This is a genomic window from Coprococcus sp. HCN-4056 (assembly GCF_037892645.1).
Taxonomy (GTDB): domain Bacteria; phylum Bacillota; class Clostridia; order Lachnospirales; family Lachnospiraceae; genus Coprococcus; species Coprococcus ammoniilyticus.
In genome coordinates, this window is record NZ_JBBKBL010000005.1 from 115,343 (window position 1) to 173,013 (window position 57,671).

Genomic DNA, 57,671 nt, shown 5'->3' on the forward strand with positions numbered 1-57,671 from the left:
TCTCCTGTGCAACTGATACACATAACAGGATCAGACAACCAATCAGGATCAGTCCCCATTCCCGCTGGGACAAAGCAAATGTATTTATAATGTCATAAAATGTACCACGGTCAACCACACAGGAAGCTATCATATGGAAGGAAGCACGAATTCCACTTCCCATAAAAATGATACGTCCGATCACGCATAATAAAAATGTCCGAAGCATCCGGAATATATTCCAGCTTATACAGTTTGTCCGTATATTCAGTTTCTCTGTTAATTTAGCAACCGGCTGCTCAAATAATGTCGATAAGCAGATCAGAATTCCGTGAAACAGTCCCCAGCCGATATAATTCCACTTTGCCCCATGCCAGAGTCCGGTCAGAATCCATACGCACAGGATTGGTACACAAGAGGCAAATCCGGTTCCTATGGCATTTCCCAGATATTTCCGCACCTTGGTATTCCATTTCAACAGGATCTTTGAAGTCGATACCGGATAGAATACATATTCTCTGAAGAACGCTCCGAGTGAAATATGCCATCTTCTCCAGAACTCCGGCAACGTCTGGGAAAAATATGGCCGCCTGAAATTTTCTCCAAGCGTAATGCCAAAGCACTCCGACGCACCACGTACGATATCCATGCATCCGGAGAAATCACAGTAAATCTGGATGGAATACATAACCGCCGCCAGAAAGAAGATCATACCTTCATACTGATCAGAATGTTTAAATACTTCTGTCACAAATGGACTGATACGGTCTGCCATCACCATTTTCTTAAGTGCTCCCCACAGAATCAACCATGTACCTTTTATCACCGTATCATAATCAAACTTATGCTTTTCCCATAGTTGATGCGCAACCAGTTCATATCGCGCAATCGGTCCCTGCGTAATATGTGGAAAATATAATACATACGACAGATATTTCAGAAAATTCTTCTGTGCATGGATCCTTCCGTTATAGACATCAACCAGATAAGAGATCATCATAAAGGAATAAAAAGAAACTCCAAGCGGTGCAGGGAAATGCCAGTCTGGAATCCGCTGTATCGCTTCGTATGGAAGAAAACGTTTGATGTTCTCGATGGCAAATCCTGTCACCTTGAATACAATAAGCGCACCTATTACGATCAGCAATGCCAGCACCAGATATTTCTTTCGTTTCTTTTTCTGTGCTGTTTTTATCTTTCTTGCAGCTCTCTTATCTGCATCCAGAAGCAGCCGGTCCTGTTCCTCCAGATTTTTCTCCATCAACATTGTCAACGGATATACCAGAAATGCAGTTCCAACTACGATCAGCAGATCATCAATCCCACTATAAGCATAGAAGACCGCACTTGCAGCAAGGAGCACCCACCACTGGATTTTCTTTGGTACTATATAATATATCAAAACTGTAACTGCAAAGAATACTATAAATATGTATGATACGACAGACATGCCTTCTCTCCATTTCTTTCTCTTCGTTTCACGCCCGTTTCTGTATGGCTTTTTTTACACCGTACTGAATGTGCTCCAGTATTTTAACAGCAATGTGCATATGATCGACATTACAAGAATAATGATAAGGGAAATCTTCCAACCTTCCCGGAACATATACTTTGGTTCCAGTCCATATCCCACCGGAATCGCACGGATCGACGTTGGCAGCATATAAGACAGGTTCACACCAATGGATGCTACATATATATACGGAATCGGATTCAGCCCACATCCCTGTGTGATTGAGATCACAAGTGGAATCGCAACCGCTGCCGTAGCTGTATTTGAGGTCACATCCGACAACAGTAGTGTTGCAGTCAGAATGATCAGGATCGTTACAAAACCACCCTTCATATCAAGGGAAGAAATCACTTCTCCAAGTGCTTTTGCAACACCTGTTGCATTGATCAGGCTTCCAAGTGCCAGACCTCCGGCAAATATATACATCAGATCCCAGACGATCTTTCCCTGCACCTGTTTCCAGACCATGATCCGTTTTCCCTCTTTATTTGTAAAAAGAAAGGCGATGATCGCACAGATGATAAATACATATGCAGGCTTTAATCCCGGCAATATATCCTGATAAAGCTGTCTGGTAAATGCCAGACCTGTTGCCACTACAAACAGCACAAGTGCGGATTTTTCTTCAAAGCTCATCTTTGGAAGCTTCCGGTACTGTTCCGCAAAATATTCACTGGAACCACCTAACAGATCTGTCTTCTTTACATCACGAAGAATAAATACTACATTGATCAGCATTAGGATCAGCATAACCGGAAGGAACCGGATAACCCAGGAGGAATACATATATTCTTTTCCGGTCAACTGCTGGATATATTCCACCGTTACCAGATTCATAGCACCACCAAGTGGAGATGCCAGACCACCAAGTCCTGTCGCATAGGCGATCGTCAGCAAGATTTTCGATGCCGTCTTACTATTTTTCACATCATCCATTCCAATATATTTCAGCATAGAAACTGCGATCGGCGTGATCGTTGCGCATACTACTGCATTCGGAAGCACCGCAGATAATACCATTGACAACGCAAACCAGAACACAAGCTGCATTCTAAGACTGTTTCCGATCAGACGCAGAAACGTGATTGCAATTCGTTTGTCCAGTCCTGTATTTTCCCATAATACTGTTATGATCGAAGCTCCAAGCAATAGCAGAATCGTTTCGTCCGCATAATTCGATATTATGGCCTTCATCTCCGCCATAGGAACTACTGCATTGATCGCAATCGGCAAAAACGCCGTTACTGCATAATCTACCGGACCTGTTACCCACCAGTATGCCATCCAGAATACCGTTCCAACTGCTGCCCGTTCTGCAAATGTCGGCAGAACTGCATGCGGTAAAAGAAAGCATGCCAACAGGAATAGAACCGGTCCAAGTAACAAATGAATCAATCGTTTATAATTTCTCATATAATCCTCCAAGCAAGTCCTACTCGATATATTGTTCTTTCTACATAAAAAAAAGAACCCTAATATCGGATTATAAAAATCCAATATTAAAGCTCTATTAAAAATTCGACATTCTTCTATTTATTTTTAAGGTTTTGGAATAAAAAATGTGAAAATACTTCCTTTATTCTTTGTACTTTCAACATAAATCCCTCCCCCATATAACTCAGCAATCTTCATTGCCTGTGAAAGTCCCAGACCAAAACCTTCCGCATTACGATCTTTTTCTTCCCGATAAAAGCTTTCAAATATTTTGGATATATTTTCTTTCTCTATTCCACAGCCTTCATCCTGAATACGAATATACGACTTTCCGTCTTTCTCTCCACAGGACACATAGATTTTAGTTCCTTCATTACTATACTTTACAGCATTTGAAAGCAAGTTATTTATAACAATATAGATAAGATTCATATTTGCATGTATGATAGTCGGCTGAAAGGAATATTCAAATGTAATCTGTTTCGTATCAATATATGCTATATCATCACATGCAGATTCAATTACATCCCGAACATCAATATCTTCCATACTGAATGTTGTCCCCTTTCTATCTATTGCAGTCATTTGAAGCAATTGATCAACCAGATTCTTCATACGGTTTGTCTGTCGCTCAAATACCTCTATACTTTTTATTGCTTCTTTATCCTGCTTCTTTTCTGCCACCTCTCTCGACACCTGGCATTGTGCATGCATAACAGCAATAGGCGTACGAAGTTCATGGGATACATTCGCATTAAATTCTTCCTGACGTTCCAACTCCTGCTGCACTCTCTGGTACAAATGATTATTTGCATCTGTTAACATCTGAAGTTCTTTAAAACATCCTTTGTATTCCAGACTATCCGTAAAATCCAGATTCTCCCCGCTCTTTTTTATCGATTCATTCAACTGTCTCATTGGTACAGCGATCAGATATCTTAATAAAAGGGCAAATAAAATAAAAAATGCGCCAACAACTCCTATCACCAAATATGACTGATGCCACAGTCCGCGATAATTTTCTTTCACCGCCTGTTCCGACATCATAGCACATACCAGATAAAAACTGTCATCCTCCGTTCCATTCTTCCTTTTTCCTCGTCTGGTTGCTACGTAATAACGCTCTCCCTGAAAGGTTACTTTTGTAAGACTCTGTAATCCGATATCAAGCCCGGTTCTGGAATCATCCGGCATTCTGCCATCAAGAAAACTTCCGTCTCTTGACTGTAAAAACACATATACATTTTCGTTATAAGTATCTTTCTCTTCCGGATCGTAAAAATCGCTTTTTATATACGGATTCTCATTCTCATCAAATCCTATATTTTTTTTTGCACGTTTCACTTCCTGCGCCAGTTCTGTATAAGCCAGATATTTAGTATCCTCTTTGATCAGATTCTTCTGCATCAACAAAAGACATATCGTTCCTGCTGCAATGATAAGTCCACAAACAATAACAGTAAAATTAATAAATGAGATTTTCCTTTTTAACATTCCAGTCTATAACCTACTCCCCGGATCGTATGTATCAGTTTTTCTTTAAAAGGATCATCGATTTTTCTGCGAAGATATCGAATATATACATCAACTACATTTGAATTGATATCATCATCAATGCTCCATATATTTGCACGGATCTGCTCTCTTGTGACAACAATGTTCCTGTTACGCACCAGATATTCCAGGATTGCATATTCCCGGACTGTAAGATCGACAGTCACACCATCCCGGACAACCCGGTGATTATTTGTATCAATCTGTAATGACCCATAATTCAATATGCTGTCATTACTTATATGTACAGTACGAAGCATTACCCTTAACCTTGCGAGCAATTCCGAAAACTCAAACGGTTTTGTCATATAGTCACTGGCTCCTGCATCCAGTCCCCTGACAATATCCTGCGTTTCGGACTTTGCAGTCAAAAAAAGCACCGGAACCTGTATTCCTTCTGCCCGGATTGTTTTTAAAACCGACATACCATCTTTTTTCGGAATCATAATATCCATTATAACTCCATCGTAACTTGCCATCTCCAGATAATCAAGTGCTGCCTGCCCGTCAAAACAGGCATCTACATTGTATCCTTCTTTTGTCAGTTTATTACATATTATATGATTCAGATCCAATTCATCTTCAACAACCAAAATGCGCATGGACACAACCTCCCTATCTTAATATACAATGGCATACCATCATTAAAATAAGATTAAAGGGACTGGCACCGAAAAATATTTTCAATGCCAATCCCTTTTATCATGCTTATTTTAGTTGTCACCAGGCATTTACTACCTGTTTATATTACTACTTCTCATTTCTCGCTGTCAATTTCTGACCGTCATAGTCAATGATGATCGCTGACTGGGTGGATACTTCACCTGCAAGGATCATACGGGCAACCAGTGTCTCAACATTCTTCTGAATAAAACGCTTCAATGGTCTTGCACCATAGACCGGATCATAGCCCTGATCGATGATCGCACTCTTAGCCTCATCCGTAAGCTTGATCGTGATCTCCTGTCCAGCCAGACGTTTGTTCAGATCCTTGACCATAAGATCAACGATACTGCCAATATTCTCTTTGCTTAATGACTTGAAGATGATCGTCTCATCGATACGGTTCAGGAACTCCGGACGGAAGTGCTGTTTCAGTTTGTTCATAACTGTCTCCCGTATCTCATCCGTGATCTCGCCACCGCCTTCTGCGATATCCACACCACCGATATTCGATGTCATGATGATGATCGTATTCTTAAAGTCTACCGTTCTGCCCTGTGAGTCCGTGATACGTCCATCATCCAATACCTGTAATAATACATTGAATACATCCGGGTGTGCCTTCTCTACTTCGTCGAACAAGACAACCGAATATGGTTTCCTACGGACTGCCTCGGTAAGCTGTCCGCCTTCATCGTAGCCTACATATCCAGGAGGCGCTCCGATCAGTCTGGATACACTGTATTTCTCCATATATTCACTCATATCGATACGAACCATGTTCTGTTCATTATCAAATAAAGCTTCTGCCAGTGTCTTTGCAAGCTCTGTCTTACCTACACCGGTTGGTCCAAGGAACAGGAATGAGCCGATCGGCTTGCTTGGATCCTTGATTCCTGCTTTGGAACGGATGATCGCATCGCTGACATATTCAACAGCTTCATCCTGACCGACAACCCTCTTATGAAGTTCATCTGCAAGATTCAGTGTCTTACTCTTTTCACTCGCCGTCAGTTTGGCTACCGGAATACCGGTCCACTTAGATACAATCTCCGAAATTTCTTCTTCTGATACGACCTCATGTACCAGCTTTCGTTCTTTCTCCGATGCAGACTGCTCTGCCAGTTCCAGCTCTTTCTGAGCTGCCGGAAGTTTGCCATACTGCAATTCGGCTGCTTTGTTCAGATCGTAATTTCTCTGGGCAACCTGAATATCATTCTTGATCTTCTCGATCTCCTCTTTCAGGTTACGGATCTTCTCAACGCCTGCCTTTTCATTCTCCCATTTGGCTTTCAGATTATTTGCTTTATCCTTTAACTCTGCAAGCTCTGACTGTATATCCGCCAGTCTCTGCTTGCTCAGGTGGTCTTCCTCTTTCTTCAGTGCGGCTTCCTCGATCTCAAGCTGCATGATCTTTCTTGTGATCTCATCAACTTCGGTCGGCATGGAATCCAACTCCGTCTTGATCATCGCACAGGCTTCATCGACAAGGTCGATCGCTTTATCCGGAAGGAAACGATCTGTAATGTACCGGTTGGAAAGTACCGCTGCACTTACCAATGCACCATCCGAGATCTTAACTCCATGGAACACCTCATATCTTTCCTTGATACCACGAAGAATGGAGATCGTATCTTCTACCGTCGGCTCATCGATCTGTACCGGTTGGAAACGACGTTCCAGAGCGGCATCCTTTTCAATGTACTGTCTGTATTCGTCAAGTGTCGTAGCACCGATACAATGCAGTTCGCCACGGGCAAGCATAGGCTTTAACATATTGCCTGCATCCATTGCGCCATCTGTCTTACCGGCTCCAACGATCGTATGCAGCTCATCAATAAAGAGGATTATCTCACCTTCTGATTTCTTTACTTCATCCAGAACTGTCTTCAGACGTTCCTCAAATTCACCACGATACTTGGCACCGGCAACCAGCGCACCCATATCCAGTGCGAATATCTTCTTATTCTTCAAGCCTTCCGGCACATCACCTCTGACAATACGCTGTGCCAGACCTTCTGCAACCGCTGTCTTACCTACACCAGGTTCACCGATCAGAACCGGGTTATTCTTGGTCTTACGGGAAAGGATCCGGATCACATTTCGTATCTCAGCATCTCGTCCGATAACCGGATCGATCTTCTGCTCTCTTGCCCGTTCCACCAGATCGTATCCGAACTTCTCCATTGCTTCATAGGAATCTTCCGGATTCTCACTGTCTACCTTTTTATTTCCTCTGATATCTGCCAGAGCCTTTAAAAATGTGTTCCGATCGATCGCCCATGTTTTAAGCAATGGCTTCACATCGGAATCGGCTTTTTCGATCAGTCCAAGGAACAGATGCTCAACCGATACAAAGCTGTCTCCCATCTGCTTTGCTTCCTTTTCAGCCTGAATGAGCGCCTTTGAAAAATTATTTCCGGCATACAGATTTCCGCCACTTACTTTTGGCAGTGATGCAAGCTTATCTTCCACCCTATTTACCGCTGCTGTTACATCTATATCGAGTTTTTCAAAAATCTTCGAAATAAGGCTTTCGTCTATCTCAAGCAATCCTGCAAGTAAATGAATCTGTGCAAGCTCCTGATTATCATATTCCAGGGCTTTATCTTTCGCTTTTTCTATTACTTCAAGCGACTTTCTTGTATATTTGTCCATATCCATAATCATTTACCTCCTGACATATAAAAACTACTGTAATTCAAGATACACTTTCATTACAGTAGTTAACATAACACTTTTTGTTAGCACTGTCAAGAGGTGAGTGCTAATTATTTTTATTTTATTTTTTCACACACATTTCAGGAATGATCACTGGGTAAAACTCACATCAAAAATCGTACCTCCGGATGGATTAGACCGGACTGTAATTGTCCCATCATGCGCACTTACGATTTCATGAACAAGCGCAAGTCCAAGTCCGACACCACCAAGTTCCCGGCTTCTGGATTTGTCCACACGAAAGAACGGTTCAAACACACGCTGCCTGAGTTCCTCCGGGATTCCATTTCCGGTATCCTCTATTGACAGGTAAATATGTTTTTCCTTTTGATATGCGGTCACTGTAACCAGTCCCCCAGAATGATTATATTTTATAGCATTCTCAACAAGATTGTATACCATCCTGTAAATAAGGATATCACTTCCGATCATCTTTATATCCGTGCATTTTCCAATAAGTTTTATATTTTTTTCCTGTGCAAGCGGTTCCAGATCCGCCAATACTTCATCAACAAGAGCATTGACCATTATTACATCATCTCTCCCCACAGTTTGAAGCTCGCTCATATCCAGAAGGGTTTTTACCATTTTACCGAGTCTGTCATTCTGTTCCGTAACCATCTTTATCGTTTGCTCGGTATCTGCATCATTGCCCGGATGCGGATTGGAATTATATGAATCAAGCTGTATCTGCATTAAAGATAATGGGGTTCGAAGCTCATGTGCCGCATTTGCGGTAAATTGTCTCTGTATATCAAATGCATCTGAGAGACGTTCAAGCATCTTGTTATACGAAACACTCAGTTGGTTCAGTTCTTTAACATTGTTTTCTTCTATTCGTGAATCTGCCAGATTTTGTGCCTGTACCTCTTCAATCTTATCAGAAAACTTACCAATCGGCTTTAGGGCATGTCCACTGATAAAATACGTAGCTACACCACCCAGAAGCGCCAGCAAGGCTGAAATTATCAGGCTGTTTTTTTTGTAGTCTGCCTTGTTATTGTACACCTGAACGGAAAAATCATTTGCAAAATCATCCCAGTTATCCTCCGGAATGCTGATATATATTTCATCCGAAGAGCTTCCGTTATCATCTCCCCTGGCATCAACAGTCTCTTGCAGAGAATCAATATAGTACACACCGTTTTTATAAATAAGCATAGTCAGACATCCACATATAAGCGCAATATATAATGTAATTATACATGTAAGCCTCCACTGTAGCGACATTCTTTTCATCTATCGGCCTCCTCCCGTATTTTATACCCTTCTCCCACCTTGTTCAAAATCGGATCATATCCGAGCACTGCCTTAAGCTTTCTTCTAAGCGAAGACATATGTACTCTGATTGCTCCACTAAAGCTGTCCACGGATGCATCCCAGACATGCTCCATCAATTCTTCCTGACTTACCGGTCTTCCCAGATTGAGAAGCAGATATTCTAAAATACCATTTTCTTTTCTTGTAAGGGAAACCTTTTTCCCTTTTGCATATGCCTCACGTTTTATCGTATCAAAGCTTATCTCGCCGCTTTCCAGACATACATCCTTCTGCACAAATTTTCTTCTTGTCAGACTTCTGATACGTGCTTCAAGTTCCTTTATATGAAATGGTTTTTCCATATAATCATTTGCACCTGCATCCAGTCCCTCAACCTTATCCGCGATCTGTCCTCTTGCAGATAATATAATAACCTTTGTCTCCTCATTTTTCCGTCTGAGTTCTCTTAAGATTTCCATTCCATCCATACCGGGCAGATTCAGATCCAAAACGATCAGATCATAATCCTCCGTAAGGATACATTCAAGAGCTTCTTCCCCATCATAACAGGTATCCACTTCATACCCAACACCATACAGACTTTTCGCAACCATATCACATATTTGTTTCTCATCTTCAACTATTAATAATCTCAAAAATCTTTCACCTGTTTCTTAACAAAAATTTTACATCAGCTATTGTATAATACCCAGGTCAGTTGGTCAACAAACACAACAAATGAAAGGAACTACAATATCTTGAAATGCAGAAAAATATCTCAGATCATTTTGCTCATCACAGGAATAGCCATGATCAGCTATGGCGCTGTCAGAGGTGAAGCAGCCACCGTGCTCGGAAAAGCAGTAAAATTATGTCTGGAGTGTGTCGGAATTGGATAAAATCAAGAAATCATTATCAAAAAAAACAGCCAGAATGCGCGGGTGGATACAGGCAGCCGCCACCCTGCTTACCAATATTCATATTACCAATTTATTTAAAGGTAAAATCTATCAGGGCAAAGCGAAAACAATATGCGTGCCGGGATTAAACTGTTATTCCTGTCCTGCTGCTACCGGAGCCTGTCCTATCGGGGCATTCCAAGCGGTTGTCGGCTCATTCAAATTTAAGTTTTCGTACTACATAACCGGTTTTTTCATTTTACTCGGTGTGATCCTCGGAAGATTTATATGTGGTTTTTTGTGCCCATTTGGATGGTTTCAGGATCTGCTTCATAAAATACCGGGGAAAAAATTTTCCACAGCCAGACTGAAACCGTTAAGATACCTGAAATATATCATCCTGATCGTTTTCGTTATACTTCTGCCGATGCTTGTAACGAACTCCATAGGAATGGGTGATCCGTTCTTCTGTAAGTATATTTGCCCACAGGGTGTTTTAGAGGGAGCTATACCACTTTCACTTGGAAATACCGCTATACGGTCTGCTCTCGGAAAGCTTTTTTCTTTTAAGTGCCTTATTTTAATTACGGTTATTATACTGAGTATTTTGTTCTACAGACCTTTCTGCAAATGGATTTGTCCTCTTGGAGCAATCTATTCATTATTTAACAAGGTCAGCCTTATGAATATCAAGGTTGAAAGCAGCAAATGTGTCGGATGTAACCAATGTTCAAAGGTATGCAAAATGGACGTCGATGTCTGTAAGACTCCGAATCATCCTGAATGCATACGATGCGGAGCCTGTATAAAGGCCTGTCCAAAAGACGCAATCCACTACCAGTTCATGGGAAAGCCATGTTCCCAAAAGGACATCAGCAATCATCCAAAATCAACAAGTAACAATTAGCCACACTACTATTATTTAAAGGAGCAATTATTTATGAAAACAAAAAGAACATTACTATCTATTATCACTCTCTGTGCAGCATTATCTCTCACAGCATGTAACGGATCAGGAGCTTCCACAACTGAGAGTTCACAAAAAACCCAGACAGAAGCCACCACTGAAGCTGCGGACAATTCCAACACGAAGCTGGATGATTTATATCAGCAGGAGAACCAGATCTTTGCAAATCACCAGGATGTATGGAACAAGGTATTTGGCATGATGAATAAAAGCAGCGCTGATCCAAGCGGAGATTATGCCGATTATCTGGCCGGCACCGTGGAATCAAACAAGGAATCCTTTACAGATGATGAACTGAAAACACTTAACGATGATATTGAAACCATCAGACAGATTGAAAAGCAGATATCCGAAATCGAAAATAATAATACAGGATCAGAAAGCACCGACCAGAACGACAGTTCCGAAGAAATCACACCTTTCAAAAGTTTCTCCGGCAAGGATTTTGATGGTAATTCTGTTGACGAAAGCCTGTTTTCCAATAATGCAGTAACTGTCGTTAATTTCTGGTTTACCGGCTGCAAACCTTGTGTCGCAGAATTATCCAAGCTTAATGAATTAAACGATGCCATCAAATCGATGGGAGGCGAGGTAGTAGGTATCAACACAGAGACCTTTGACGGAAACGAAGATGCTATCAAGGAAGCCGCAGCCATTCTTGACAGTCAGGGTGCCAAATACCGCAATATTTCCATTGACTCTGATTCAAACATAGGTAAATATGCCTCCGACATCATGGCATTTCCTACAACCATACTTGTCGATAGGAATGGTAATATCGTCGGAGATCCTATGCTCGGCGGTATCGATGACCAGAATAACTATGACACTCTTATGAAACAGATCCAATCAGTAATCGATGCTGATAAATAGAATAAATAATCAGATTCAGGGGCAGGATAAAAAGCAAACTTTTTATCCTGCCCCTGATTGCATTCTTAATCATGCTCCTTTGTCTTGATCTTATTTTGTTATCTTGACCTTCATTACTTTACTGTATTTACCATATACTTTCCTGCCTGTGGAATCCTTCTTATATGCACGGACCCGTACATAATAGGTCTTTCCTTTTTTCAGCTTCTTTATGGTCTTCGTTCTCTTCGTTGTATTGACGACCTTCTTACTCTTGGTGAACTTAGAATTGGTCGCGTATGTGATCTGATATCCCTTTGCCCCGGATACCTTGGAATACTTCACAACCAGATTCTTGCCCTTCGTATTCGTAACCTTAAGTCCGGTTGTCTTCTTCACCTTTACCTTCGACCACTTCGCATATACGGTATAATTCTTCTTTGAACCTTTCTTGATCGAGGTTATCTTCTTCGTATAATTACTATTTGTATACCATCCCTTGAATGCATATCCTTTCCGGGTCGGTTTCTTTAATACAACCTTCTTCGCTGATGTATAGGTCTTCGGATTCTTCTTGTTATTCTTACCCTTATTTAACTTATAAGTAATCTTATATTTTTTCTGGCTCAACTTGCTGACCTGACGTTTCTCAGCCTGTTTACATACGGAACAGGTTCTGCTTTCTTCCCCTGCCTTTGAGGTAGTCGGCTTCACTGTCACTGTCCATGCACTCCAGGTATGACCCTTTGCTGCTATACTGACATTTGTCTGCACTGTCTTTCCACATGTATCACAAACGTAATGTCCGCTTCCTGCCGCCGTACAGGTTGCTTTCTTATCTGTTATCAGACGTTTTGCCTCATGATCACAGATAAGCTGTGCCAGCTCTCTTCTCTCAACCGCTCCACATACAGAACAGGTTCTTGTTTCTTCTCCTGCCGCATCATAGGTAGCAGGTGTAACAACCTTCCATTCTCCACAGGTATGTTGATCCGCAAATTCAACCACGATCTTCTGTGGTTTTGTCACATTTTTGATCGTATACTTTCCATCTGCAAATTCTATCCTTGTGCCATTTGCAGATACAAGAACACATCGACCGGCTGCAGCCTTAACTGTAAAGGAATAATCCTCGCCATAACTGATCGTTTCTCCCTCTTTCTCCGGAAGGATCGTATAATCATCCCCACCGGATGGGATTGTAACCTCATACCGGTTCGGGATCACATCTTCTGCTTTCACATCTATGATGTAGTCTTTTCCAATGTTCTTAATGGTATAGCATCTGCCATCTGTCTTAAGTGCCTCTGCCACTTCATCAGACAGTTTATAATAGTTGCCATCAAATCCCCTCACCGCTTCGTACACATAGACAACCGCATGGGCATTGCTGTATCGATCTCTTGCCGATAATGTATAGTCTGAGTCTTCAACTACGTCGCCACCTGTCTCTTCCAGATAGTCCCGCGCATTCTCTGTAAGTGTAACTCTGTAATACTCGATGATTCCGTCAGGTTTCGTATTTGTCGCTCTGTTCATCGAAAGCTTAAGATCCCGACCGGTTACATCCGATTCCTCTAATCTGACACCGACTGTTTCACTCTCTGCCTTCCAGTTATTCTCATAGTACTTTATGGCTGCTAACTGATATTCTGCCTCTTCTAATTTCTCGAACCGATAAGAGCCATCTTCTGCTGATGTCGTCTTTTTTGTATCATCGTTTCCTTTTAATTTAACTGTTACACCCGGCACAGGATTGCCTTCCGGATCGCGAACAGTTCCGGAGATCGCATAGGTCTCTATATTCTTTTCAAAGATTGCTGTGTAGGTCTCACCCTCAAAAACACCGTTTACCGCAGTTGGATAGAGTCCGGTTATGGAATAGGACGGACTACCCTCCTTGCTGTCAACCCACTTCACGAAATGCCAGCCAAGATCTGCTACCGGAAGAACTCCCTTTGGCGTTCCACTTACTGCCTTGATCGTCTCTGTCAATTCACCGGAACCGGTCTTGTCACCTACCCATTTTACTGTTCCATGCTCGCCGGCCTTGTAGGTAAATGTAACCTCTGTTTCCTTTGTTGTGATCTCTACCGTAAGATTTGCCGAGATATCGGATATCGTATAATTGCCATCCTCATCCGGCGTCAATGTCTTGCCTTCTAAGCTTACCCCTTCTAATATGCATCCTGTATCCGGTGTTACTGTAAATACAACAGTCTCACCGGTCTCGGTGATAAGCTCTTTCACTTTCTTCTTATCAACGCTTGCCGATGCATAACTACCTTCCGTCAATTTAAATTCCAGAGTGTACAGGTCATATGCTTCTGCATATACATCCTTATCTGTAGTTAATACATGCGTGAAATCATACAAGGTCGTAAGTTCCTTATCTTCATACCAGTCGAATGTATGAATCGTATCATTCTTTCCTGTTACAGTCGGTGCCTGAGTCTCGGTAACTGCATGGTTGTAATTCGTATATCCATATCCTGCAAGATCTTTACCACCGGTCGTATAATGGAAGGTCATCTGCATAACGCTTCTACTTGTTTCTTCCTCTGTTAAATCAAGATACGGATATCGTTCGATTTCTGCTCCGCTTATTATCTGTTTCCATACAAATAACTGCTTTCCTCCGGAAGCCTTCAGATCTTCATTGATACCATTCTGCAGCTTCCAGGCAGCCTTACCGGATTCAAAATCTTTCACTGTCATAGCTTCATTATCAGTAAATGTCACCTTATGTCCCTTCAAATCCATGGAATATCCGTAAGCTTCCACATCAATATCTCCCACATAACAGCAGGCAGATACCACTGCATTTCCCAAATAAGATGAAACACAACCTGCAATAGGCGCTGCAAATGCATGCGGTTCATTATTCTGGAAGCTGGTTGCAACATTTGTTGTCTTTATATTCGTGGAATAATTATAGCAGTCTCTTATCAGAGCATTCTCTACCCCTCCTACAATTCCTCCGGTATGGGAACCACCTTCAACATCTCCTGTATTATAACAGCCGTAGATCGTACCCTTACTACATATTGCATAAGCAGCAATACCTCCGGCGCAACTGTCCGAAGCTGTAACAGCTCCTGTATTATAACAATAATAGATTCCATACTGTGACAGAGAAACCGGAACCAATTCCTCCGCTTCCGTAGAACCGCTTCCCGAATCATCTGAAGATCCGCCGGATGTATCTTCCCACCCCCCAATGGATGGATTTACGATTATTACATCACCGCCTTCTGCCACACCGGTTCCTGCTGCAATACCTCCGACATATGTTCCTGTAAGTGCTCCTTTATTATAGCAGTTAGCAACATATCCCTTGTTATCTCTTACAATACCGGCTGCCTGACCGGTTGATGTAATTGGCGCTTCATTATAACAGTTCAGGATTTTGCCCTTATTCCAATCACAAATTCCTCCCACATCTCCGCTAATGCGTCCTCCGGTATTGTCGATTGCTCCACGATTGACACAGTTTTTTACAATGCCATAATTCATATCTACTATGCCAAAGCAATTTTCACGCTGTTTATCGATCCATTCTACATCTGCTGTATTCACACAGGCATCCATAATTCCATAATTCTTATATACAAAAACAGCACCGCCATGCCCACAATATTTTGTGCGCAGTCTTCCGGCTGTACAGTTCGTAACGGATCCATTATTGAAACCTGCAAATACTGCACATGCAGTTACATAAGACTTCTCTATCGTCAGATTCTTTAAAGCTCCCGATCTGCCAATATATCCGATCAGTCCGCCCTGATTATCATAACCCGGATTTTTCCGATACAAGCCCCGGATCGTCTTATGATTTCCGTCAAAAACTCCCTGATACATAATGTTATATTTCGTAAAATTAACATTATAAGATCCGAGAGATGGCCAGTTGATCACATTTGTCGTTTCATCTGTCCATACATCCCATTCACTTGTATCATTCATCTCGATATCATTGCAAAGAACGACATTCTCCGACAGATGTGCCGTAGCATCATCTCCGTTTCCATTTACATAATCAGCAAACCAGTATAACTGTCCAGCATTGCTTACTGCATAGTATCCTATGTAGTTTTCGTCTAATCCAAATGCCTTACAATTCTCTGCCGTGACCTGCTCAGCCGGCTGATAAGAACCATCCACCGTTGCAAATCCGTTTTCATCATAGGTCAGGCTCTTGCTGACTTCTCCACATGTACTACATTCTGCCGTATAGGTATATATGCCATCCTTTACACCGGCCAATTTCCAACCCACCTTTTCCTCATGGAAAGTGATGTGATCTCTTGGCACACCAAAGGTCTCTGTCAGGCATCTGTAAACCTCAAATGAATGTACTGTATAATACATCATCTTTAAACTTTTCCCTATCGTCTCTTTCGATGTAGTTCCATAATCTGTTAAAGTTAACTGCAAAGAATCCTTATCTGTGTGCGGAATCTCCACTATCGTTCTGTTCCACGAACCACAAAATACATTCATATTTAACTCTTTTAAAGAAAGAGGCAGCTTAATCTCACGTTGTTCTTTCAGATTTGTATTATTTTCTTTATATGTAGAAAATAAGCCTTCCGGCAAGGTATTCAAGGCACATCCGTCTTCAAATGTTATGTACTTGATTTTTGCATTTCCGCCACCATCCAATGAAGTCGCTGTAAAATCCGTCAAGCATTTTGGATATTCAAGGCTTCGCAGATTACTGATGCTAAATGCCCGAGTTCCAATGGTAGTCACGTTCTGCATATACGGCAGCTCGGTTATATATATATAACGGAACGCTTCATCTTTAATTGTCTTAACACTGTCCGGAATCCGAAGTGATGATACCTTTGAGCATCCCATGAAAGCCTGCTCTTCAATCATCTCTAACTGATCAGGAAGTTGTATATCGGTAACATTACCGCAATATGCAAATGCTGCTTTTCCAATTAATGTCACGGAATCCGGAATTGCGATCTCCTGTAATCCGTCACAGTCATAAAATGCACATATACCGATCGTTGTGACTGTGCCAGGAATCACAAGCTTCTCTATCTGATCCAGATTTCGGAATGCTGATTCTCCGATCGTTGTAAGTCCTTCCGCTAATTCAACATCTTTCAAAGCGTAACAGGCATAAAAAGCTTCCTTTCCTATGCTTTCAACCTTTGAGCCTTTTTCGAACCGGATTGTCTCAAGATACTGTGAATTATAAAAGCACCTCTCCGGTATCGTTTCAATGGAAGCCGGAACCGTAAATTCTTTTAAAGACTTACAACCGTAAAGTAAATATTGAACATTCTTTCCAAATGAAGTAAGCTTGCATCCTTCCTCAAATGTAATCTTCTCCAGTGACTCATCCATATAGAACATGCCATGATCGAACGAACCTGAATTGAATTCTGTAACAGATGCCGGAATCGTGATCTCCTTCAGCTTCTTCTGTTGCTGCACCAGTGCTGTTGTTAATTTCTGCATCGTACTTGGAAGATAGATATATTCATACTGGAGATTTTCTGGTGGACTATATACATTAAAATATGTCAGTCCTTCTCCAACTTCTACCTGCACGATATTGTACTTGGCAAATACGTCTGCATAACCTGAGAATACACTAAACTCACCAGCCCTGCTGCTGTTTGTATCTACGCCTCCATATGTGATCGTAGCAATATATTTTTTCACTGATGTATCTTCTGTATCCACTGCATCTGCTGTGTCTGCCGTAGCTTCCGTATCTGCTGTATTTTCTGCAGCTGCATAGATCCGCCATATATTTCCGTTGCTATCTTTTTCCTCCACCAATGGTTCACCAGTCTTCTGATAGTGATATCCGGTTTCTTCATTGGTTACTTCACCAGTATCTTCACCAGATTCTGCCCCGGCCGCGTCATCCGTCTGTGCATATGTTGTCACAGACCCATAAAGCGTTATCGGCGTCGCAATCGCAAGCATGGCAAGCATGGCGGCTGCCAGATAATGCTTTTTTCTCTTTGTTTTTAATTTACTCATATTTACCTCCCTTTCATTCATGCACGTATCCCTTATATCCCTAGTACCCCTGCATCCTGTTATACGGATGCTGTCGCATAGTTTATGATCATTTCCTTTAAACGTATCAACTCCGGCATATAATCCCTGTTATCCTCTGCGCCCCATATAAAGCCTCCCGCGTAGTAGGTACATGCTGCCATCATCGTATGTACGGTCACACGGATAAATTCATCCTCCGGTATATCCGTGCGAAGGGTATGATCTTCCTTTGCTTTCTCATACATCATATGCAATCGGGTATCAGCCGAATACACCGACGTATGAATATTCTCAAACTGTTCCGGATCTACGCCCTCATGTGTGACGTAGTGATTAAAGTTATCATTGTACTGAAGCAGTTCCTTATGGTTCAGATACATTTCAATATAACTGTCCAGCGTGAATATGAATCGATCGATCGCCGGAATATCCTGAACCGATGAAATCGGTCTGTTTCTATCGAGCTCATCCAGATATGATTTCCACTGTGCCATACAGACTGCGATCGCCAGTTCTGTCTTATTCGAATAACACCGGAATAAGGTCGCCCTGCCGATACCGACCGCCTCTGCGATCTCGCCCATACTTACCGCTTCAATCTTCTTTTCTACAAAGATTCGAAATGCAGTATCCAGGATCCGCTGTCGTCGTTCATTTTCTTTTGCTTTTTGTTTCTCTGATTTGTTCATTACCATGTTCCTTTTTGATACGTACTGTATCATTAATTTTATAGGAAATAAAATGTGATGTCAATACGCACAAACACCTCTTATATATGTATGATTCTTCCGGGGATGCAACGCCCTACTCTGCGATCTCTTTCGCCCAGGCACGAAGCTCCGCTTCTGAGATACTGCCATTTAACAGCTTGCCTTCCTTGATAATGGTATCTGCTGCAACGCTGCCTTTCAGATTCTCAACAGTCTTACCGAATCCGCTTCCGCCGGAGGTTGCAAATAACACGATCTTCTTACCGGACAGGTCATACTGCTCTAAGAATGTGTTAATGATCGTCGGTGCTACATACCACCAGATTGGGAAGCCTACAAAGATCACGTCATAGTCTGCCATATTAGAAACCTTTTCTGCGATTTCCGGTCTAGAAGATTTGTCTGCCATCTCTATGCTGCTTCTGCTCTTTTTATTCATCCAGTCCAGATCTGCTCTTGTATATGGCTGTACCGGTTTGATCTCAAAAAGATCTGCATCTGCTGCCTTTGCCAGTTTCCCTGCTGCCTTTGCAGTAACTCCGCTTGCTGAAAAATATGCTACTAATTTCTTACTCATAATGATAATCTCCTTTTCTTTTATTTTTCTTCTATTATAACTTACTTTCTCACTATAGTCCTTTGACTTCGCTCCAAGTCAAGGATTTTTTCTGACCTCAAAAAAATTAGGCAGCCCTGCTTTGTAGGCTGCCTGTCTCTATTTAAGCTCCAGATATTTCTTAAGCTTTGGCTTTTTCTTTTTATAGTATTCCTGCAGCTTCTCCACCAACAGGGTGAGGTAGCGGAACAGGGATTCTGCCGCGAATCCGAATACCACCATAAGCAGTACGCAGATATTTGACAGATCAGTCAATGCAAATAACTTCTTCAGGAAAAATCCTGAGAATATAAATCCAACGATGTTCAGTCCGATCACACCATATTTCATCTTGTTTAACGGCTCACTGATCTTAAACAGGATCATAAAGCCAACAACGCAAAGCACCATTGTTGCGATCGTACCGATGCTTTCTCCCGGCAGGGCAAATACCTCACCGCAGATTACCAACGCACCAACCGCAATTACATCAGTAAGGCCACCCGGAAATGCTTTGAACATAACATTTGTAAGGAAATGTCCTTTGATCCGGTCTCTGTTCGGTTCGAGTGCCAGCAGAAATCCGGGAGCACCGATCGTAAACATACTGACCAATGAGATCTGTGCCGGTTCCAGCGGATAGGTGATCATAAAGATAACCGAGAACAGCGACATCAACAGTGAGAATATATTCTTAACAAGGAACAGACTGGCGGAACGCTGTACATTATTTACAACCCGTCGTCCTTCGAATACCACATCCGGCATATGTGCAAAATCTGAATCCAGCAAAACGACCTGTGCTGCCTGTGTGGCAGCCTCACTACCGGACGCCATCGCCACACTGCAATCCGCATCCTTCATTGCAAGGATATCATTGACACCATCCCCTGTCATCGCCACGGTATGCCCCTGCTTTTTAAGTGCCTGCACAAGCTTTTGCTTCTGCTTCGGCGTCACACGGCCAAATACCGTATATTCCCGTACGGCTTTCTTAATCTTCGTATCCGTATCAAGTGTCGTCGCATCCACATAACTTTCTGCGTTGTCAATACCCGCCTGAACTGCGATCTGTGATACCGTCTTTGGATTATCACCGGATATAACCTTGATCGCTACATCCTGACTCTTAAAGTATGCAAAAGTCTTTACCGCATTTTCACGAATCGGATTTGCCAGTGCCACAAAGCCAAGCGGTGTTACTCTGTCAGATAATCCATTTGCAATACTGCTTCCTTCATATCTTCCAAATAACAGCACACGATCTCCCTTTTCGGCATAAGGAAGGATCTCTTTCTCGATTGACGCATAATCATCCCGCATGATGAATTCCGGTGCGCCAAGCAGATAGATGCCATCCGAAAATGTAATACTGCCGTATTTCAAACTGGATGAAAATGCCAGACGGTCAAGCGGTACTCTGTGTTTTCCGACACTACCGTCTGCCTCATCGGCATATTTCTTCAATGCCTCCATCGTAGCGTTATTATCCTGTGACGCTGCTGTATAATCAATCAGCAGCCCTTTTAATTCGTTCGTCGTCTTTAACGGATTCCGGCTATCCTTACTTAAGAATACATCCTTGATACTCATAACCGGTTCTGTGATCGTTCCGGTCTTATCCACGCACAGCACATCGACACGCGCCAACGTCTCGATACTTTTCATATCATGCAGCAGGACTTTTCGTTTTGCCAGATTCATCGTACTGAGTGCCAGTGCGATCGTAGTAAGAAGATATAACCCCTCCGGGATCATACCAAGGATAGCTGCAACCGTCGAGGTTACACTCTTCCGGATCGAGTCATCATTTACGAAATGGCTCTGCCAGAACAGAATAATACCGATCGGTATAATGATGATACCAACCCATTTTACGATCAGGTTGATCGACCGGATCATCTCGGACTGTTCACCGCTTCCCATGGTCTTTGCTTCCATGCTGAGTTTTGAGATATAGGATTCATTTCCGACCTTTTCCAGTCTGGCATAACATTCACCAGACACCACAAAGCTGCCGGATAACAGAGAACTGCCGCTCGTCTTTTCTACCTCGTCCGCTTCACCGGTAAGGAGGGATTCATTTACCTGAATGCTGCCATCGATAACAACCGCATCTGCACAGATCTGCTTTCCGGTTGTCAGTAAAATGACATCATCCTTTACCAGTTCTTCCGAACGGATCTGCTGTAAAACCCCATCTCTGACTACATCTGCATGAGGTGCATTTAAGAAATTCATTTTTTCCAGTGTCTTCTTCGCACGCAGCTCCTGTATGATACCGATCAATGTATTACCTATGATGATCGGCAGAAAGGTCAGGTTCCGAAAAGAACCAACTAGGATCAATAATACTGTGATAATAAGAAATATTAAGTTAAAGTATGTAAGTGTATTCGACAGAATGATCTCTTTCGTCGTTTTATCCGTCGATATATCGGTCTGATTCGTCAGCCCTTTTTCGATTCGTTTCTTTACTTCGTTTTCTGTCAGTCCCCGGATCGAAGGATTGATCTGATTTGCATTTGTATCGTCCATAAGATTTCCTCTCTGGTCTGTGTTCTTAAAACTTTTACACCATTCTACTACATTCTTATGGAAAGAAAACGAAAATAATTGTTAAATTTTGTTAATTCTTTATTCGCCTTTATTCAGGTGATAACCAGCCCCCATTTTCTTTCTATCCGTTCATTGAACCAAACTTCAGTTTCTTTCTTGTAATCAGATATGCTATTACTCCACACAGAATTCCAACCAGAATGCCACCTAAGATATCGGTCGGGTAATGCACATACAGGTATAGTCTGGAAAATGCGATCAGCACCGCAAGCACCAGTGCCGGATACCGGTATTTCTCTTTTGCAAAAAACAATGCAGTTACTGCTGCAAAGGACGCTGCCGTATGACCGGATGGGAATGAATAATCTGTCGGCTTCTTCACTAACAGAGAAATCGCTGTATTTACATCAAAGGGTCTTGTCCTTGCTACCGCATTCTTCAATATGCCATTACAAAATATAACATCAAATACCAGTGCAAGTGCCATCAGGATTCCTGTCTTTCTGTGTTTCTTACTGATCAACAGCACGATCGTAAGTGCGATCCAGATGAACCCTGCATTTCCAAGTGTCGATACAAATGGCATCACTACATCAAGAAATGCATTTCTCATATGCTCCTGTATAAAATCCAAAATCGTTAATTCCATCTGATTCACCTTTTGTCCTCCTGCCTGTATGTAAATCGCAAACTATTTCTACCGGTCTGCTCTGTCGCTTCACTTATGCAAGTGATTTTGTATGTCTTTCAGATAAGTATCACTTATTTATTTTTCCCTGGAGGATCTTCACCCCACGAACAATCATGAATACACCTACGATCAACAATGCCGCTGACATTACCGTTGGAAACAAAGAACCCATAACAATCGTGAGGCTGGCCGTCTGAATGAGCATAAAAATAAAGCTAAGCACACTAATGCCATTTACTAATATAAAGCCGGCTCCAACTACAATACATATGACTCCGGCATAAATATTCGCGCCTTTCCGAACTGCGGAACCAACCTTTCTTGCCTGCTCCCGCTGTGCAGGATCCATATCCATGCCGTTCATCATCCGATCAAATTCCGGTGACAGTCCACTCCCATATCCTACAGCATCATCATTTACCTGACTGGTATAGACCTTCTTTCCAGCATCTCCTGAAAATGGTGTACCCGGAGTTCCCTGCTGCCATTGTGAATCCTGCCCGGTATCTGTAGCCCATGGTGATGTTCTCTCGCTATTTTCTATTATTATGTCTGCGGGTTGGCTGCCATACACACCATATGGGCCGTTGTATCCGGACTGACTGTTGTATCCGGACTGACTATTATATTCGCCATATTGACTGTTATATCCGGAAGTCTGAACGACATCATCGCTGTCTCCTTTTATAAAGTTACGAATTCCCTGGATCAGAAGTAGCACTCCTATGCCCCCGAAAAACAGAAGGAAAAGTCTCATGACACCTAGTCCTTTTGCAAAAAGACCTACAAAGCCAAAACTCATGAATACCAAAGTTCCCAGAATGCAACCCAGTAATTGTTTGACCCGATTGGATACACTTTCCATCGAATTAATAAACAATACGATTCCTGTCAATGCAAATATCAATCCGAATCCAAGTACGATCCCCCATGTTAAGATTCCTCCCTGATCATACAGGTTTGTTATGCCCCAGACTCCGAGGGCAAGCATCATCACACCAAAGCAAAAGAAAACAAATGCTCCTATTTTTGCTCCTTTTTGTTCCTGCATAAAACCACCTCCGTTTATAGAGTATCACAGAACTGTGTTTTTTTGCACTCCTCCATGTATATTTTTTCGATTTTGTCACCAAATGCCTTCGATGAAAATGCTTCCGATGATACTTCTGTTCCTATAAAGCAAAAAAATCCCCCGCACTTGTCTCCTGTAGTTCTTCGGGCTACAGGCAAATGCGGGGAACCTTTTCTTTATTTGTTGATTTATTCACTCTAATAAGTATGTTTCTTTGACTTTGGTGCTGCAGCTTCAACCTCCTGTGCATTATGATTAGCTGTTGCACATACCTTCTGAACTGCTTTCTTTTTCTTCAATGGATGCTTTGGATTCTTATCCATGATCTACACTCCCTTTCTTATATCTGTATACATATACATAAGGGGTCATGTTTTTTATTCGCACGGCTCGATATCAACACATTTTATTCGATGGCAATGAAGTTCTCCTTTTCGATTGCTTCCGGTGCTTTCTTTGGAAGGGTCAGACGAAGAATACCACTTTCATATTTTGCATGTATATCCTTCTGACTGATACCGTCACCAACATAGAAACTTCTGCTCATACTGCCGGCATAACGTTCACGTCTGATATACTTACCGTTCTTCTTATCTTTCTCATCCTTATCCAGACCTTTTGCAGCGGAAATGGTGATGTAGCCATCTTCCAGTTTGACATTTACTTCATCCTTCTTAAATCCAGGAAGATCAATGTCTACTTCATAGCTATCATCTGTTTCACGGACATCCGTCTTCATCATGTTCTTAGCATGTTTGCCATACAATGGGCTTTTCTCTGGAAACATTTCCTTTTCAAATTCCTTACCGAATGGGAAATCATCCATCCAATCATCAAATAAACTTTCTCCAAAAATACTAGGTCTTAACATAAGTCATTACTCCTTTCAATTTCAAACCAGTGTCGGAAATCTCAGCTCCTTATGGAACCTTGAGGCACTTAGACTTTTGTATGTTTAGCACTGTCAGAGAAACCTGAGGTGTCGAATTTGTATGTTATAAGTTCCGGGATTTTTTCTTTTATCTTCTTTCTTAATCCCTTTCCTTATCTTTAGCTATGTTATAGCACCGTTTATTAGCACTGTCAATAGGCGAGTGCTAATTTTTTGTGAAGATTTTGTGAACTATCTGATTTCTATTTCTACACTTAAAAGAAAAAGCCAGACCGGCACTCACCGGTCTGGCTCTTTCTTCTATATAATTATAGGTTATTTGTAATTTACTCTACATCCTGTAAAGCTGCAAAGTCTTCCTCACCGGTACGAACCTTAACAACCTTATCAACACTGTATACGAAGATCTTACCATCACCGATATGTCCGGTATACAGAGCCTTCTTAGCAGCTTCAATAACTGCGCTGACAGGAATCTTGCTGACTACGACTTCTACCTTAACCTTTGGAAGAAGGGTTGCATCTAATTCAACACCACGGTACATCTCGCCGGCACCCTTCTGGATACCACAGCCCATAACCTGATTCATTGTCATACCTGTAACACCGAGGTCATTTAAAGCTTTCTTTAAGATCTCAAACCGTGCAAGCTTTGCAATGATAACTACCTTGTAGATACCGCTTGGAGATGCTGTAACAGGAGCCTCCGCAACCTTGACTGCTGCATTCTTTAATGTGTCAGAAGCCTTATCATAATCAGCTACACCAAGATCTGTATTTTCATTTACATCCATTGTCATTGTATTTGATACATCAACGATACTGAAGCCAGCATATGCAGATGGAAGACCATGCTCGCATGAATCCAGACCAACAATTTCCTCTTCCTCTGATACACGAAGGCCGAAGATCTTTTTAATAAGAAGGAATGCAATTGTAATCGTAACTGCTGTCCAGAGGATGGTCGCGCCCATACCTACGAACTGAATACCGAGCTGCTTGAAACCACCGCCATAGAATAAACCTTTGGCTGCAATCTGGTTTGCACCATATGTTACGCCATCACCGATACCTCTTGCAAATGCAGGAGCTGTATCTGTAGCGAAAAGACCAACTGCGATTGTTCCCCAGATACCATTTAAGCAGTGAACTGCAACAGCACCTACAGGATCATCAATATGTAATTTGTAATCTAAGAGCCATACACCGAATACAACCAATACACCGGCAACAGCACCGATCACGATAGCACCGAAAGCATCACAGACATCACAAGGAGCTGTAATTGCTACCAGACCTGCAAGAGATGCATTCAGACACATTGAAACATCAGGCTTACCATATTTTACCCAGGTAATGATCATTGCTACAACTGTTGCAACAGCAGGAGCAATTGTTGTTGTTACGAATATGGAACCAAGTTCTGAAACGGTTGTTGCTGCTGCACCATTGAATCCATACCAGCCAAGCCAGAGGATAAATACACCGAGACAACCGATTGGAAGGTTATGTCCTGGGAATGCATTTACTTTTTCAACCTTACCATCCTTGCCCTTTACAAACTTACCGATACGAGGTCCAAGGATTGCTGCACCGATCAATGCACAGATACCACCAACCATATGAATACAGTTAGAACCGGCAAAATCATGGAAGCCCATCTGAGCCAACCAGCCGCCGCCCCATGTCCAGTGTGCCTCAATCGGATAAATAACTGCTGAGATAATTGCTGAATATACACAATAAGAAATGAATTTTGTACGTTCTGCCATCGCACCGGATACGATTGTCGCTGTTGTTGCACAGAACACTAAGTTAAATACGAAGTTGGACCAGTCAAAATTTGCATAATCAGTAAATATGTCAAATCCCGGTTTACCGATCAAACCAACCATGTCTTCACCAAGTAAGAGTCCAAAACCAAGAAGGATAAATACAACTGTACCAATACAGAAGTCCATCAGGTTTTTCATCAGAATGTTTCCGGCATTCTTTGCTCTGGTAAATCCTGTCTCTACCATCGCAAATCCTGCCTGCATCCAGAATACCAATGCCGCTCCGATCAGGAACCAGACACCGTACACTTCACCAGAAATTGCATCTAAAATTTCACTTGTCATAGTTCTTACCTCCTAAAACTCAAAAATGCGATACATGGAGACTTATCCTTAACAGACGCCCCATTGCATCGCATTTTACTTCATTTTTCCCCTCATCCGGTCCGCGCGTATAGCCGGATATCAGGTTTTTCTTTGTCCTGTACCGGGGAACTTATACCTCCCGATAAAAGAAAAAAGCACTACGAATATTTCGTAGCGCCTTTGCTATGTCCATGAGTATAGCACCGGGGATTACTCATGTCAACGATAAATTTATATTTTTTTTAGAGATTATTAACCATGCCTTTTCCAACTGATCATCACAGTTTATAGTTTCGCATTCTATACAAGTATTTATCTACTTTCTCTTCATCTGTGGGATCAGTATAAAGCTGCAATACAGGATTGCTATAACTGCCATGATCCCCCCTGCAAATCCGATATACCCCATCGATGCATGTGTACATACCAGACCACCGATCCAGGTTCCGCATCCGATTCCCAGATTATAGATTCCTGAGAACATCGACATGGCCACAGCGGAGGCTTCCTCCGGAACCGCTTTGATCGTCTCTGACTGGAAAGTAACGCTAAATGCCGTTACAGCCATACCCCACAGCATACAGATCAATATCATTGTCCATGTAAATTTCGATGCCGGTTTCAGGCAAAGCATGACAACAGCGATCAATGTGATCGATGCACGGATAAAATGATATCTGTGTTTGTCATATACACAGGAGAACAGAAAACTTCCAAGAATTCCGGCAGCTCCAAACAACATTAAAGTTATAGTAACAAGATTATCCTTAAACATTGCTACCTGCTTCAAAAACGGCTCAATATAGCTGTAGCCTGTATAGTATGCACCCGCAACTAAGAACGACATTAATATGATCCCAAGCATAACCGGGTTCTTCAATATCACCGGCAGTTCTTTCATTTTAAAGGATGTACCGCCTTCAACCTTCGGAAATACAAATGCCATATAGATAAGGGCAAGAAATGCAACAACTGCAACACAGAAAAATGTCATTCTCCATCCTACATATAATCCAACGATCCTTCCAAGCGGAAGTCCAAATATCATCGCAATGGATGTACCGGTTACTACCATACTCATCGCAAACGACCTGAACTTCTCCGGCACGATCTTAACTGCTGCCGGTGATGCGATCGACCAGAAGACCGCATGCGCACAGGCAACTATGATCCTTGCCGCCATCAGCATCGCATATCCGGTTGCAACCGCTGATAATATCTGACCGATTCCAAATAATGCAATCGTTCCCAGCAGCAGCTTTCGGAAGCTGATCCTTGATGCAAGCAGCATGAGTGGCAGTGATAACAGCATAACCGCCCATGAATATGCTGAGATCAGCATCCCCGCTTTTGCCTCCGTGATCCGAAAATCATCTGCTATATCAGTCAGAAGACCGATTGGCATGAATTCCGATGTATTAAATATAAATGCCGCTACCGTCATTCCGATGAGCGGCAGCCATTCCCTGATAGTTAATTTCTGATTCATTCTGTGATTTTATCCTTTCCTGTAAATTCCTGTATTTTTCTATTTAAACATTTACCGTTTTGCAACGCAGTCTGTTAATATGTATCCATATCATGCAGCGCATTTTTATTTCCATAGTAATTCTATTATCGGCTCCCCAACTCCGCAAGTCAAAAAAATAGTCTTCTTCTTGTAATTTTTGCTGTTTTTACCGCTATTTTTTCACAAAATTAAGCAAATTCTGTTGCATTAGCGTAGAAAAGTATGTATTATATTAAAATATTGTGTTATTTTTATAAATATTTGATTTTTTCATAATATAATTCTTTATTTTATTCATATAATTTATCAGAATAACACATCACCACAATACAAAAATGAAAAGGAGAAAATCATGTGGGCAACTGTAAATGAAATCTTAACAAAAATCGATGATTTTGTGTGGGGACCTCCACTTATGGTCCTTATTATGGTCGGTGGAATTCTTCTCACAATCCGGATGGGCGTTCTTCAGATCCGCAAACTGCCACTAGCACTCAAATGGATGATCAAAAACGAAGAAGAAGGCGAAGGCGAAGTTACTTCCTTTGGTGCACTGTGTACTGCTCTTTCCGCTACGATCGGAACCGGCAATATCGTTGGTGTAGCAACTGCGATCGGAGCCGGTGGACCGGGAGCATTATTCTGGATGGTACTTGCTGCATTCTTCGGAATGGCAACCAAATACGCAGAAGGTCTTCTGGCTGTCAAATATCGTGTCGTTGACAAGGACAACCATGCACTTGGCGGACCATTCTACTATATTGAAAGAGGTATGGGCTCAAAATGGAAATGGCTTGCAAAAATATTTGCTTTCTTTGGTATCTGTGTAGGTCTGTTTGGTATAGGAACCTTCTCTCAGGTAAATGGTATCTCTTCCGCTGTTAATTCATTCTTTGATCCTGACATGCAGTGGACGATTAATATTCCAGGGATCGGTACTTATTCATGGACCGTTGTTATCGCTTCCCTGATCTTAAGTGTATGTGTTGCACTCGTTCTGATCGGCGGACTGAAGCGTATCGCAAGCGTATCCCAGATCATCGTTCCATTTATGGCTGTTATCTATATTGTTATATGTGTGATGTTACTGATCTGTAACATCACTAAGATTCCTGAGGCTGTTGTTATCATTGTAAAGAGCGCATTCAAGCCTTCTGCTGTTGCAGGTGGTGTCGCCGGTTCATTTATCGTTGCTATGCAAAAAGGTGTAGCGCGTGGTATCTTCTCAAATGAAGCCGGTCTTGGTTCTGCTCCTATCGCAGCAGCCGCTGCCCAGACAAAGGAACCGGTTCGTCAGGGTCTTGTATCCATGACAGGTACTTTCATCGATACCATCATTATCTGTACAATGACAGGTCTTTCCATCGTTCTTACCGGTGCATGGAAAGTAGAAGGTTTACAGGGTGTTCAGGTTACCACATATGCTTTTAACGAGGGACTTCCGATTCCTGCAACGATATCAAGCTTCCTGTTAATGCTCTGTCTGGTATTCTTTGCATTTACAACTATCCTTGGATGGGATTATTACTCTGAGCGTTGTCTGGAATACTTATCCGGCGGCAAAAAGAAATCCATCATGATCTACAGATGGTTATACATTCTTGCTGTATTTATCGGACCTTACATGACAGTTTCTGCTGTATGGACGATCGCCGATATCTTCAACGGACTGATGGCTATTCCTAATATGATCGCCATCTTTGCTTTAAGCGGTGTGGTTGTAAGGGAAACGCGTGATTTCTTCAGCCGTCATAATAAGCAGCCTTTTGAATAAATTGTTAAAATAAAATAGAGGCCCCTGAGATCTAATTCACATATTATTACGCAAGACACTTTCGTTCTATCTTCATGTAGCGGTACTAGGCTCCTGCTTTCGCAGATCGCTAAGGACCGACATTCAGATAGGCTTGCTTCATAATAGTGAATATATATCTCAGGGTCCTCTATTTTATTTTTCTGCACTATACTAATTCTTTCCCCCCGCTTCATATAGTTAATGGGTATCAAGTCACTTTGCAACACTTCATACCACATCATATTTTATTTTTTGGGTATCTGCTTTCATTTTAATAATCTATACCCTTATCTCTACCTTACTTTCGGGTATTATAGCCCATAGTAAGCATCCATACCCTGAAATCATTTTATTTATGGGTATAAAATCATTTTATTTTACACTATACCCATCTTCTTAATAATTTCCGGGTATCAGGTTGATTTCATAACATTTATACCCATATATGCGTTTTTTGTATTAATGCTATCTCTTCTCAGCAAAACCCTTTACATGGTCAAGGACGATCTGCATCAGGCGGGTACGGGCTTCGGTACTTGCCCATGCGATATGTGGCGTGATGAGCAGCTTATGGCTGTCCTTTATAGCAAGTAGCGGATTGTCCGGCTGTATCGGCTCTGTCCGAAGGACATCTAAACCTGCGGCTGCGATCGTGCCCTGCTTCAAGGCTTCTGCAAGATCTTCTTCTACTACGATCGGTCCACGTCCAAGGTTCAGGAAGATTGCATCCTTTTTCATCTTTGCAAATGCCGCTTTATCCATCAGATTCTCGGTATATTCATTTAATGGCGCATGAACCGATATAACATCAGAAGTCCGAAGAAGTGTATCCAGATCTACCTGCTCATAACCCTCCTGTGACGGTCTGCCGGATGCTGAATAATAGATCACATGGACACCAAATGCCTTCGCTATATCTGCTACCTTTCTTCCGATCGCACCAAGTCCAATGATACCCCATGTCTTTCCGGCAAGCTCTGTAAACGGCTCGCCAAACCAGGTAAATACATCATTTTTCTGGTAAGAGCCATTCTTTACATAATCATCATAATACCGAAGCTTTTCAAGCAGATAAAAAAGCATGGCAAATGTATGCTGTGCAACGATCGTAGTGGAATATCCGGCTGCATTTCTCCATTCAATTCCCCGTTTATCCAGATAGTTCTTATCCAGATTGTTTGTTCCGGTTGCCGCTACACAAACCAGCTTCAGATTCTGAGCCGTTCCAACCGTCTGCTCATTTACCGGAACTTTATTCACAATGATAACTTCTGCATCCTTCACCCGATCCGGAACTTCTTCCGGCTGTGACATCTCATATGTTACAACTTCTCCCAAAGCCTCAAAGCCCGTCAAGTCAATATCTTCTCCTATCGTCTTACGATCTAAAAATACTATCTTCATATTTATTTTTAATCCTTTCATCTATTTTTGTTATCCGACATTCCATCCACCCTGACAGCAGACACAGGCAAATAGAACATCGGAAAACCTAGAAAATATGGGAGAATCAATCAAGATTCTCCCATACTGCTGCCATAATTACTTTCATATTCTTCCTGACATCGAAATCCGGGAGCACATCTCCATCCTTGAAAATACATGCCTGAATACTCTTTCTGACCGTATAGTCCTTCGCTGCATGGAATAATCCATCCGTCGAATACCACAAATTTTTTCCTTCAATGGATATGCGCAGTTTCCATCCTGCAAATCGTTTTCCCGGTACTTCGTATCCGCATGCCCGCAGTGTCTGCCCTTCGGTATGTTCCCAGATCGTCTTATCCCTGTATTCCAGATTTCCACTCTTCAACCGGGTAAGCGTTCCCGCATTCTCATCTCCATCGGAAGTCTCCGGGTAATGACTGACTGCTTCCTTATGGTTGCTGTTGTACCACACCATAAACGGATATCTGCCAAATGTTTCCTTCGTTGCTTCCAGTGCTTTTTCCGTTACAAAATCTGTACAGATCATATCCACACCAAGCTGGAACAGATAATTGGCATAAACAGCATCATCTGAAACCGTATAACAAAATGCATACAGACCGGCATCATGTACCTTCCGGACATTTTCCTTTGTTACAAAATTCGTCCGCATTGCAACACTGCATATTCCATGATCCAGACAATAAGTAAGGATCGCATCCAGCTTATCGATATTTAATCCAACCAGATACATGTAATTTGCAAAATGATATACGGAGTCGATCTGTTCATACATCGGCTGGCTGTATACCTGCATCAGCAGACGATCGAGCAGACCTTCATCCTGCCGGAAATCCTCCAGCATAGCGGCAACCCGTTTCTCGTTCCCTTTTTTTATATTATGGAAATCAATTTCAAATGTATAGGCAGGTTCATTCTTTGCCTTTTCATAGAACTGTCTCGCATCCATGATCGAATGTCCATGGATCGGTATCTGCATTGCCTGTTCATATGTCATATGTGCAAATTCCGGCTTATACGAAACCCCGGTGCACTTACAATTATTCTCTGTCCAGCCATGACACAATACCAGACGGTCATCCTCCGTATAGGAAAGATCGATCTCAAATGACTGATAGCCTTCCTTTTTCCCATGTTCAAATGCCTCTGCCGTATTATGATAGGTTGTACCATCCATACCGCCAAATGCATGTGCCATCAGTTTTTTCGAGAATATCTCATATCCACAGTTTCTGCGGATTCCATGTTCATCCTCCCACTGTGCAACCAGATAGATCTCATCATCCGCAGCTTCATACAAAGACTCTACCGATGCCGCGATCGGTATCAACTGCTTGCAAGCTGTGCCGTCATAAAAAGAATCGTGCCAGTTATGATCCGTTCCATACCATATCCATCCTTCTTCTGTACGCTTTCTGGCATAATAACCGATGCACTTCAGATCGGAATTGGAAAATACTGCTTCAACAGTCAAATCCCCACCATCAGTATTTGAAACAAACTTTTTTTCTTTCCCGAAGTCCCCGTCCGGAAGCCAAAATGAACGGCGGACAAAACGTTCACCGTTCTGTCTGCCGCCATTTCCATCATAGATCAATGTATATTCTTTCTTTTCCTGTTCCCGTTTCCAAGGCAGATGAAATTTCATTTTCCGCTACCATCCTTTTATTTTCCAAGATCATCTTTGATCTGGGTGGTTGAAATGTCTGGTGTTCTTGGAAGATACACGACATCACAATAGTCTTTCAGAAAATCAAACTTTCCTTCCCAATCATTTCCCATAACAAAGGTATCGATCTTAAATTCTTTGATATCTTCTGATTTCTGTTCCCAGCATTCCTCCGGAATGACAAGGTCAACATAACGGATCGCCTCTAATAACTGCTTTCTTTCCTCATAAGAAAAATAACATTTCTTATGCTTCTGATTCCAGTTAAATTCATCTGTCGAAAGTGCAACGATCAGATAGTCTCCTAATTCCTTTGCTCTCCGTAACAGATTAATATGTCCGTAATGCAGCAAATCAAAGGTTCCATATGTTATTACCTTTTTCATATTATTCTCCTTCTCTTATCACAGCAGCGTTGATCGCCTGTGTCAGATCTTTTGCATCCTTCATATAACAAACCGGACATGCATCCCCGATCATCTGACTGATATATGCATACTGCTCTTCATTCTTCACAAATACTGCCCTCATATAAGATGCACTTACCTGTAAGGCATCCTTCAGGAATGTATTATTGTTTTCTGTGATCTCTTTGTACATAAGGTCACTGATAATCATTATTTTATTTGGCTGATCCATAAATGTCAATGACAGAAGTTTTTCCGGATCTGTCACATCAAGCAATACAGCCAGATCAAAGGCAGCACGTCCCAGAAAACGCCTGACTGCTGCTGCATAATCATATTTCCATACGGACATTGCCTGTCCTATCGTAATCTTCCCACTTTCGTAAAGTTTCTTCGCTGTACATCCCATCGCGCTTGGGAAATAATCAGCGGTTGTTCCGATAACCGGAACTTTATTCAGCAACGGATATGCTGAATCCTTATTCTCATTGACCATATCCTGATTGCAGGAAATAAATAATTCCACCGTATCACTTCCGGCACAGTTTTCCGCTGTTTTTCTAAGCCACTGTGTCTCCGTACACTCGGATAGCGCATCTGAATAGATCATTACTTTCTTTTTCTTATTTTTCGGAATCGCTTCTACTACAACTTCATCCTCGGTTCCCAGGAATAAACTGCAGAGCTTGTGCGCATTCTCAACAGAATCGTAAGCACAGAACTCCTGATATGCTGCTTCATCATCATAGGTCTTACCACGGTTGATCGCCGCAAGTACCTCTTCCGGTGTTACTGCCTTATCAAAAGGGAGCTCCATCAGATCCATATAAGTGCCACGTTTCTTACGATACAGCTCATAGTCAGCGCAATATAAAACAATCTGCCGGCGAAGTGCCAGATAATCATAGAATACACTGGAGTAATCCGTGATCAGTGCATCCGTCAATGCCAACAGCTTATAGCTGTCCACTGTCGGAGGAAACTGGCGGATCCTCTTAAACTGACTGTAATCCAGCGAATCGCTGACTCTGTGATGCAGATTTACATAGAGGATCTGATCCTCTCGGAGATTTGCATCCAGATAATCCAGAAGCTCCTTTGATTCCGCAACAACCTGATCGACCTTAAGATAATCCTTCCAGGTTGGCATGTAGGCATAAATGTGCTCCCCGTTCGGTGCAAGCATCTTGCGCAATTCTGTCTGGTCACTCTGCACAGCCTCTAACATACCACCGGTTCTTGGATAACCGAGCTTTAAGACCTTACCCGGCATCAGGTCTGCAACCTTATAGGATTCCAGCATATGTTTTTTTGTATAATCATTTGGATATAACAGATAGTCTGCATCAATGAAATTGCTCTGCTGAATGCCATTCTTATGCTTTCCTTTTGCATTCTTTGCAAGTCCCAGCTTTTTAAGCGGGGTTCCATGCCAGATATTAATGTACATCTGACCTTCTTTCTTCACCCATGCAGCCGTTAAATACACCTCAGTCAGAAGAAACTGTGCCGTTTCGATCAACTCCATATAGACAGAATCCGGAGTCACCGCTTCTGTACGGCTCCATCCGTTCTGTCTGATATAGGTCTTTACAATCTCTTCTGTATCTTTGGCTGTTTTGACATAGATATGAAAATCTTTAAATGCATCGTTATGATTTAATTCATTTAAAATATACTGCATACTGCCACGGACATTTTTTCCGAGTCCCATCAGTACAACCCGTCCCGGTACGATCTTACTGTCATAGTAATAATCGGTCACCGTACGCTTGCCGACCGGAATCTGGTTCTCTTTCGCCCATGCCTCCATCTGCTGTAAACTGTTTTGCCGTTCCTGATACTCCGGTGTTCCTTCTCCGGTTACAGCATGATAATCCACCAGTCCATCTGATGATGGCTTCTTCCATGTATCTGTCTGAATTATGGAAGCCGGTTTCTTTTCCTGACCTGCATCTATATTCTGCGGCTTTTTTTCTTCCTTTACATGCCGCTTAAATAATCCTGTTATCGAAAGCTTCATATCGTGTTAAAACTCCTTATCTTTTTAACCTGTTTTACCACTTATAGTATATCTATTTACAGGTAAACTTTCAATAACATTTTCCCCTGTGTCAGGTTCTATTTTCTGACTTTGTCTGAATTACACCGTCTGTTTCTTCTCCGTATCCATATCCTGCTTTCTTAAAAGCTGATGAAAAGCATCTCCGGCTTCCATATATGCTTCCTCGTAAAAATATTCCTGTGAATTTAAGACAGGTCCCACCATTGACAGTTTCTGATAACTGCCATCCGGCTGCTGCTCTCTGGCTTTCACATTATCGCGAAGCATCGTTGCAAACATCTTCCTGACTTTATTCTTCACCGTCTCATCATAAAGCGGTGCTGCGACCTCCACACGACGAAGTGTATTTCTCGTCATAAAATCAGCCGATGCGATATATACCTTATCCCTGTCATGCGTTCCGAAAATATAGATTCTGGAGTGTTCCAGGAAACGTCCTACAATACTTACAATATGAATATTACCGGTATCTCCCGGTATTCCACTTCTTAAGCAGTTAATGCCACGGATCACCATGTCGATCTTTACTCCGGCTCTGGATGCATCGATCAGCTTATCTATGATCTTCTTATCCGTCAGTGAATTGATCTTGATTCCGATATAGGCGGGCTTTCCTTCCTTTGCGATCTGAATCTCATTCTCGATCATGGCAAGGACCTTATTCTGGAGACATTTTGGTGCAACCAGCAGATGTTCCATATCTTCTACTACAGAACCAAGCAGAATCGCCTGAAATACCTTTGCTGCTTCTTCTCCAATTCTCTTATCTGCTGTGATCAACGACAGATCCGTATATAATCTGGAAGTCTTTTCGTTATAATTTCCGGTTCCGACCTGCGTAATATACTGAATCTCATCTCCAACCTTTCTGGTGATCAGACACAGCTTTGAATGAACCTTTAAGCCATCAATTCCATATACGACATGGCAGCCTGCATCCTCTAACGTACGGCTCCACTCAATATTATTTGCCTCGTCAAATCTCGCCTTTAATTCAACCAGTACATCGACCTGTTTGCCATTTTCAGCAGCTTCGGTCAGTGCCTCTACCACCTTGCTATTTCTTGCCAGACGGTAAAGTGTCATACGAATAGAGATAACCTCCGGATCACGGGCAGCCTCCTGAAGCATCTGCAGAAATGGTTTAATGCTCTCATACGGATAGGATAATAAAACATCATGATCCAAAATCTGTGGTATGATATGTTCATTGCTCTTTAACATCGGAGATGGCTGCGGTACACGTCTCTGATAGACCAGATTTGCATCTTTTCTCAGAATATCCTCGATCTGGAACAGGAATGAAAGATCAAGCGGAGCCTGATTTAAGAATACATGTGGCTCTTCCATCTCTGCATACTCACATACCTGTTTTATCATATCTTCATTGATATCACGGGATAATTCCAGCCGTACCGGTGCAAGCTTCTTTCTGAGCTTTACGATCTGTGCCATCTTATCTCTGTAATCAAGATCTTCATCATAGACGGCATTAAAATCAATATCCGCATTTCTCGTTACGCGGATCACAGATTTTTCCAGAACCTTATAGCCCTTATACACCTTTGGCAAGAAATGCAGGATCAGTTCCTCGACCAGCATATAGGTATCATCCTTTGTCGGAATCCGGATCAGCCTTGGGAATACAGAACTGCTGCATGGAATAATCCCGATTTTTTTCTTACCATTTCTTGTGCCAAGAACAGCAAGCGCGTAAATCTCCTGTCCCTTCAAAAACGGAAATGGCTGCTTTCTTCCAACGATCATAACCGATAACAACGGTACGATCTCTTTCATGAAATATTCTTCCAGATATTTGCTCTCTGATTTTGCAAGTGCTTTAAAATCCGTCAGATGAACGCCCTTCTCACCAACCTCCTTCATAATGGAAGCATAGATGGCATCCTTTCTTTCGTTTAGTTCCGCAACTCGTTTTAAGATTGCCTCGATCTGCTCTCCCGCTGTCATATTTGTCTTGTTCTCCCGGAGTTTCTGGCTTAACAGCTTCTGATCCTCCAACGAACCGACACGCACCATAAAGAATTCATCCAGATTGCTCTGAAAGATAGACAAAAATGTCATCCGCTCGCACAATGGAACACTGGTGTCCTCGGCTTCTTCCAGCACACGTTCATTGAATTTCAGCCATGATAATTCACGATTTTCATACAATCCGATATGATTCACCTTTTTTACCGTTTTTTCTTCCTGTGTTTTCTCTCCCTCTGCTTTCTGTTTATTATTTCTTCCAAATCGAGTATTTTTTTCTGTTTCATTTGCCACTTCTACATTTTTCAGATCCTTTTCTTCGTTATTCATTCTTTTTATCGCTCCTGTTATTTTCTCTTTTATGTAATGAAATATTCTTTGAATCGCCATACACCCCCTGTCAGATTACCCGTTGTTTATTGATCATAAGCCAGAATTCCAGCCCAAGCACCTCGGCTGATTTCCTACACAGGATCATACGTTGTAAAAAGATCTCAAAATAATCCATAACGGCACACATAGATTTATCGATCTTTAATTTCAGCTCAATATGTGAATCCTTGGTAATCTTCAGTTTGTTTTCTTTTACGGCATAGTTCACTCTGTCATGAATATCAAAGGATGAAATATCCGTATTTCTGACTCTTGAATTTCTCACATCACTTTTATCCGCGATCAGCAATGCTGCTGCGATCGGATTTACCGGAAATGCCGCCGACTCATCGTGATTGCCTATTGCTGTTATGATCGTCGCTGTATCCTCCGGATCTGCACCCATATCGTCCAATATCCGAAACGCCATGACCGCACCCGACTGCGCATGTCCTTCCCGGTTCACAACATTTCCGATATCATGCAGATACCCTGCAATACTCGCAAGCTCCGCTTCGCGCTCGGAATAGCCAAGTGTCAGCAGTATCTCCCTTGCTGTCTCTGCTACACGTTCCACATGTGCAAATCCATGCTCTGTATATCCCATTGCATGTAAGGATTCGTCTGCCATCCTTATATATGTCTGAACCGCTTTGTTCTTTTTTACATCTTCAAATGTTACTTTCATACGTCATCTATCTCTCTTCTGCTTCACTGTTTTTCAATTTACACCATCCCGTTTTTTGCTGCTATCAATCACTTGAAAATTTTTTGTAAAATTGTAGTAAAATCATTCATTTTCGATGTATTACCAGCATCCTCCAAATGATTCCCCCTATTTCCGGCACTTTCGGTCCCTCTGAAAATCATCTGAAAATTTTACATTTCTTTCTAAGTATATGTGATCTGTTGCATTTCTATTTATGTAAAATGTATGTTTACGCAGATTCCTTCTGTATATCTCCTTCTGTATATTTCCTTCTGTATTATCTGATTTATTTTATAACTGATACAACGATCCATACATAAAAACAGACAGTTTATAAGAACCTCAATGGGTCCTTATAAACTGTCTGTTTTCATGTTATAAACTATGCTTGGTTTTTGGCTTTTGTTTATATCTGGGGATTTTTCTCCATGATACTCATATATGCCGGACGCATGATCCGGTTATTCGTGATCAGCTCCTCGATCCTGTGTGCGCTCCATCCAACGATACGTGCAACTGCAAACATCGCTGTATAAAGCTCCATCGGGATTCCCAGCATGTCATATACAAATCCGCTGTAGAAATCCACATTTGGACTTACACCCTTGAAGATCTTGCGCTGCTTTGCGATCAGCTCCGGGGCAAGCTCCTCTATGTTCTCATACAACCTGAGATCTTTTTCCCTGCCCTTTTCATGAGCCAGCTTAACGACATAATCCTTGAACACCCGCTCTCTCGGATCTGACAAGGAATATACGGCATGTCCCATACCATAGATCAGTCCCTTATTGTCAAATGCTTCCTTGTTCAGGATCTTGCTTAAATATGCTTCTATCTCATCTTTATCTTCATAGTCTTTTATATGTCCGCGAATATTATCCATCATTTCCATAACCTTGATATTGGCACCACCATGCTTTGGTCCCTTTAAGGATGACATAGCAGCCGCCATTGTGGAATAGGTGTCCGAACCGGAGGACGTAACAACTCTTGTTGTAAAGGTTGAATTATTACCACCACCATGCTCCATATGAAGGATCAGTGCCGTATCAAGTACCTTTGCCTCTACCTTGGAATATTTCTTATCCGGACGAAGCAGCATGAGAATATTCTCAGCCGTTGACAGATTCTTTGCCGGACGATGGATGAACATACTGTCATTCTTTACATAATGATTATATGCATTATATCCATATACAGCCAGCATCGGAAATTCACTGATCAGCTGGATACACTGACGCAGAGAATTATTCACACCGGTATCCTTTGCATTCTTATCATAGGATGCAAGCGTCAGGATACTACGTGTCATGGAATTCATGATATCCTCTGTCGGCGCTTTCATGATAACATCTCTTGTAAAATTCGATGGCAGCGTACGAAGCCCACCGACGATCTTCTCAAATTCATGCTGTTCTTCTGCATTTGGCAGCTCACCCATCAACAGAAGATATGCCACCTTTTCAAACCCCAGTTCATCTTCTCCCAGACTTCCGATCAGATTCTCCACCCGATAACCCCTGTACCAGAGTTCTCCATCACAAGGTACTTTCTTGCCATTCTGCACCTTAGAGGATACAATCTTTGAAATATTCGTCAGACCGGTCAATACACCAACTCCGCGGTCATCGCGAAGTCCGCGATTTACTCCATATTCATCATATAATCTTGGTGCGATATAATCATTTTTCTCGCATATCTTTTCCTGTATTGCCACATACTCATTCATTTTCATCAGACTCATCATCGTTCTTCACCACCTGCATTTCTTCAATCTCACTCTCCATAACCGTATCCAGCTCCTTCATCAGGATCAACAGATTGATCATATTCTCTTTGCCGAATTTGTTAATTACATTTCCGTAAAAGTCCTTAATGATCGTTTCCTGCTCATGAAGCTGTTTCGCACCGGCATCCGTAATCGTTACATAAGTGCCGTCCGTACCATTTCCATCATGTGACCATTTGACATAGCCGCAATCTCTGAGATCCCTTACCGTCTTTGATGTCCTGCGAATGCTCATCTGCATCCGGACGGACAGATCAGTCAGATATGCCTTTCCTCCATAAATAGCAGAATCTCCGCTGATCGCCTCTATACTTTGCAGCGCGACATATTCCGCAACACTTAATTTAGAAAATAAATGCCGTACGGAATCCCTGCTCATCATGTATTTTCTGTAGGTAAATTCATTCGATAATTTCGTAATATCAATTTCCTGTTCGACTTTCTGTTCCTGCATAAACAACCTCCCTTTCCGGTACACATATAAAAGCCCCTGTTATCGCCCAACGTATATTATTTCACTAGATTGTACACAACAACAAGTACAAGTGTCCCTTTGATCTGTCAATTCTCTGTCCCTATGTAGTTTTATTTCTTGATCTTTTTATAGATTTTTCGTATCTGTTCCAAACATGAACGGAACAATGAATGAAAAGATTTTATTGAAATAATAGATTTAGATATACTCTACTTGATATGATAAATGAAACTTCCGGCTTCTGTCAACCGACTTTATCCTTATTTAAGAACTGCGCCGAAAATTTTAGAATTATGATAGAGGAACATTATCATTATGGAGCAAGACACGTTCGTATGTCTTTGAAACAAAATGGGAAATACATCACATATTATTACGCAAGTCGTTTGCACTCTATTCCAACGCAACGGTACTAAGTTCCTCGCCTATGGCGACTCACTAAGGACCGGCGTTGGAACAGGCTTGCTGCATAATAGTAATGCTATTTCCCATTTTTTGCCCTAGACATTGATGCTCGAAAGTTCTTGCTCCATAACGATAATGTACCGTGCATTTTTATGTCATAGTCAGCAACTTCTAAACAGGTTGTTTCACAATAGAAAAAGCAGCGTTACAATATATATACAGGAATCTAAAATAAGACACACATATGCAAAGTATTGCGCATCGAGCTGTCCATTAATGAATAAAATGGATGAGGAATATACTATTATGAAGTAAGCTTTATCCGAGGCCGGTACTTAAGTTGCGTCTTTTGCAACTTTATGTACCGCTGCACGAGGATACGAGCGGAAGCGTCTTACGGAATAATACGTATATTCTCATCCATTTATAATTCATTAATGACAGACTATTGAAAACAAAACTACATATGTGTGTCTTATTTAGATTCCGTCTTTTTTATAATGCTGCTTTGATCTGCTTATAGATGCCCTCTGCGTCGAGTTCATACTTATGAAGCAGGTCTTTTGCCGGGCCGGACTCACCGAAGGTATCGCGAACACCGATCCTTGTTACCTTAACCGGATTCTTCTCTGCCAGACATTCCATAACCGCTGAACCGAGTCCACCGATGATCGAATGCTCCTCTACCGTGAACACTCTGCCGGTTGCCTGTGCTGCCTTTACGACAAGTTCCTCGTCAAGCGGTTTGATCGTGTGGATATTGATCACCTGTGCATCGATACCGTCCTCTGCCAAAAACTTCGCAGCTTCTAAGCTCTCAGATACCGGAAGTCCGGTTGCTATGATCGTGATATCCTTTCCAGGCCGTAATTCTACGCCCTTGCCGATCTCAAACTTGTAGGTTGTCTCATCATTAATGACCGGTACTGCCAGTCTTCCAAATCTCATATAGACAGGTCCTACATATTCATATGCTGCCTTTACGGCTGCTCTTGCTTCTACATCATCACATGGATTGATAACCACCATGCCAGGGATCTCTCTCATCAGTGCAAGATCTTCATTACACTGGTGGGTTGCTCCGTCTTCTCCTACGGAGATACCTGCGTGAGTTGCTCCGATCTTTACATTCAGATGTGGGTATCCGATACTGTTTCTTACCTGCTCAAAAGCTCTGCCTGCCGCAAACATCGCAAAGGAGCTCATAAACGGCACATATCCACAGGTTGACATTCCGGCTGCGATGCCTGCCATATTACATTCTGCGATACCACAGTCTACATGGCGTTCCGGAAATGCTTTCTTGAAGATTCCGGTCTTTGTTGCTGCTGCAAGGTCTGCATCCAGTACGATCAGGTTCTCATGTTCTTTTCCAAGCTCAACCAATGCATTACCATAGCTGTCTCTTGTTGCGATCTTCTTTACTTCTGACATAACACGTCACCTGCCTTTTCCAGTTCTTCCATTGCAATCGCATACTCCTCGTCATTCGGAGCTTTACCATGCCATCCCACATTGTTCTCCATGAAGGATACTCCCTTACCTTTTACGGTATGGGCGATGATCGCTGTCGGCATTCCCTTGGTTGCCTTTGCTTCCTTGAATGCTGCATCGATCTGATCAAAATCATTTCCGTCGATATTAATTACATGGAAATTAAATGCTTCAAACTTCTTATCGATCGGATATGGGGAACATACATCCTCAACGGTTCCGTCGATCTGAAGGTTATTATTATCTACGATCACTACAAGGTTATCCAGCTTTCTGTGACCTGCAAACATAGCAGCCTCCCAGATCTGTCCCTCCTGGATCTCTCCGTCTCCGCACAGGCAGTAGGTTCTGTATTTCTTACCGGACATCTTTGCTGCAAGTGCCATACCGACTGCTGCAGAAAGTCCCTGTCCGAGAGAACCGGATGACATGTCCACACCAGGAATGTGCTTCATATCCGGGTGTCCCTGTAAATAAGAACCGATATGACGCAGGGTCAGAAGATCCTCAACCGGGAAAAATCCTCTCTCAGCAAGGGCTGAATAGTAACCCGGTGCTGTATGTCCTTTGGATAATACAAAACGGTCTCTGTTCTCATCCTTTGGATTCTTCGGATCCACATGTAATTCCTCAAAATAAAGATAAGTAAAAATGTCTGCTGCTGAAAGTGATCCGCCCGGATGTCCTGCTTTTGCAGAATGTACGGAGGAAACAATTCCCTTACGGATGTCAACAGCCTTTTTTTGAAGGTCTAGTTTGTTCATGTCTTTCTCCATTTCGTTTTATTTTCATTTTTATAATTGTCCCAGCACTTTTCCGATCTTGTCAGCGATCAGAAGATCTGCCTGACTGTCCGTCTGTGTCGGCGACATATTAATAACTACCAGGTGTTTTCCTCTGAAATACCGAATCAGTCCGGCGGCAGGATAAACAACCAACGAGGTTCCGCCAATGATCAATGTATCTGCCTCCGAAATATACCGGATCGCATTCTCAATGTCGTCATTGTTCAGACCCTCTTCATATAATACTACATCCGGCTTAATTATTCCACCACAACTGCATTTTGGTACACCATCTGATTGAATAATATAATCCAGATCATAGAATTTGTGACATTTTGTGCAATAATTTCTATGGATCGAACCATGCAGCTCAATCACATTCTTACTTCCTGCCATCTGATGCAGGCCGTCAATATTCTGTGTTACGATCACTGCAAGTTTCCCCTGCGCTTCCAGTTCTGCAAGTTTTTTATGTGCCATATTCGGCTTTGCATCTTGATAGATCATCTTATCCTTATAGAAACGGTAAAACTCTTCCGGGTCACGCATATAGAAGCTGTGACTGATGATCGTTTCAGGTGGATATTTGTATTTCTGATTATACAATCCATCCACACTGCGGAAATCCGGAATCCCGCTCTCTGTAGAAACACCCGCTCCACCAAAGAAAACCATACGTTCCGAACCTGCAACAATTTCTTTTAACTTTGCAATTTTCTCATTCATTTGTTCCATATATCAGTCTCCCTTCTGCATAATACAGAATCAGGCAATAGCGCAACCTTCCTATTGTAGTTCTACTATTGCCTGCCCTTGCTGTGTCACGGCATTGCCGTAACTTCTATATCCACTTTACAGGTACTGTCCACTGTGTATGTATCGCTGTCTTTTATCGACAGCTCAACCGTATTTGCACCAATGGATAATGTTTCCGCATCAATCGTTATCTTCAGATCCTTCGCTGTGAGCTTGGCAACCTCATCAGAAAGCCCTGATATCACAACTGTATTTCCCTCCGGAAACTGAACAGCATAATCATAGTCCGTCAGTTTATTCTCAATCGTAATATCATTGGCTGATATCGTCATTGTTCTGCTGATATTCCGTTCAATCGCTACATGGACGCTGATGCTTGTATTCTCATCTGCCAGAACAACTCCATCAGGCAAATACTTGGATATATCGATCGTACTTTCCAAATCTTCACTGCATCCGGATACATCGATATCATCTACTGTTATCTCCGTGAGATTCTGCAACACATCTGCCGGTCCTCCAACTGTTATCTCATTCGGCACATATTCTGCGTTCACTACTTTATAATTATCTGCTGGAACACCGGTTGTGTCCAGCTTTACTGCTACCGTTTTCGTCTTATAAACCGGTATAGTTACAGACACTCCGGTCACCTTGCTTTCCAGCTTCTTACCGGATATCTCGTCACCATTTGCATCATAGAAGATTGGTGTGCAGGTTGCTGTTACATCTGAAGTCCGTCCGGATACATCCACCTGTACCTCTGCCTTTTCGATCCGTTCAATCACGCTCGCTACTCCCTTTACCGTTATCAGATTCGGCGTAGATACCGGAATACCGGTCGTATATCCTTCTGCCGTTTCACCCTTTGTTGTAACCGTTACCGGCAGGGATGCCGTCTGTTCCTCCTCCAGTTCTACCTGGAGTACATTATCTACGATCGTAATGCTGATATTGTTATTTACAGACGATGAATTCGCTGTCACCGTAATATTTACAGCATTTGTAATTGACAATTTTGACATATCCGCAATCGCTGTAAAATCAGAAGCTCCAAGTGCATTTACAACTGAACGTCTGCCCTTTACAATAATGTCCACCGTTTCACCGGACACAATATCATACAACTGATTCTTATCCGTGATCGCATCTGTATTGATCAGGGTAACCGGTATATCTCTAATCTGCCGTGTGGTTGAATAATCATCCACATTTAAAACTGTGACCCAGACAGCAAATCCAAGGATCAATGATAAGAGTTTCCAGCCCCAGTTACTGAATAATTTATCTTTCATTACTGTCAGCCTCCTTTCTGTTATCAGAAGACTTTCCACTTTTTACATTACCTGAACTGGTCTTTTTCTCAGTATTCTTCTTTTTGCGTTTGCCATCCTTCTGCCGGCGTTCATCCTTTTTCTTTCCATCCTCCTGATTTAACAGTTCCAGATGGTTCCGGACACTTTCTGTATCCAGATTCCGATACAGCTCGCCGCCCTTTGCGATCGAGATCGAACCGGTCTCCTCTGATACGATCAGTGTTACACTATCGGACACCTCACTGATACCTACACCTGCACGATGTCTGGTTCCAAGCTCCTTGTTGATAGAGAGATTCGCTGACAATGGAAGATAACAGGTTGCTGCAACCACTCTGTTATTTCTGAGAATGACCGCACCATCATGAAGCGGTGTATTATGCTCAAATATATTAAGCAGAAGCTGGTTCGTTACAACCGCATCAACAGGAATTCCTGTATCAATATATTCACCCAGTGCGACCTTGTCTTCAATAACGATCAATGCACCTGTCCGGTTCGCTGATAAAACAGTTACTGTCTTGATCAGCTCATAAATCGTTTTGTCACTCAGCTTTCTTTCATCTGCATCTTCATGCATGATATAATCAAAAAATTTCTTTCGTCCAAGTGTTTCCAGTCCCCTCCGGAACTCCGGCTGAAATAAAATGATAACTGCCAGAATACCTATGCTGAACACATTTTTCAATATATACAGAATCGTATTAAACTGGAACAGGGATGCCAGAATCGTAAATAACAGGATCAGAACAATACCCTTTAACAGTGTCCATGCACGATTGCTCTTAAACCACATCAGTATCTTATAGATGACATATGAAAGGATCAGGATCTCAATAATGTCACTGATATCCGGTGTGGTAATGTAAAACCAGTCAAAATATGTTCTCATAAATGCCAGGATCTTATCCATTCGGTATCTCTCCTTTCTAAATATTCCGGATATACAAAGGCTGTATCAGCCTTCCTATATGGTGGGATAAAGATATGACCTGACAAAAACGTCAGGTCATATGCAAGAATTCATTTACCTCGTAACACCACTTACTGAATCTTCATCAGCAGTATTCTGTGATACTGTATTGATCTTTTTTACGTTCTTCTGCTGTTTCGTCATAACAATCTTCGGAACAGCTTTCACATAATAATAATATTCCTCATCTTCAAACTGTGTATTCTCCACTCTTGAATAATCCACAACTGTTTTGAAAAACTGCGCTACAACCGCAATGATCACTGCACAGATCGAACCCAGCAGGATCTCTCCAATCGAGATGCTTGCATTGAGTACAACATTTCCAATCAGGAATAAGATGATCTCAAACAGACCACCAACAATAATTGCCGCATACCATGAATATTCAACCGATAATCTGTATATCACATGCGTAATAATAAGAACAACTGCAAATACAACGATCGTAAGCAGAAGATCTTTATTATCAATCAAATGCTGGAATATATATTTATAACTTTCAAGCATATTTTCTGTATCTGTTGTCTTACTCAGTTCTGCAAGATAATTGGATGCATCTAATGAAAAATAATAGAAGACAGCACCAAAAGCTAACGGAACGATCGCGATCGGTCCTACAAACATACCTGCAAGAATCGGAAGCACATACTGCATTTTAATAATGAAAAATAATGGGGCATACATGACCACCCATGTTGCTTTCGGGAAAAACCGGATATACAGGCAATACATGATAATAAATAAAACAATAAATGATATGCCTGTTTCTTTATTGCCCGAAAAATAATTCATAAATGCAACAACTCCACCAATTGCATAAGTAAGACTTTCCGGAATAAATGCACATACAACAGCAAGAAGAAAAATAACCAGTCCGCTGGATATCGTTTCATTATGTCCGCCTGTAATATGTACAATGGACCAGAACATCAGCAATGCGAGAATGAACCGGATAGCCGGTGCTACGATCCTATCGTATTTACTGCAAAAATTCTTAATTCCATCTCTGAATGTCAAAAGTGATGCCATGTTTACTTCCTCCTCTTCTTCCCTTTGGTTTTGTCCTCTTTCTCATAGAAAGCAATCAGCTTCTTCAGATCCTGATTGTACTTTATGATATGAGGCTTTGCCTTGGTGTATCTATAGGAGTATAGAAACCATGCAAGAACCATAAATACTACGCAAACAACCGCATATACTATAAGAAGTTTATATGCCAGACCGAACAGATCCATATCTACAAGCTCCGTGATCAGTTTACCCATATTGTAATAAATATAGGCCGCTACCACGATCACAAATAATATCGTTGTCGATACCAGAGTCTTCAGACAGTTGTATTTTACATAGTCTGATTTGAAATATCTGCCTTTTTCCAGATCTTCTTTTCCTGTAGATTGTTCGTACATGGCAAGTCTGGTCATCAATCTGACCTTTTCTTCGTTTACCATCTTGTTTTCTCCTACTTCTTTTCTTTCTACAAAAATCAGCTTTTGTTATTATAATCCATACGAAAAGAATAAGCAAGCATGCGCCGGAAAAAGTTTCTTAAATAGAATTAACGCCTTACCCGGGTATATGGATAAACAGCCTTAAAAATATTTCTTGAGTTCAGCAAATACCGGTTTCAGGCGATCAGCGCGAAGGTCGAAGTCCATCTCCTTGTATGACCATGCCGCACGGCCGATACCATATTTTGCAAATACTTCATGGATGGCTTTATACCATAATACAGTGTTTGCCGGGTCTGCGTTTTCGATCACGCCATATTCTCCGCAATAAAGTGCTACGTTTCGCTCCTTTGCAACAGCGATCGCATCGGCAAACAGATCTTCAAAATATGCTGAATCAAGATTTCCCTTATAATCAAGGATCGACAGCGTTCCGGCAAGCTTTGCAGGCAGGTGTGCTTTTGCATATGCACAAAAATCTTCCATGCTGCCTTTGAATTCCATATGATAATCCGCCGGCATATCATCTACCCACTGTGCGCCCTGATGTGTAAAAAGAAGAGGGTCATAGCTGTGGAAATTATATATGATATGTTCATCCATCGGCATCGGAATATCTCTGACTGCCTGCACGCTATTATGCCAGTAACCACCGATCAGAATATCAGTTGTCGGTGCATATGCACGGATACGTTCGACACACTTTGGTGCTATCTCTGCCCATACGGCACCATCTTCTTTATCTACTACCTCATTTAATAATTCAAATGCAACTTTATCTCCATATCCGCCAAAGCGCTTTGCAAATTCTTCCCATAATCTGTAGAAGCGTTCCTGAAGAGCTTCGTTTCCAAAAAATCCACTCTGTTTTTCTCCCGGATCAAAGGAATAACCGGCGGTCTTATGCAGATCAAGGATCATATTAAAACCATATTTATGTCCGAGTTCCAGCGCGCGTTTAATCCGTGCAAAACCTTCTTCCTTATACTGTCCGTCTTCTGTCTCTACCAGATTATAATCCACCGGCAGTCTGAGATGATCCAGTCCCCAGCTTGTAAGCTCTTTAAAATCATCTTCCGTAATAAAATTATTGAATCTGTCCTCGGAATAATCACACTGGGAAAACCAGCCTCCCAGATTAACACCCTTCTGATACCCTTTCCATGTCTTCATATGCATGATCTCCTTTTCATTTAGCAAATAATAAATTTGTAATTGTTATTTTCTGAATTTATGATACTATAAATGCATATGTAGGGAATATAATATATCCGATTTTTATATCGCATAGCTGACCTTCATTGTTCTGATTGTTTTTTTAGAGATGGGCAATCCGTTCATTTGATAAAATAATGCCTATATGCAAATATTTTTATAGCTGTATATTATATGAAAGGAGTATTTCCATGAATAAAGAATTACAGAAACTGTTATTAGCGCAGCAGGAGGAACAGTCTTATCACCTGCCGATGGAGGCAGAGTATTCATTTTACCGGCGGATCGCAAATGGGGATATGGAGCTACTGAAGCTAAATATGAATGCAGATACCATGGAAGGCATGGGAAAGCTGTCTTCATCCCCACTGCAGAACAAAAAATACCATCTGGTCATTCTGACTGCCATGATCACACGTTTCTGTATCGAAGCCGGGTTGGATCCGGAACAGGCCTATACTTTAAGTGATATGCATATCCGAAAAATTGACGCATGTCTGACACCGGAACAACTGAATCCGCGAAAAGGAGCTGTTGTGAAGGATTTTGTACTTGCCATGCACGAGCTTCATAACAGTCCCGGACTGTCTTATCATGTCATGCAGGCCGTCTCCTACATCAACAACCATATCACAGAACCGATCCGGGTATCGGATGTCGCCGATGCAGTGAAGCTCCACCCGGACTATATGACCCGTCTGTTCAAAAAAGATATGAACTGCAGTCTCTCACAATATATCATAAAAGAAAAATGCAGGATGGCTCGCTACATGCTGTTAAACAGCCAGGTGAGCTGTACAGAAATCAGTTCATTTCTGTATTTTGCGTCCTGCAGTCATTTTGTAAATTGTTTTAAAAAAGAATACGGTCTGACACCGAATGCCTACCGCAAACAAATGGGAGGTCTGTCAAATGAGCGAAGCGATGCGTTCTAATACAACAGCAACGCCGTCTTCATTATTTGACAGAGTCTCATTCATGGGAATACCAAGCATCACCGCAAGTGTCTGAAGTCCTGCTGCTTTAGTGGCATCTGACCGGTTAAATTCAAGGTTATCACAGCCACCATCCAATGAAATATCGTTTATATATTTAATTTCCTGTTTTGCATTTTCTACGATCATACGAACCTGATCTGCGGTCATATAATCATCTGCCGGTTCCATTGCCTGTTGTGTTGAAATACTATCATGGTTTTTAAGATAATGCATTACTCGTTGCCCTTTATTCATATTGCGTATTTCATCTGCTTCTGTTGAATCTGATTGTCTGTTTGTCTGCAGGTCCACAGCCTCAGGAATATATACCACTTGTCCAACTTCGAGCTTTAATGTTACCCTGTCATTGCGCTCTGAGAAATCAAATTCCGGTTTCTTTCCCTTTTTTACAACAAGGATTCCTCGTCTGCCATAATAATTTGCATGTGCCAGTACATTTGCCAATGCTTCTTCCTTGCCGCCTTTTTTGTTATTCGCGGTGCATATTGCACCAGGAAAAATGGTTATTTGTATGCCAAAATCAAAGACGGCAAATACTACACATATACTGCCAACAATAAAAAACCATCTTCAAAAGTATTCAAAAACAAGAAAAATACCATCATTCGGCTACATAAGAAAAATTTCTATGTAGGGGCTAACGGTCTTATTAACCTAAACAAAGGCTGGAAATTAAATAATAACGGATTATATACTTACTATGTTGAAAAAAACGGTACTGTTTCTGTAAAAATATCAAATGGTAAATTTAGAGTCTGGAACGGAAATAACACCAGATGGGATAAGAAAGATTTAAAAAATTATAAGGGAAAAATTTATACCTATAATGAAAAATCTTTTTTCGTGAATACGAACGGAAACATTTCAAGAGCAATGGGTTGGCAGGGATCTTATTTCATCGACAATGATGGATGTGTAAAGTATTATGATGACGGAAGCACTTCTTTCCGGATCACAAAAAATGGTGACATCAAGGCGTTGAAAGATGGCTGGAACGATGATGTTTATGTAAAAAATGGAAAGATACAGCGGTCAACAATCGTTAAATCAAGTGGCTGCAATTATTTTGTAGATAAAAATGGTAGCAGACAAGATTTTAAAGTGAAGAATAATCAGATTGTAAGACCGGATAATAGTATGGCGGTTTCATCCGGGATCTATGTTGCAGCCGGAAAAAAATATCCGGTTGATAACAAGGGGAAGATCCAGAAAAACAGCACTGTGGTTATCAAGAATAAGGCTTATGAAACTGTGAGTGACGGATCTTTGTCCAAACAGCCGGCAAATCATGTTCATTTATGGATGGCGGGTTCTGTAACAGAACAGATTGATCATAAAGCCAAGACAAAGGAGGTTCAGATCCCGGTCAATGAGTGGGACGAAGAAGTGCGGTCAAAGGATAAAAAACACGTTTGTTTAAATTGTATATGGAATAAAAATCCTAAACAGGGCGAAAGCTGGGTTGACATTGATGGAGATGGAAAGTGGACAGCGCAGGAAGAAGGACAAATATATTTTAAAGACTTCTGTTATGATACCGCCTCTGATCTAGCGGCTCATAAGGAAAAAACAACACATGGACAGTCAACAACTGCCAATGTCCTCCTTTATACCATCCATCATCCAACCGCAGATGAACCAAAGTATGAAAATACGACTGTTATAACGGAGAAAGCCTGGTCTGAATGGTATCAAATTTATACCTGTAGGGATTGTGGAGAGAAGATGAGAGTAAGCGTTATAGATGGTAAGCCAACAAAGGGAGATTATGACGGATTGATGATACCAAGTAAAAAAGGACGTACACTTAATGCGTATGGAGAAAAGAAAATGACCGTTTCTGCATGTATGGCTTTCCCTGATAGTATATATAATGGGAAACAGATAACGAGCGAACAATCGTTATCAAAATATGGTTTTTGTTATTTGGGAGAAGAAAGAAAATCGTATAATATCCTTCTCCCAGATACTTACCTGCAGTTACTCAAAGACCATAATATTCAATGAGTTACTAGATAAGATATGGTAAAGAAATATGGATCAGAAAATTAGGTTCATTGACATTACTATCTGGATATTTTATAATAAATATGTTAATAAATTCATTTGATCCTATTATAGGATGGGCGGAGAGTATATCTTTCCGCCTTTTTTTACCAAAGTTAAAGCCCGAATCAAATACCGTAATCTTTTGGTTTTCAATATCCCGTAAAGGGGAAAAGTGAGATAGGGAGAAAATTGGAGTAAAAATCATTATTTATAATATTAAATGATTAATAACAATGCATTGTGTCAAGTATAAGTATACTCACCTTACAAACCAACGCATAGGCACATAAATTTATATATTTCTTAACCAGCAACGAATTGACAGTCCAAAATACAAATGTTTATAATAAAGTATGTCCTTTGAATACCACCCTGGTACGCATCCCTCGCGACCGGGGTGTTGTTATTTTATTAACGACGCGGGCTACGGCTGCGATCAGCTTCTTATAGCCGCCGCTTAAAAATTCGGTTGGCACTTCCTTCAGGCAGTATACGGTCAGCACTGCCATGATGGCTGCCGGGAGGATTCGTCCGAGATACCGGATTTTCTCATAGATCTGTTTTCTCTTTTATATTAATTTTAGAATATATATTCTACTGGCACTTTACCGAAAACCATAAGTAAAATTTTGAAATTTTTCAAAAATATTTACCGGAAAAATATTTACAGATTGTCTTTATAAGCATCCACTTACCAAAAGTTACATCAAACCATACAAGTTATTACATCAACGGTTTTTATACCATTATTTCTGGTATGGTGGTTTTGTCAACAAATCAGGTAGCGGAAATTGAGAGGAATTTTTATGTATAACAAGGACAAAACTACCATTTCACAAAACTCAAGCACCAAACATTCCGCATTCAATATTTATCAGCTTTTTCCACAACGAACGGAAGATAAATGCCTTGCAGAATTAAAACAATACCCAAAACTTTATTGGACATATAAGAACTGGCCTGATGACTGGAAAAAACGTTTTATGGAATTTATGAAAGGCAAAAAAAAGTCTGCCACTAACCTATATCTATCTGCATCATGGAAGAACCATTTTTAATACTGGTGTAAATCTGAGTCTTTTACAGGAATACTATGTCGTTAACCTTGACGTATTTAAAAATAGCAAGTATGCTAAAGATATCAACGATCTAAATGCATGGTTGTCTCTGCTAACCGCTGACTCTACAGACAACCTTACCACACTGATATCCAACTATCCATGGATGGAATCTATATGCCAGGATATATCTGAATATCTGTATCGCCCTGAGGAGGTTATTAGTATGTTTTCAAAAGCATTAAAAAAGATGGATGAAAATACTGTTAATTTTATGATCGAACAGATGAAGAAAGCGTTGGAAGAAAAAGATGTTGCTTTGTCTGAAAAGGACGCTGCTTTGTCCGAAAAGGACGTTGCTTTGTCCGAAAAAGATGCCGAAATTGCTGCATTACAGGCAAAACTTGCTGCGTTAGAACACTAATGCACAGTTCATTAACATAATTATTTTTACATAATAATCCCCCGGCTATAATACTTATTCATTGACATATTCTTAGAATAGATAGCCTCATCACAAAATAGAGGGGCTGTCAACAATGTGATCAAATAAAACAAAGTAATTTCGTTACAACGGATACTACAAAAAAGGGCTGCCGCACTAAGTGATTGGTGCGACAGCCCTTTTTTTCGGTGTCATTGCTCATAATAACATATACACAATCGTACTGCCTATGATGCTGACAAATGTATTCTTTTTCCACACATGAAGGGCGACACAAACTGCGGCTGCGATCAACTTCTTATAGCCACCGCTTAAGAATTCGGTCGGTACTTCCTTCAGGCAGTATACGATCAGCACAGCCATGATGGCTGCCGGAAGGATTCGTCCGAGATACCGGATTTTTTCGGGGATTTGTTTTCTCTTTCCAAGAATGGTAAATGGGAGCGCCCGCATAAACAAAGTCGCCGCTGCAGACACAAGGATACAGATCAATACATATCGATCATTCATGGGCTTCCACCTTTCTTTCACAGATCAGCAACAGACCTGATACCAGAATCAAAGTTGGAAGAAGGAAATAATCTTTTCCTATTAACAGAAGCAACAGCACACCTCCGATAAACCCGGCAAGTGCCGGCAAATGCACTTTCACACTTCTCCATTGATCGATCGCGATCGTAATAAATAACGCTGTCATACAAAAATCGATCCCCTCTAATTTCACCGGAAGGATCTGACCGAGTATGCCGCCAAGCACAGCGCCCACCATCCAGGATATACGACTGAATAATGCCACATAAAACATAATATCAAATCTGCGCTTCCGGTCATTTTCCTTCTCTGCGTTACGATCTCTTATCACCTCAGAAGACAGCATGGAACAATTGACGGCATATGTCTCATCCGTCATTGTGTGAACCATATATGGATAACGCTTACCCATTTTCTTGAAATCTTCAACAAATGTCAGTCCGTAAAAGAACTGTCTGCTGTTCATGAACAATGCAGTCAGTGCGATCGTGAGGATCGATGCACCGCTACTTAAGAATGTTACCAGCACAAACTGAAATGCGCCGGTATATACCGTCAGGCTGGTAAACAACGACCAGAACCAGGAAAGTCCTGCTTCCTGCATCGTAAGTCCGTATGCCATACTGACAAAGAGATAACTTCCTGTGATCGGCAGAGCCTTCACAAATGCCTGTTTTAATACTTCTTTTCTGTCTACAGTCTCCCCAATCATAATTTTTCTCTGTACTCCTAACTCACATTACAATATCTCTGAAATCTTTTCCAGTACCGCTTCTGCCAGCGCCTTGTGTCCTTCTTCATCCATGTGCTCCTGATCCCGTTCCGATGGTACGGCATAATCAGAAGCCGCCAGATAATAAAGTTCCTCTTCTTCTGCGATCTGCCGGTAAATCTCCGGCAGCTCTTTGGACACTTGTACAGAATTTTTTCCAAATTCCGGATCAAATCCATCCCAGACCTTCTCGCCCAGTGCGATCGGTGACATCAGAAGGATCTTCGCTGATGGCGCACCATCCCGGATCTGTCGCACAAGTTTACGGATACCTAAGCCGATACTGCCTGCCGTTGCACCATAAAATGTCTTACAATCATTTGTTCCAAGCATTAAAATGATCAGATCTTCCGGCTTATGGGTTTCTAATATGATTGGAAGGAGTTCACTGCCACGTCTGCCCGGACGAAGCGGATCGTCAAATACTGTGGTTCTGCCACACAGACCTTCCTCCTGTACAATATATCCCTTTTCCATCAGTCCGGTTCCTACGATTCCCGTCCATCTGGTATCCCAGTCATAGCGTTCCGCCGTTCCCGGCACATAACCATATGTGTTTGAATCACCAAAGCATAATACCTGTCGCATGGCATTTCCTCCTTCTTATATTTTACTAATGCCGTAACGTAATATCATCATGTTTGAACACTTTCGGCATTACCAATCAGAGGACGCTTCCGCTCGTTTCGTCCTGCAACGGTACTAAGCTGCCGCTTACAGCGCCACCTAAGGACCGGCGGACTCAAATGCCTCTGTCTTGGTAATCCGAAGTGTTCAAACTTAATACAATTTTTGTTTCTGCGCATCATTATCTTACTATTCCTATTCGGAATGTATGAATTATATAACAAATTCCAACTAAAATACAATACATAAATATTAGAATTCGTTATAACTTTCTCTTATAGCAAACCTAGTCATGCTATAATCAATACGCTATCCACCATTTACCGCCTGCCTAAAAATAGCAAAAAACTCTACTGCTTCCTAGGGCTGGGTATTATGCTTATTATAAAATAATATTGCGAGATTTCGTTGTTGCCGGATCAGAGTAAGCTACACTAACCTCAAACTACGCTAACGCTCGTCTTCACTAAGTGCTCCGCTCAACCGAACGCGAGTTAGCACAGGAGTATTTACGAATCAGGCATATGCAGTGAACAGAAATCGCAGCACGTTATTTTATAATAAGAGCAACCACCAGAGACAGGTAACAGTAGAGTTTTTACTATTTATCACTCCAATTCAAATGCTCCGGTATAAAGCTGGTAATAGGTTCCTTTCTTTGCGATCAGATCCTCATGTGTACCACGTTCAATGACTGCGCCATGATCCAGTACCATGATAACATCCGAATTCTTAACTGTAGACAAACGATGTGCAATGACAAATACGGTTCTGCCTTCCATCAGCCGGTCCATTCCCTGCTGAACCATCGCCTCCGTTCTTGTATCGATCGAGGAGGTTGCTTCATCCAATATCATAACCGGCGGATTGGATACGGCTGCTCTTGCGATCGAGATCAACTGCCGCTGTCCCTGTGACAATCCGCTTCCATCTCCGGCAAGCACCGTGTCATAACCATTTGGCAGCATCATAATGAAATTATGCGCATTCGCAAGCTTGGCGGCTGCAATACATTCCTCATCCGTGGCATTTGGATTTCCATATTTCAGGTTCTCCATAACCGTTCCGGTAAACAGATTGACCTCCTGTAATACAATACCGAGAGATGCCCGCAGATCCTTCTTGCGGATCTTATTAATATTGATTCCGTCATACCGGATCTTACCATCGTCTATATCATAGAAACGATTGATCAGATTGGTGATCGTCGTTTTTCCTGCTCCGGTCGCACCTACAAATGCGATCTTCTGACCCGGTTTCGCATAGAGCGTCACATCACGCAGGATCTGTTTGTCCGGATTGTAGCTGAAATCCACATGATCCAGAACGATATCGCCCTCTAATCTCTGGTAAGTAAGACTGCCATCCTCATGTGGATGCTTCCATGCCCAGATTCCGGTTCGTTCTTTCACTTCCACCAGCTCACCATTTTTCTCTTTGACATTTGCAAGTGTTACATAACCATTATCCACTTCCGGTTCTTCATCGATCAGCTTAAAGATACGTTCCGCGCCTGCAAGTGCCGTTACGATCGCATTAAACTGATTCGAAAGCTGTGAGATCGGATTGGTAAAGTTCTTCGACAACGTAAGGAAGGATGCGATCATACCAAGAGTGGCTGTATTCGTTCCGACCAGCGTCAGATTCGTTGCACCGGAGATCGCAAGCCATGCTCCAACAACCGCTACAACTACATACTGCACATAACCAAATGCATTCATCATCGGCATCATTCCGCTTGCATAACCATTTGCACTGGCTGCTGCCTGCTGCCATTCCTGATTCTTTTTCTGGAAATCTTCTCTGGCTTTCTCTTCGTGGCAGAATACCTTAACAACCTTCTGGCCATTGACCATTTCCTCGATATAACCATCTAATGCACCAAGTGTCTGCTGCTGTTTTATAAAATAAAATCCACTCTTGCCACCGATGACCTTCACCAGCTTCATGATAAAGAACAGCATCACGACAACGATCAGTGTCAGATAAATGCTCTGATATAACATACAGCAGAATACCGCAACAACCG

47 protein-coding genes (2 of these 47 running past the window's edge) are annotated in these 57,671 nt (G+C 41.7%); 8 read left to right on the forward strand and 39 right to left on the reverse strand.

The genetic code is table 11. The features are described from left to right. From WKT03_RS08925 to WKT03_RS08955, 7 genes are all read right to left on the reverse strand, one after another. A protein-coding gene (locus WKT03_RS08925) for an MBOAT family O-acyltransferase (RefSeq protein WP_340391626.1) crosses the window boundary here: on the reverse strand, positions 1-1,429 show its 5' portion. 161 nt of this gene lie to the left of the window's left edge; the window shows 1,429 of its 1,590 coding nt (coding positions 1-1,429); its start codon is at positions 1,427-1,429; the stop codon falls past the left edge of the window. Between the two features lie 54 nt (positions 1,430-1,483). After that, a complete protein-coding gene (locus WKT03_RS08930; protein WP_117785293.1) occupies positions 1,484-2,905 on the reverse strand; it encodes an SLC13 family permease in 1,422 nt (473 codons plus the stop codon). A 126-nt stretch (positions 2,906-3,031) separates the two neighbouring features. Further along, positions 3,032-4,420, reverse strand: coding sequence for a sensor histidine kinase (locus WKT03_RS08935; RefSeq protein ID WP_118500575.1), 1,389 nt, complete (start codon positions 4,418-4,420; stop codon positions 3,032-3,034). Continuing rightward, positions 4,414-5,082 (reverse strand): response regulator transcription factor, encoded by a 669-nt coding sequence (locus WKT03_RS08940; protein ID WP_340391628.1) that lies wholly within the window; start codon positions 5,080-5,082, stop codon positions 4,414-4,416. Before WKT03_RS08940 ends, WKT03_RS08935 begins: the two co-directional genes overlap by 7 nt. 148 nt (positions 5,083-5,230) lie before the next feature. Next, a complete protein-coding gene (gene clpB, locus WKT03_RS08945) occupies positions 5,231-7,807 on the reverse strand; it encodes an ATP-dependent chaperone ClpB (protein WP_117822953.1) in 2,577 nt (858 codons plus the stop codon). 147 nt (positions 7,808-7,954) lie between these two features. Next, the gene (locus WKT03_RS08950) at positions 7,955-9,103 is read right to left on the reverse strand and encodes an ATP-binding protein (protein ID WP_173789132.1); all 1,149 of its coding nucleotides are present in this window, start codon (positions 9,101-9,103) and stop codon (positions 7,955-7,957) included. Next, the gene (locus WKT03_RS08955) at positions 9,100-9,738 is read right to left on the reverse strand and encodes a response regulator transcription factor (RefSeq protein WP_243863414.1); all 639 of its coding nucleotides are present in this window, start codon (positions 9,736-9,738) and stop codon (positions 9,100-9,102) included. Before WKT03_RS08955 ends, WKT03_RS08950 begins: the two co-directional genes overlap by 4 nt. A gap of 141 nt (positions 9,739-9,879) precedes the next feature. Here WKT03_RS08955 and WKT03_RS08960 point away from each other — a divergent pair, with 141 nt between their 5' ends. The 3 genes from WKT03_RS08960 to WKT03_RS08970 are packed head-to-tail and all read left to right on the forward strand — an operon-like array spanning position 9,880 to position 11,863. Then, the gene (locus WKT03_RS08960; protein WP_044945191.1) at positions 9,880-10,023 is read left to right on the forward strand and encodes a CD1871A family CXXC motif-containing protein; all 144 of its coding nucleotides are present in this window, start codon (positions 9,880-9,882) and stop codon (positions 10,021-10,023) included. Continuing rightward, entirely contained in the window at positions 10,016-10,930 is a 915-nt protein-coding gene (locus WKT03_RS08965; RefSeq protein WP_445293049.1) for a 4Fe-4S binding protein, read from the forward strand. The genes WKT03_RS08960 and WKT03_RS08965 overlap by 8 nt, the downstream gene beginning before the upstream one ends. Positions 10,931-10,963: 33 nt before the next feature. Beyond that, positions 10,964-11,863 carry a TlpA disulfide reductase family protein gene (locus tag WKT03_RS08970; protein WP_340391631.1) on the forward strand — a complete coding sequence of 300 codons (900 nt, stop codon included), beginning with the start codon at positions 10,964-10,966 and terminating at the stop codon, positions 11,861-11,863. 90 nt (positions 11,864-11,953) lie between these two features. Here the strand turns inward: WKT03_RS08970 and WKT03_RS08975 are convergent, their stop codons facing one another. The 10 genes from WKT03_RS08975 to WKT03_RS09020 form a co-directional block, all read right to left on the reverse strand. Further along, positions 11,954-17,854, reverse strand: coding sequence for a leucine-rich repeat protein (locus tag WKT03_RS08975; RefSeq protein ID WP_340391633.1), 5,901 nt, complete (start codon positions 17,852-17,854; stop codon positions 11,954-11,956). A 59-nt stretch (positions 17,855-17,913) separates the two neighbouring features. Next, positions 17,914-18,564 (reverse strand): TetR/AcrR family transcriptional regulator, encoded by a 651-nt coding sequence (locus WKT03_RS08980; RefSeq protein ID WP_340391634.1) that lies wholly within the window; start codon positions 18,562-18,564, stop codon positions 17,914-17,916. A 115-nt stretch (positions 18,565-18,679) separates the two neighbouring features. Next, positions 18,680-19,162, reverse strand: a complete 483-nt coding sequence (locus tag WKT03_RS08985; RefSeq protein WP_021943570.1) for a flavodoxin — start codon at positions 19,160-19,162, stop codon at positions 18,680-18,682. Positions 19,163-19,300: 138 nt separating this feature from the next. After that, the gene (locus WKT03_RS08990) at positions 19,301-21,718 is read right to left on the reverse strand and encodes an HAD-IC family P-type ATPase (protein WP_117785283.1); all 2,418 of its coding nucleotides are present in this window, start codon (positions 21,716-21,718) and stop codon (positions 19,301-19,303) included. 142 nt (positions 21,719-21,860) lie between these two features. After that, on the reverse strand, positions 21,861-22,388 hold the full coding sequence (locus WKT03_RS08995; RefSeq protein WP_117785382.1) for a phosphatase PAP2 family protein: 528 nt from the start codon (positions 22,386-22,388) through the stop codon (positions 21,861-21,863). Between the two features lie 109 nt (positions 22,389-22,497). Beyond that, on the reverse strand, positions 22,498-23,481 hold the full coding sequence (locus WKT03_RS09000; RefSeq protein WP_173789137.1) for a hypothetical protein: 984 nt from the start codon (positions 23,479-23,481) through the stop codon (positions 22,498-22,500). A gap of 218 nt (positions 23,482-23,699) precedes the next feature. Beyond that, entirely contained in the window at positions 23,700-23,825 is a 126-nt protein-coding gene (locus tag WKT03_RS09005) for a hypothetical protein (RefSeq protein ID WP_021943566.1), read from the reverse strand. A gap of 83 nt (positions 23,826-23,908) precedes the next feature. Beyond that, positions 23,909-24,373 carry an Hsp20/alpha crystallin family protein gene (locus WKT03_RS09010; RefSeq protein ID WP_021943565.1) on the reverse strand — a complete coding sequence of 155 codons (465 nt, stop codon included), beginning with the start codon at positions 24,371-24,373 and terminating at the stop codon, positions 23,909-23,911. 347 nt (positions 24,374-24,720) lie between these two features. Next, entirely contained in the window at positions 24,721-26,514 is a 1,794-nt protein-coding gene (locus WKT03_RS09015; RefSeq protein ID WP_021943564.1) for an ammonium transporter, read from the reverse strand. Positions 26,515-26,851: 337 nt separating this feature from the next. Then, entirely contained in the window at positions 26,852-28,024 is a 1,173-nt protein-coding gene (locus tag WKT03_RS09020; RefSeq protein WP_021943563.1) for a sugar transporter, read from the reverse strand. Between the two features lie 373 nt (positions 28,025-28,397). Between WKT03_RS09020 and WKT03_RS09025 the strand changes: the two genes are divergently transcribed. Next, positions 28,398-29,819, forward strand: a complete 1,422-nt coding sequence (locus WKT03_RS09025) for an alanine/glycine:cation symporter family protein (RefSeq protein ID WP_340391636.1) — start codon at positions 28,398-28,400, stop codon at positions 29,817-29,819. A gap of 486 nt (positions 29,820-30,305) precedes the next feature. On the opposite strand, the gene WKT03_RS09030 is transcribed toward WKT03_RS09025, so the two are convergent. The 16 genes from WKT03_RS09030 to WKT03_RS09105 form a co-directional block, all read right to left on the reverse strand. After that, positions 30,306-31,244 carry a D-2-hydroxyacid dehydrogenase gene (locus tag WKT03_RS09030; RefSeq protein WP_262530163.1) on the reverse strand — a complete coding sequence of 313 codons (939 nt, stop codon included), beginning with the start codon at positions 31,242-31,244 and terminating at the stop codon, positions 30,306-30,308. Between the two features lie 106 nt (positions 31,245-31,350). Next, positions 31,351-32,937 (reverse strand): glycerophosphodiester phosphodiesterase family protein, encoded by a 1,587-nt coding sequence (locus tag WKT03_RS09035; RefSeq protein WP_118675624.1) that lies wholly within the window; start codon positions 32,935-32,937, stop codon positions 31,351-31,353. Between the two features lie 17 nt (positions 32,938-32,954). Then, positions 32,955-33,344 carry a glycerol-3-phosphate cytidylyltransferase gene (gene tagD / locus WKT03_RS09040; RefSeq protein ID WP_021943559.1) on the reverse strand — a complete coding sequence of 130 codons (390 nt, stop codon included), beginning with the start codon at positions 33,342-33,344 and terminating at the stop codon, positions 32,955-32,957. Position 33,345: 1 nt separating this feature from the next. Continuing rightward, on the reverse strand, positions 33,346-35,388 hold the full coding sequence (locus WKT03_RS09045; protein ID WP_340391638.1) for a CDP-glycerol glycerophosphotransferase family protein: 2,043 nt from the start codon (positions 35,386-35,388) through the stop codon (positions 33,346-33,348). A gap of 120 nt (positions 35,389-35,508) precedes the next feature. Continuing rightward, positions 35,509-37,749, reverse strand: coding sequence for a polyphosphate kinase 1 (ppk1, locus tag WKT03_RS09050; protein ID WP_340391640.1), 2,241 nt, complete (start codon positions 37,747-37,749; stop codon positions 35,509-35,511). A gap of 70 nt (positions 37,750-37,819) precedes the next feature. Then, a complete protein-coding gene (locus WKT03_RS09055) occupies positions 37,820-38,479 on the reverse strand; it encodes an HD domain-containing protein (RefSeq protein ID WP_021943556.1) in 660 nt (219 codons plus the stop codon). A gap of 427 nt (positions 38,480-38,906) precedes the next feature. Next, positions 38,907-40,247 carry a citrate/2-methylcitrate synthase gene (locus WKT03_RS09060; RefSeq protein ID WP_340391642.1) on the reverse strand — a complete coding sequence of 447 codons (1,341 nt, stop codon included), beginning with the start codon at positions 40,245-40,247 and terminating at the stop codon, positions 38,907-38,909. Next, positions 40,222-40,743 (reverse strand): MarR family winged helix-turn-helix transcriptional regulator, encoded by a 522-nt coding sequence (locus WKT03_RS09065; RefSeq protein ID WP_117808847.1) that lies wholly within the window; start codon positions 40,741-40,743, stop codon positions 40,222-40,224. Before WKT03_RS09065 ends, WKT03_RS09060 begins: the two co-directional genes overlap by 26 nt. A 921-nt stretch (positions 40,744-41,664) precedes the next feature. Continuing rightward, the gene (locus WKT03_RS09070) at positions 41,665-42,603 is read right to left on the reverse strand and encodes a transketolase family protein (protein WP_117808846.1); all 939 of its coding nucleotides are present in this window, start codon (positions 42,601-42,603) and stop codon (positions 41,665-41,667) included. Then, positions 42,591-43,427 carry a transketolase gene (locus WKT03_RS09075; protein ID WP_340391643.1) on the reverse strand — a complete coding sequence of 279 codons (837 nt, stop codon included), beginning with the start codon at positions 43,425-43,427 and terminating at the stop codon, positions 42,591-42,593. Before WKT03_RS09075 ends, WKT03_RS09070 begins: the two co-directional genes overlap by 13 nt. 30 nt (positions 43,428-43,457) lie before the next feature. Further along, positions 43,458-44,174, reverse strand: a complete 717-nt coding sequence (locus WKT03_RS09080; protein ID WP_117808855.1) for an NAD-dependent protein deacylase — start codon at positions 44,172-44,174, stop codon at positions 43,458-43,460. A gap of 95 nt (positions 44,175-44,269) precedes the next feature. Next, on the reverse strand, positions 44,270-45,499 hold the full coding sequence (locus WKT03_RS09085) for a CdaR family protein (protein ID WP_340391644.1): 1,230 nt from the start codon (positions 45,497-45,499) through the stop codon (positions 44,270-44,272). Continuing rightward, positions 45,489-46,433: a diadenylate cyclase CdaA gene (cdaA, locus tag WKT03_RS09090; RefSeq protein ID WP_021943549.1), complete on the reverse strand. Its 945-nt coding sequence runs from the start codon at positions 46,431-46,433 to the stop codon at positions 45,489-45,491. Before cdaA ends, WKT03_RS09085 begins: the two co-directional genes overlap by 11 nt. Before the next feature lie 114 nt (positions 46,434-46,547). Continuing rightward, on the reverse strand, positions 46,548-47,525 hold the full coding sequence (locus WKT03_RS09095; protein ID WP_117785272.1) for a hypothetical protein: 978 nt from the start codon (positions 47,523-47,525) through the stop codon (positions 46,548-46,550). Positions 47,526-47,527: 2 nt separating this feature from the next. Beyond that, complete coding sequence (locus WKT03_RS09100; RefSeq protein WP_173789146.1) at positions 47,528-47,947, reverse strand: hypothetical protein; 420 nt, start codon at positions 47,945-47,947, stop codon at positions 47,528-47,530. A 141-nt stretch (positions 47,948-48,088) separates the two neighbouring features. Beyond that, positions 48,089-49,120, reverse strand: a complete 1,032-nt coding sequence (locus WKT03_RS09105) for a glycoside hydrolase family 5 protein (protein ID WP_243863412.1) — start codon at positions 49,118-49,120, stop codon at positions 48,089-48,091. A 233-nt stretch (positions 49,121-49,353) separates the two neighbouring features. Between WKT03_RS09105 and WKT03_RS09110 the strand changes: the two genes are divergently transcribed. Further along, complete coding sequence (locus WKT03_RS09110; protein WP_021943545.1) at positions 49,354-50,097, forward strand: AraC family transcriptional regulator; 744 nt, start codon at positions 49,354-49,356, stop codon at positions 50,095-50,097. Here WKT03_RS09110 and WKT03_RS09115 read toward each other — a convergent pair. Continuing rightward, the gene (locus tag WKT03_RS09115) at positions 50,071-50,604 is read right to left on the reverse strand and encodes a hypothetical protein (RefSeq protein ID WP_117785268.1); all 534 of its coding nucleotides are present in this window, start codon (positions 50,602-50,604) and stop codon (positions 50,071-50,073) included. The genes WKT03_RS09110 and WKT03_RS09115 overlap by 27 nt on opposite strands. A gap of 399 nt (positions 50,605-51,003) precedes the next feature. Between WKT03_RS09115 and WKT03_RS09120 the strand changes: the two genes are divergently transcribed. After that, complete coding sequence (locus WKT03_RS09120; protein WP_147353898.1) at positions 51,004-52,167, forward strand: hypothetical protein; 1,164 nt, start codon at positions 51,004-51,006, stop codon at positions 52,165-52,167. 383 nt (positions 52,168-52,550) lie between these two features. Here WKT03_RS09120 and WKT03_RS09125 read toward each other — a convergent pair whose 3' ends face one another. Further along, positions 52,551-52,766: an AzlD domain-containing protein gene (locus tag WKT03_RS09125; RefSeq protein ID WP_118675618.1), complete on the reverse strand. Its 216-nt coding sequence runs from the start codon at positions 52,764-52,766 to the stop codon at positions 52,551-52,553. Between the two features lie 249 nt (positions 52,767-53,015). Here WKT03_RS09125 and WKT03_RS09130 point away from each other — a divergent pair, with 249 nt between their 5' ends. Both WKT03_RS09130 and WKT03_RS09135 read left to right on the forward strand, forming a co-directional pair. Beyond that, entirely contained in the window at positions 53,016-53,267 is a 252-nt protein-coding gene (locus WKT03_RS09130) for a hypothetical protein (protein ID WP_243100736.1), read from the forward strand. 226 nt (positions 53,268-53,493) lie between these two features. Then, entirely contained in the window at positions 53,494-53,691 is a 198-nt protein-coding gene (locus WKT03_RS09135; protein ID WP_243863413.1) for a hypothetical protein, read from the forward strand. Positions 53,692-53,910: 219 nt separating this feature from the next. Here the strand turns inward: WKT03_RS09135 and WKT03_RS09140 are convergent, their stop codons facing one another. The 4 genes from WKT03_RS09140 to WKT03_RS09155 all read right to left on the reverse strand — a co-directional run. Then, a complete protein-coding gene (locus WKT03_RS09140) occupies positions 53,911-54,222 on the reverse strand; it encodes a branched-chain amino acid transporter permease (RefSeq protein ID WP_021943205.1) in 312 nt (103 codons plus the stop codon). Continuing rightward, positions 54,215-54,955: an AzlC family ABC transporter permease gene (locus WKT03_RS09145; protein WP_117822993.1), complete on the reverse strand. Its 741-nt coding sequence runs from the start codon at positions 54,953-54,955 to the stop codon at positions 54,215-54,217. Before WKT03_RS09145 ends, WKT03_RS09140 begins: the two co-directional genes overlap by 8 nt. A gap of 27 nt (positions 54,956-54,982) precedes the next feature. Then, positions 54,983-55,603 carry a GDSL-type esterase/lipase family protein gene (locus WKT03_RS09150; RefSeq protein ID WP_117822995.1) on the reverse strand — a complete coding sequence of 207 codons (621 nt, stop codon included), beginning with the start codon at positions 55,601-55,603 and terminating at the stop codon, positions 54,983-54,985. 647 nt (positions 55,604-56,250) lie between these two features. Further along, positions 56,251-57,671 carry the 3' portion of an ABC transporter ATP-binding protein gene (locus WKT03_RS09155; RefSeq protein ID WP_021944503.1) on the reverse strand. The gene runs 505 nt beyond the window's last position, so only the last 1,421 of its 1,926 coding nucleotides appear in the window; its start codon lies beyond the right edge, outside the window — the gene reads right to left on this strand; the stop codon is at positions 56,251-56,253.

Coding starts and splice junctions, on each gene's coding strand:
- WKT03_RS08930 (WP_117785293.1), bottom strand. CDS start 2,905: ATGAGAAATTATAAACGATTGATTCATTTGTTACTTGGACCGGTTCTA.
- WKT03_RS08935 (WP_118500575.1), bottom strand. CDS start 4,420: ATGTTAAAAAGGAAAATCTCATTTATTAATTTTACTGTTATTGTTTGT.
- WKT03_RS08940 (WP_340391628.1), bottom strand. CDS start 5,082: ATGCGCATTTTGGTTGTTGAAGATGAATTGGATCTGAATCATATAATA.
- clpB (WP_117822953.1), bottom strand. CDS start 7,807: ATGGATATGGACAAATATACAAGAAAGTCGCTTGAAGTAATAGAAAAA.
- WKT03_RS08950 (WP_173789132.1), bottom strand. CDS start 9,103: ATGAAAAGAATGTCGCTACAGTGGAGGCTTACATGTATAATTACATTA.
- WKT03_RS08955 (WP_243863414.1), bottom strand. CDS start 9,738: ATGGTTGCGAAAAGTCTGTATGGTGTTGGGTATGAAGTGGATACCTGT.
- WKT03_RS08970 (WP_340391631.1), top strand. CDS start 10,964: ATGAAAACAAAAAGAACATTACTATCTATTATCACTCTCTGTGCAGCA.
- WKT03_RS08975 (WP_340391633.1), bottom strand. CDS start 17,854: ATGAGTAAATTAAAAACAAAGAGAAAAAAGCATTATCTGGCAGCCGCC.
- WKT03_RS08980 (WP_340391634.1), bottom strand. CDS start 18,564: ATGAACAAATCAGAGAAACAAAAAGCAAAAGAAAATGAACGACGACAG.
- WKT03_RS08985 (WP_021943570.1), bottom strand. CDS start 19,162: ATGAGTAAGAAATTAGTAGCATATTTTTCAGCAAGCGGAGTTACTGCA.
- WKT03_RS08990 (WP_117785283.1), bottom strand. CDS start 21,718: ATGGACGATACAAATGCAAATCAGATCAATCCTTCGATCCGGGGACTG.
- WKT03_RS08995 (WP_117785382.1), bottom strand. CDS start 22,388: ATGGAATTAACGATTTTGGATTTTATACAGGAGCATATGAGAAATGCA.
- WKT03_RS09000 (WP_173789137.1), bottom strand. CDS start 23,481: ATGCAGGAACAAAAAGGAGCAAAAATAGGAGCATTTGTTTTCTTTTGC.
- WKT03_RS09005 (WP_021943566.1), bottom strand. CDS start 23,825: ATGGATAAGAATCCAAAGCATCCATTGAAGAAAAAGAAAGCAGTTCAG.
- WKT03_RS09010 (WP_021943565.1), bottom strand. CDS start 24,373: ATGTTAAGACCTAGTATTTTTGGAGAAAGTTTATTTGATGATTGGATG.
- WKT03_RS09015 (WP_021943564.1), bottom strand. CDS start 26,514: ATGACAAGTGAAATTTTAGATGCAATTTCTGGTGAAGTGTACGGTGTC.
- WKT03_RS09020 (WP_021943563.1), bottom strand. CDS start 28,024: ATGAATCAGAAATTAACTATCAGGGAATGGCTGCCGCTCATCGGAATG.
- WKT03_RS09025 (WP_340391636.1), top strand. CDS start 28,398: ATGTGGGCAACTGTAAATGAAATCTTAACAAAAATCGATGATTTTGTG.
- WKT03_RS09030 (WP_262530163.1), bottom strand. CDS start 31,244: ATGAAGATAGTATTTTTAGATCGTAAGACGATAGGAGAAGATATTGAC.
- WKT03_RS09035 (WP_118675624.1), bottom strand. CDS start 32,937: ATGAAATTTCATCTGCCTTGGAAACGGGAACAGGAAAAGAAAGAATAT.
- tagD (WP_021943559.1), bottom strand. CDS start 33,344: ATGAAAAAGGTAATAACATATGGAACCTTTGATTTGCTGCATTACGGA.
- WKT03_RS09045 (WP_340391638.1), bottom strand. CDS start 35,388: ATGAAGCTTTCGATAACAGGATTATTTAAGCGGCATGTAAAGGAAGAA.
- ppk1 (WP_340391640.1), bottom strand. CDS start 37,749: ATGAATAACGAAGAAAAGGATCTGAAAAATGTAGAAGTGGCAAATGAA.
- WKT03_RS09055 (WP_021943556.1), bottom strand. CDS start 38,479: ATGAAAGTAACATTTGAAGATGTAAAAAAGAACAAAGCGGTTCAGACA.
- WKT03_RS09060 (WP_340391642.1), bottom strand. CDS start 40,247: ATGATGAGTCTGATGAAAATGAATGAGTATGTGGCAATACAGGAAAAG.
- WKT03_RS09065 (WP_117808847.1), bottom strand. CDS start 40,743: ATGCAGGAACAGAAAGTCGAACAGGAAATTGATATTACGAAATTATCG.
- WKT03_RS09070 (WP_117808846.1), bottom strand. CDS start 42,603: ATGTCAGAAGTAAAGAAGATCGCAACAAGAGACAGCTATGGTAATGCA.
- WKT03_RS09075 (WP_340391643.1), bottom strand. CDS start 43,427: ATGAACAAACTAGACCTTCAAAAAAAGGCTGTTGACATCCGTAAGGGA.
- WKT03_RS09080 (WP_117808855.1), bottom strand. CDS start 44,174: ATGAATGAGAAAATTGCAAAGTTAAAAGAAATTGTTGCAGGTTCGGAA.
- WKT03_RS09085 (WP_340391644.1), bottom strand. CDS start 45,499: ATGAAAGATAAATTATTCAGTAACTGGGGCTGGAAACTCTTATCATTG.
- cdaA (WP_021943549.1), bottom strand. CDS start 46,433: ATGGATAAGATCCTGGCATTTATGAGAACATATTTTGACTGGTTTTAC.
- WKT03_RS09095 (WP_117785272.1), bottom strand. CDS start 47,525: ATGGCATCACTTTTGACATTCAGAGATGGAATTAAGAATTTTTGCAGT.
- WKT03_RS09100 (WP_173789146.1), bottom strand. CDS start 47,947: ATGGTAAACGAAGAAAAGGTCAGATTGATGACCAGACTTGCCATGTAC.
- WKT03_RS09105 (WP_243863412.1), bottom strand. CDS start 49,120: ATGAAGACATGGAAAGGGTATCAGAAGGGTGTTAATCTGGGAGGCTGG.
- WKT03_RS09110 (WP_021943545.1), top strand. CDS start 49,354: ATGAATAAAGAATTACAGAAACTGTTATTAGCGCAGCAGGAGGAACAG.
- WKT03_RS09130 (WP_243100736.1), top strand. CDS start 53,016: ATGTATAACAAGGACAAAACTACCATTTCACAAAACTCAAGCACCAAA.
- WKT03_RS09135 (WP_243863413.1), top strand. CDS start 53,494: ATGTTTTCAAAAGCATTAAAAAAGATGGATGAAAATACTGTTAATTTT.
- WKT03_RS09140 (WP_021943205.1), bottom strand. CDS start 54,222: ATGAATGATCGATATGTATTGATCTGTATCCTTGTGTCTGCAGCGGCG.
- WKT03_RS09145 (WP_117822993.1), bottom strand. CDS start 54,955: ATGATTGGGGAGACTGTAGACAGAAAAGAAGTATTAAAACAGGCATTT.
- WKT03_RS09150 (WP_117822995.1), bottom strand. CDS start 55,603: ATGCGACAGGTATTATGCTTTGGTGATTCAAACACATATGGTTATGTG.